This is a genomic window from Nocardia vinacea NBRC 16497 (genome assembly GCF_000308835.1).
GTDB classification, from domain to species: Bacteria; Actinomycetota; Actinomycetes; order Mycobacteriales; family Mycobacteriaceae; genus Nocardia; species Nocardia vinacea.
Genome location: NZ_BAGN01000018.1, coordinates 1 through 47,774 on the forward strand (window position 1 = coordinate 1; position 47,774 = coordinate 47,774).

The 47,774-nt window shown below is 65.8% G+C and carries 48 protein-coding genes and 2 pseudogenes; 29 read left to right on the forward strand and 21 right to left on the reverse strand.

Annotation, left to right across the window (positions count from 1 at the left end):
* On the forward strand, positions 1-556 hold a 556-nt coding region (locus ON44_RS02555), incomplete at its 5' end, for a TilS substrate-binding domain-containing protein (protein ID WP_040686178.1).
* Between the two features lie 180 nt (positions 557-736).
* Positions 737-1,294, forward strand: coding sequence for a hypoxanthine phosphoribosyltransferase (gene hpt, locus ON44_RS02560; protein ID WP_040686151.1), 558 nt, complete (start codon positions 737-739; stop codon positions 1,292-1,294).
* Here hpt and ON44_RS02565 read toward each other — a convergent pair whose 3' ends face one another.
* From ON44_RS02565 to ON44_RS02575, 3 genes are read right to left on the reverse strand one after another with little or no spacing between them, the layout of a single operon-like run.
* Positions 1,295-2,008 carry a cyclase family protein gene (locus ON44_RS02565; RefSeq protein ID WP_083897617.1) on the reverse strand — a complete coding sequence of 238 codons (714 nt, stop codon included), beginning with the start codon at positions 2,006-2,008 and terminating at the stop codon, positions 1,295-1,297. It lies immediately after the preceding gene.
* Positions 2,005-4,242 (reverse strand): serine/threonine-protein kinase, encoded by a 2,238-nt coding sequence (locus tag ON44_RS02570; protein ID WP_051181389.1) that lies wholly within the window; start codon positions 4,240-4,242, stop codon positions 2,005-2,007. Before ON44_RS02570 ends, ON44_RS02565 begins: the two co-directional genes overlap by 4 nt.
* Positions 4,239-6,806, reverse strand: a complete 2,568-nt coding sequence (locus ON44_RS02575) for a serine/threonine-protein kinase (RefSeq protein ID WP_083897618.1) — start codon at positions 6,804-6,806, stop codon at positions 4,239-4,241. Before ON44_RS02575 ends, ON44_RS02570 begins: the two co-directional genes overlap by 4 nt.
* A gap of 483 nt (positions 6,807-7,289) precedes the next feature.
* Here ON44_RS02575 and ON44_RS02580 point away from each other — a divergent pair, with 483 nt between their 5' ends.
* Positions 7,290-8,660 (forward strand): amidase, encoded by a 1,371-nt coding sequence (locus ON44_RS02580; protein WP_444543887.1) that lies wholly within the window; start codon positions 7,290-7,292, stop codon positions 8,658-8,660.
* Here the strand turns inward: ON44_RS02580 and ON44_RS02585 are convergent.
* The 3 genes from ON44_RS02585 to ON44_RS02595 form a co-directional block, all read right to left on the reverse strand.
* Positions 8,657-9,547 (reverse strand): LysR family transcriptional regulator, encoded by an 891-nt coding sequence (locus tag ON44_RS02585; RefSeq protein WP_040686152.1) that lies wholly within the window; start codon positions 9,545-9,547, stop codon positions 8,657-8,659. The genes ON44_RS02580 and ON44_RS02585 overlap by 4 nt on opposite strands.
* Before the next feature lie 436 nt (positions 9,548-9,983).
* On the reverse strand, positions 9,984-10,799 hold the full coding sequence (locus ON44_RS02590; RefSeq protein WP_040686183.1) for an SDR family oxidoreductase: 816 nt from the start codon (positions 10,797-10,799) through the stop codon (positions 9,984-9,986).
* Positions 10,800-10,885: 86 nt separating this feature from the next.
* Positions 10,886-12,493, reverse strand: coding sequence for an aldehyde dehydrogenase family protein (locus ON44_RS02595; RefSeq protein WP_040686153.1), 1,608 nt, complete (start codon positions 12,491-12,493; stop codon positions 10,886-10,888).
* 157 nt (positions 12,494-12,650) lie between these two features.
* Here ON44_RS02595 and ON44_RS02600 point away from each other — a divergent pair, with 157 nt between their 5' ends.
* Positions 12,651-13,967, forward strand: a complete 1,317-nt coding sequence (locus ON44_RS02600) for a PucR family transcriptional regulator (protein WP_051181391.1) — start codon at positions 12,651-12,653, stop codon at positions 13,965-13,967.
* A gap of 11 nt (positions 13,968-13,978) precedes the next feature.
* Here ON44_RS02600 and ON44_RS02605 read toward each other — a convergent pair whose 3' ends face one another.
* The gene (locus ON44_RS02605) at positions 13,979-14,239 is read right to left on the reverse strand and encodes a DUF2277 domain-containing protein (protein WP_040686154.1); all 261 of its coding nucleotides are present in this window, start codon (positions 14,237-14,239) and stop codon (positions 13,979-13,981) included.
* Between the two features lie 109 nt (positions 14,240-14,348).
* Between ON44_RS02605 and ON44_RS02610 the strand changes: the two genes are divergently transcribed.
* The gene (locus ON44_RS02610; RefSeq protein WP_040686155.1) at positions 14,349-15,182 is read left to right on the forward strand and encodes a DUF1266 domain-containing protein; all 834 of its coding nucleotides are present in this window, start codon (positions 14,349-14,351) and stop codon (positions 15,180-15,182) included.
* Here the strand turns inward: ON44_RS02610 and ON44_RS02615 are convergent.
* Entirely contained in the window at positions 15,162-16,109 is a 948-nt protein-coding gene (locus tag ON44_RS02615) for a hypothetical protein (protein ID WP_051181393.1), read from the reverse strand. The two genes, ON44_RS02610 and ON44_RS02615, sit on opposite strands and share 21 nt — an antisense overlap.
* Before the next feature lie 277 nt (positions 16,110-16,386).
* Here ON44_RS02615 and ftsH point away from each other — a divergent pair, with 277 nt between their 5' ends.
* The 18 genes and pseudogenes from ftsH (at position 16,387) to ON44_RS02700 (ending at position 31,814) form a co-directional block, all read left to right on the forward strand.
* Positions 16,387-18,768 carry an ATP-dependent zinc metalloprotease FtsH gene (ftsH, locus tag ON44_RS02620; protein WP_040686156.1) on the forward strand — a complete coding sequence of 794 codons (2,382 nt, stop codon included), beginning with the start codon at positions 16,387-16,389 and terminating at the stop codon, positions 18,766-18,768.
* Positions 18,769-18,967: 199 nt separating this feature from the next.
* Positions 18,968-19,558 carry a GTP cyclohydrolase I FolE gene (gene folE / locus ON44_RS02625; protein ID WP_040686186.1) on the forward strand — a complete coding sequence of 197 codons (591 nt, stop codon included), beginning with the start codon at positions 18,968-18,970 and terminating at the stop codon, positions 19,556-19,558.
* An 80-nt stretch (positions 19,559-19,638) separates the two neighbouring features.
* A complete protein-coding gene (folP, locus tag ON44_RS02630) occupies positions 19,639-20,466 on the forward strand; it encodes a dihydropteroate synthase (RefSeq protein ID WP_040686157.1) in 828 nt (275 codons plus the stop codon).
* 23 nt (positions 20,467-20,489) lie between these two features.
* Positions 20,490-20,897: a dihydroneopterin aldolase gene (gene folB / locus ON44_RS02635; protein ID WP_040686187.1), complete on the forward strand. Its 408-nt coding sequence runs from the start codon at positions 20,490-20,492 to the stop codon at positions 20,895-20,897.
* Between the two features lie 19 nt (positions 20,898-20,916).
* The gene (gene folK / locus ON44_RS02640) at positions 20,917-21,453 is read left to right on the forward strand and encodes a 2-amino-4-hydroxy-6-hydroxymethyldihydropteridine diphosphokinase (protein WP_040686158.1); all 537 of its coding nucleotides are present in this window, start codon (positions 20,917-20,919) and stop codon (positions 21,451-21,453) included.
* A 2-nt stretch (positions 21,454-21,455) separates the two neighbouring features.
* The gene (locus ON44_RS02645) at positions 21,456-21,926 is read left to right on the forward strand and encodes a DUF3180 domain-containing protein (RefSeq protein ID WP_040686188.1); all 471 of its coding nucleotides are present in this window, start codon (positions 21,456-21,458) and stop codon (positions 21,924-21,926) included.
* Between the two features lie 70 nt (positions 21,927-21,996).
* A complete protein-coding gene (locus ON44_RS02650) occupies positions 21,997-23,043 on the forward strand; it encodes a DUF6779 domain-containing protein (protein ID WP_063721504.1) in 1,047 nt (348 codons plus the stop codon).
* Between the two features lie 390 nt (positions 23,044-23,433).
* Positions 23,434-24,378, forward strand: a complete 945-nt coding sequence (locus tag ON44_RS02655; protein WP_051181399.1) for a Rossmann-like and DUF2520 domain-containing protein — start codon at positions 23,434-23,436, stop codon at positions 24,376-24,378.
* On the forward strand, positions 24,375-25,367 hold the full coding sequence (gene panC, locus ON44_RS02660) for a pantoate--beta-alanine ligase (protein ID WP_051181400.1): 993 nt from the start codon (positions 24,375-24,377) through the stop codon (positions 25,365-25,367). Before ON44_RS02655 ends, panC begins: the two co-directional genes overlap by 4 nt.
* Positions 25,368-25,381: 14 nt before the next feature.
* Positions 25,382-25,801 carry an aspartate 1-decarboxylase gene (panD, locus tag ON44_RS02665; RefSeq protein WP_040686161.1) on the forward strand — a complete coding sequence of 140 codons (420 nt, stop codon included), beginning with the start codon at positions 25,382-25,384 and terminating at the stop codon, positions 25,799-25,801.
* A complete protein-coding gene (locus tag ON44_RS02670) occupies positions 25,801-26,595 on the forward strand; it encodes a type III pantothenate kinase (RefSeq protein ID WP_040686162.1) in 795 nt (264 codons plus the stop codon). The genes panD and ON44_RS02670 overlap by 1 nt, the downstream gene beginning before the upstream one ends.
* 179 nt (positions 26,596-26,774) lie before the next feature.
* Positions 26,775-27,215 (forward strand): annotated as a pseudogene (locus ON44_RS53695) (cupin domain-containing protein); the annotation flags it as partial.
* Positions 27,216-27,386: 171 nt separating this feature from the next.
* A pseudogene (locus ON44_RS53700) lies at positions 27,387-27,515 on the forward strand (cysteine dioxygenase); the annotation flags it as partial.
* A gap of 8 nt (positions 27,516-27,523) precedes the next feature.
* Positions 27,524-27,946, forward strand: a complete 423-nt coding sequence (locus tag ON44_RS02680) for a rhodanese-like domain-containing protein (RefSeq protein ID WP_040686191.1) — start codon at positions 27,524-27,526, stop codon at positions 27,944-27,946.
* Between the two features lie 309 nt (positions 27,947-28,255).
* Positions 28,256-29,722, forward strand: a complete 1,467-nt coding sequence (gene lysS, locus ON44_RS02685) for a lysine--tRNA ligase (protein ID WP_040686192.1) — start codon at positions 28,256-28,258, stop codon at positions 29,720-29,722.
* Positions 29,723-29,837: 115 nt separating this feature from the next.
* Positions 29,838-30,197, forward strand: a complete 360-nt coding sequence (locus ON44_RS02690) for a histone-like nucleoid-structuring protein Lsr2 (RefSeq protein ID WP_040686163.1) — start codon at positions 29,838-29,840, stop codon at positions 30,195-30,197.
* Positions 30,198-30,448: 251 nt separating this feature from the next.
* Positions 30,449-31,009, forward strand: a complete 561-nt coding sequence (locus tag ON44_RS02695; protein ID WP_083897622.1) for an FHA domain-containing protein — start codon at positions 30,449-30,451, stop codon at positions 31,007-31,009.
* 136 nt (positions 31,010-31,145) lie between these two features.
* Positions 31,146-31,814 (forward strand): anthrone oxygenase family protein, encoded by a 669-nt coding sequence (locus tag ON44_RS02700; protein ID WP_083897621.1) that lies wholly within the window; start codon positions 31,146-31,148, stop codon positions 31,812-31,814.
* 294 nt (positions 31,815-32,108) lie between these two features.
* On the opposite strand, the gene ON44_RS49880 is transcribed toward ON44_RS02700, so the two are convergent.
* Positions 32,109-32,363: a hypothetical protein gene (locus tag ON44_RS49880; RefSeq protein ID WP_157187037.1), complete on the reverse strand. Its 255-nt coding sequence runs from the start codon at positions 32,361-32,363 to the stop codon at positions 32,109-32,111.
* Between the two features lie 154 nt (positions 32,364-32,517).
* On the opposite strand from ON44_RS49880, the gene ON44_RS02710 reads away from it, so the two are divergent.
* The 3 genes from ON44_RS02710 (at position 32,518) to ON44_RS02720 (ending at position 37,040) form a co-directional block, all read left to right on the forward strand.
* Entirely contained in the window at positions 32,518-33,456 is a 939-nt protein-coding gene (locus ON44_RS02710; protein WP_040686166.1) for an esterase/lipase family protein, read from the forward strand.
* A 248-nt stretch (positions 33,457-33,704) separates the two neighbouring features.
* Complete coding sequence (locus ON44_RS02715) at positions 33,705-36,266, forward strand: ATP-dependent Clp protease ATP-binding subunit (RefSeq protein ID WP_040686167.1); 2,562 nt, start codon at positions 33,705-33,707, stop codon at positions 36,264-36,266.
* A 126-nt stretch (positions 36,267-36,392) separates the two neighbouring features.
* On the forward strand, positions 36,393-37,040 hold the full coding sequence (locus tag ON44_RS02720; RefSeq protein ID WP_174414969.1) for a vWA domain-containing protein: 648 nt from the start codon (positions 36,393-36,395) through the stop codon (positions 37,038-37,040).
* A 254-nt stretch (positions 37,041-37,294) separates the two neighbouring features.
* On the opposite strand, the gene ON44_RS02725 is transcribed toward ON44_RS02720, so the two are convergent.
* From ON44_RS02725 to ON44_RS02750, 6 genes are all read right to left on the reverse strand, one after another.
* Positions 37,295-38,227 carry an LLM class flavin-dependent oxidoreductase gene (locus tag ON44_RS02725; protein ID WP_245566985.1) on the reverse strand — a complete coding sequence of 311 codons (933 nt, stop codon included), beginning with the start codon at positions 38,225-38,227 and terminating at the stop codon, positions 37,295-37,297.
* Complete coding sequence (locus ON44_RS02730; protein WP_040686168.1) at positions 38,224-38,511, reverse strand: SHOCT domain-containing protein; 288 nt, start codon at positions 38,509-38,511, stop codon at positions 38,224-38,226. The genes ON44_RS02725 and ON44_RS02730 overlap by 4 nt, the downstream gene beginning before the upstream one ends.
* A 131-nt stretch (positions 38,512-38,642) precedes the next feature.
* On the reverse strand, positions 38,643-39,083 hold the full coding sequence (locus tag ON44_RS02735; RefSeq protein WP_040686169.1) for an OsmC family peroxiredoxin: 441 nt from the start codon (positions 39,081-39,083) through the stop codon (positions 38,643-38,645).
* A 112-nt stretch (positions 39,084-39,195) separates the two neighbouring features.
* Positions 39,196-39,648 (reverse strand): SRPBCC family protein, encoded by a 453-nt coding sequence (locus ON44_RS02740; RefSeq protein WP_040686170.1) that lies wholly within the window; start codon positions 39,646-39,648, stop codon positions 39,196-39,198.
* Positions 39,649-39,674: 26 nt separating this feature from the next.
* On the reverse strand, positions 39,675-39,995 hold the full coding sequence (locus ON44_RS02745; protein WP_040686171.1) for a DMT family transporter: 321 nt from the start codon (positions 39,993-39,995) through the stop codon (positions 39,675-39,677).
* Positions 39,995-40,678 carry an FMN-dependent NADH-azoreductase gene (locus tag ON44_RS02750; RefSeq protein ID WP_040686172.1) on the reverse strand — a complete coding sequence of 228 codons (684 nt, stop codon included), beginning with the start codon at positions 40,676-40,678 and terminating at the stop codon, positions 39,995-39,997. Before ON44_RS02750 ends, ON44_RS02745 begins: the two co-directional genes overlap by 1 nt.
* Before the next feature lie 101 nt (positions 40,679-40,779).
* Here ON44_RS02750 and ON44_RS02755 point away from each other — a divergent pair, with 101 nt between their 5' ends.
* Positions 40,780-41,385 (forward strand): TetR/AcrR family transcriptional regulator, encoded by a 606-nt coding sequence (locus ON44_RS02755; protein ID WP_245566986.1) that lies wholly within the window; start codon positions 40,780-40,782, stop codon positions 41,383-41,385.
* Positions 41,386-41,441: 56 nt separating this feature from the next.
* On the opposite strand, the gene ON44_RS02760 is transcribed toward ON44_RS02755, so the two are convergent.
* The gene (locus ON44_RS02760; RefSeq protein ID WP_245566987.1) at positions 41,442-42,278 is read right to left on the reverse strand and encodes an ABC transporter permease; all 837 of its coding nucleotides are present in this window, start codon (positions 42,276-42,278) and stop codon (positions 41,442-41,444) included.
* Positions 42,279-42,298: 20 nt separating this feature from the next.
* Positions 42,299-43,201, reverse strand: coding sequence for an ABC transporter ATP-binding protein (locus ON44_RS02765; RefSeq protein ID WP_040686173.1), 903 nt, complete (start codon positions 43,199-43,201; stop codon positions 42,299-42,301).
* 282 nt (positions 43,202-43,483) lie between these two features.
* On the opposite strand from ON44_RS02765, the gene ON44_RS02770 reads away from it, so the two are divergent.
* Positions 43,484-44,788, forward strand: coding sequence for a sensor histidine kinase (locus ON44_RS02770; RefSeq protein WP_040686174.1), 1,305 nt, complete (start codon positions 43,484-43,486; stop codon positions 44,786-44,788).
* A complete protein-coding gene (locus ON44_RS02775) occupies positions 44,785-45,477 on the forward strand; it encodes a response regulator transcription factor (protein WP_051181404.1) in 693 nt (230 codons plus the stop codon). Before ON44_RS02770 ends, ON44_RS02775 begins: the two co-directional genes overlap by 4 nt.
* Here ON44_RS02775 and ON44_RS02780 read toward each other — a convergent pair.
* The 4 genes from ON44_RS02780 to mhuD form a co-directional block, all read right to left on the reverse strand.
* Positions 45,434-45,949 carry a hypothetical protein gene (locus ON44_RS02780; protein ID WP_051181406.1) on the reverse strand — a complete coding sequence of 172 codons (516 nt, stop codon included), beginning with the start codon at positions 45,947-45,949 and terminating at the stop codon, positions 45,434-45,436. The genes ON44_RS02775 and ON44_RS02780 overlap by 44 nt on opposite strands.
* A 36-nt stretch (positions 45,950-45,985) precedes the next feature.
* A complete protein-coding gene (locus ON44_RS02785) occupies positions 45,986-46,810 on the reverse strand; it encodes a CbtA family protein (RefSeq protein WP_051181408.1) in 825 nt (274 codons plus the stop codon).
* On the reverse strand, positions 46,801-46,995 hold the full coding sequence (locus tag ON44_RS02790; RefSeq protein ID WP_040686176.1) for a CbtB domain-containing protein: 195 nt from the start codon (positions 46,993-46,995) through the stop codon (positions 46,801-46,803). The genes ON44_RS02785 and ON44_RS02790 overlap by 10 nt, the downstream gene beginning before the upstream one ends.
* 249 nt (positions 46,996-47,244) lie before the next feature.
* A complete protein-coding gene (gene mhuD, locus ON44_RS02795; protein ID WP_040686177.1) occupies positions 47,245-47,559 on the reverse strand; it encodes a mycobilin-forming heme oxygenase MhuD in 315 nt (104 codons plus the stop codon).
* Positions 47,560-47,774: the final 215 nt, after the last annotated feature.

Below are 47,774 nucleotides of genomic sequence, written 5' to 3' on the forward strand. Positions count from 1 at the left end.
GATTCAGGGGATGGCGGCGTTCGTTGATCCGTGGGGGCGGCCGCTATTGGGGGTGCGGCGGGCGGTGACCAGGCAGTTGTGTGTCGATATCGGGTTGACGCCGTTCGAGGATCCGCATAATTCGGCGGCGGAGTTCACCAGGGTTCGGTTGCGAAATGAGGTTCTGCCGCTGCTGGAGCAGGTGCTCGGGGGTGGGGTCGCGGGGGCGCTGGCGCGGACGGCCGAGCAGTTGCGCGATGACGGTGCGGTATTGGATGCGCTGGCCGATGAGTTGTTGCGGGCCGCGAGTACCGGTCCGGCGAGTAATGGCCTGACCCTCTCGATCGAGACCCTCGCCACTGCCCCCGCGGCCTTGCGTCGGCGCGCAATCCGTGCCTGGTTGCTGGCCGGTGGCGCTAAAGCCCTGACCAACAAGCATTTACAGGCGGTTGACGAATTGATTACCGCATGGCGCGGGCAGGGCGGCGTCGCGGTGGGTGGCGGGCAGCCGGGACGCAGGTTGGTCGCGGCGCGCGAACATGGCAGGCTGACTTTGCGTCTGCAAGGGAGCCGATGACACATAATGGATCGGCCGGGGAGACACCCGCGGCGTGAGCGACGGGCCCGGAGGCGGTAGCGCTTGGACTAGCTCAGTCGGCCGAAGGCCGCCCGTTGAGGGTGGCGGTGGGCGACGGGCGGGCCCACGGAGGGCCCCGGGAACGCCGCTGAGACAACACCGGAAGGGAAACCAACTGACGTGTACGAGGGCGATATCGCGTCGGTGCTGATCACCGAGGAACAGATCGCGGCCAAGACCCAGGAGTTGGCCGAGCTGATTGCCAAGCGTTATCCGGCCGACGCCCCCGAGGGGGATCTGTTGCTGGTCGGCGTGCTCAAGGGCGCCATCTTCTTCATGACCGATCTCGCCAAGGCGCTGTCGATTCCCACCCAGATGGAATTCATGGCCGTCTCCTCCTACGGCTCGTCCACCTCGTCCTCCGGTGTCGTGCGCATCATGAAGGACCTGGACAAGGACATCGCGGGCCGCAATGTGCTGATCGTCGAGGACATCATCGACTCCGGTCTCACGCTGTCCTGGCTCAAGCGCAATCTGTCCACCCGCAATCCGGCCTCGCTCGAGGTCGTCACCCTGCTACGCAAGCCGGACGCGCTACGCACCCACGTGGAAGTCGCGCACGTCGGCTTCGATATTCCGAACGAATTCGTCGTCGGCTACGGCCTCGACTATGCCGAGCGCTACCGCGACCTGCCGTATATCGGCACACTCGATCCGAAGGTCTACGGCGGCGCGTAATCAGGGCAGCATAGCGAATATCGTTGCGGGCGAACCGGACCCACCGCTGTACAGCGCACCGCCGACCAATACCCAGGCACCGGTGACGGGTAGTTCGGCGAGATTCGCCAGACATTCCAAGCTGATCCGATGTTCGCGATACAGCAGCTTCGACACCTCATAGGTGTCGTCGGTCCCCAGATCGGGTCCGAACGTATCGATGCCGAGCGCGCCACGCCGCCCCAGCCGCCCGGTCCGCAATAGCCATTTGACCGTCTCGACCGCGAATCCCGGTTGGTGATCGGCATCTTCGCCGGTTCCGATGAATTCCGGCGTCCCCCATTTCTCGTCCCACCCGGTCCAGGCAACCACCGCCGAACCCTCGGGTATCCGCCCGTGCCGACCCTCCCACTCCCGCAGATCACCGATATCGATCGCGTAATCCCGATCGTTCGCACATTGGTCCCGCACGTCGATCTTCACCGCGGGCAACAAGAGATCTTCGAGATCCAATTCGTCGGCGGCCAGTCCGTCGGCATGGAAGTGGATGGGTGCGCCCCAATGGGTTCCGGTGTGCTCGCCCTGCTGGATATGGCGCAGGTAATAACCGTCGTTCGCGACCGTCGCGACAATATCGGTCCGGAATTCGGGGTCGCCGGGAAACAGCGGCGCCGTCGCCGGATCGTGGACATGGGAAAGGCTGACCAGCCGTCCGAACGGCCGCGAGCCGGTCATCGCTTCCGCTGCGGAATCGCACGTGCCAAGGCCAACAGATCGGCCTCGAGCATCCGGAACAACCGATACGTGAGCACGAATGCCAGGATGCCACCCACGCTGAGCACCCGCACCGAAACAATCACCAAATCCAGATCGGCGGCCTCGACGAAGGTCGCGCTGGCCACGCCGAGCAGCGGCACCGATGCGGCGACGCCCAGATAGAAGTTTCCGCGCTTGGCGAGTTTGCGCAGCTGCTCCTCGTCCTCGGCGCCGATACCACCGCGCACAAGCAGCTGTGGATAAATCGAACGCACCGCGTAAACCATGATCGGGAAGAACGGATACGCCAGCGCGATCGCGGCGCACACCACCTGCGCGGCGAAGAAATGCAGAAAGGTCGCGCGCGGTAGCTCGACCCCGAAGAAGACCGGTGCCAAAGGCCACACCAGCCCGGCGAGCAGCCAGAACCCGAACGGCACCCAGACCGCCCAGTCACCCATCTGCAGGGTGTCGCGCCGGGCGGCAGCCAGGGTGCGCGGTGAGTATTCGCGGCCGCGGGCCAGGCGGAATCCGATGGTCAGCGGGCGTCGGGTGAGGAAAAGCAGCAGTAATCCGGCCATCGGAAAGGCGATGAGATTTGTGATCAGGCCGCCCGTGGCGAACCGTTCCTGGTCGGTCGCCGTCATCCGATCGATGATCAGTGAGTTGTTCAGGTTGATGTTGTAGACGCTGGCGAGGAAATTCGGCACGCCGACGCACAGCGTGAGGATCGGTATGAGCCAGCCGCGCGACCGGTACGCCAGGCTGGTCGGTGCCGGATCGACCAATTCCCTGGCGCGCTCGTCGAGGCACAGATCCAGTTGCGCGGCGAGTTCGGCGCCATTGCGCCAGCGGCGCTGCGGATCGGCCCGCAGACACTCCAGCAGCACCCGCCGCAGCGCGCTCGGGGTGTCCGCGGGCAGCGTATCCGCGGTGACGCCGCGCTCGCGCAGGGCGACCATGGTCGCGATGGTTTCGGCGCGGGCGCCCGGATCGGCGGGAATCGGCGGGTCGTCGAACGGCATCGTGCCGGTGAGCAGTTCCCACAGCAGCGCGCCGAGGGAGTAGATATCGCTGCTCGGGCCGGGCGGCGGTGCGGCCGGATCGAGGAGTTCGGCGAGCTGTTCAGGGGAGCGGTACGGCAGCGAATCCGGTTCGGCGGCAAGCGGATTCGTCGCCGTGCGAGGTGCCGCCGTACGCGCGGCGAAATCGGCGAACTTGGGAATACCCTCCGCGGTGAACAGCACATTCGCCGGTTTGATATCGCGATGCAGTACGCCCTGCTGCTCGGCGTAATTGAGCGCGTCGGCCAGTCGTCTGCCTATCCAGGCCACCGTCTCCGGCCAGCTGAGTGCGGCGATTTCGGCGCGCACACTCGAATCCGACGGCCGGATCTCGCCCCTGGCCTCCATGGCGGCATCGATGGCACGCAGCAGCAGGGCGCCGCCTTCGGATTCCGGGCCGCGGCGCCGCTCGGCGAGCACTCCGGCCGCCGTACCACCGGGCAGGTACTGCATGTAGACCAGCCGGGTCGATGCGGGGGCCTCCGGTGCCGCGGACGGTGCGGCAGTGACCAGGCGCTGATCGAAAACGCGCACCAGATGCGGATGATCCAGTTGCGCCATGCTGTGCCCGCCGGCCGCGCGACCCGCCGAAAGCCGCACGGCGACGAGACGTTGCATGGAACGCTGCCTGGCGAGGAAGACCCGGCCGAGGGTGCCGGTGCCCAGATCGGTGAGCAGATCGAAGTCATCGATCCGATGACCCGGCGCCAGCCCCGCGACCAGCGCGACGCCGCGTTCGATATCGGCCGCGGAATCGTCGTCGGCGTAAACGGCCAGCCGCGCGCGCACATCCTGCGCCAGCTCCGGATATTCGGCGAGGAAATCTGCCAGTTCCAGCGAGCCGTACCGGCGTCGGGCCAGGAACTCCTCGCAGAGCAGATCGACCAAATCCGCACTGTGCCCGACCTCGGGAAATTCCTTGCGGTACTCGGCGATGCGTTTGCCGAGTCCCTCCCGATCCCAGCGGTGCCGCAGATCGATGCGGACCAGATCGGTGAGTACCGCCAGCCGCACCTGGGTGCCGTCAGGGATGTACTCGGCGATCGGAGGTGGGTCGGTCCGCTCGCCTCGCAGGCAGTGCTGCCAATCTTCGGTAAATCTGGTTATGGGGTCGGTCTCGCCTCGATCCGCGAAATCGGCAGCTGTCACGATCGCGGCTCCGGCACGACGGACCGGCCGCGCTTCTGGTTCGCCGAAACATGTTCGCGGTCAAGGGAATCCACTGGCGCGACGATACGCTCCAGTGCACGCAGATCGGCCTCCAGCGCCCGGAAGAGCAGGTAGGAGCCGATGAACGCGATGATGCCGCCCACACAGAGCACGCGCACCGCGGCGATCACCATCGGAATATCGTCGGGTGGCAGGAAGGTCACGCCCGCCACCGCGAGCAGCGGCACCGAGGCCGCGACCGCCAGATATCCGTTGGCGCGGCGATCCAGGCCGCGCAGCCACACCGCGTCCTCGGTGCTGATCTCCCCGTGCCGCAGGAAGATCGGATAGATGCAGCGGACCATGAAGAAGCACACCAGGAAGAACGGGTACGCCATCGCGATCGCGCCGCACACCACGATCGAGGTGAGGAAGTGCACCACCGCGCGAGCGGGCACGTCCCCGGCCGCCAATTGCAGCGCGATCGGGAAGGTGAATCCGGCGATCACCCACAGCGAGAAGACCACCCACACTGCTCGGTCGCCGAACAGCAGGGAATCCGCCCTGGCCAGCCGCAGCGTCTCGGCATCGTAGCGGCGGTGGCGGCGCAGCCCGTGCGGCACCGTGAGCATTCTTCGGGACAGATAGAGGATCAGCGTCGCCCCGAGCGGGAAGAAGATTCCGTTCACCACGGTGGTGATGATCATGAAGGTGCGCCCGGCGTCCTCGGGGAGCCGGTCCACGATCAGATGCTGGTTGTGCTGGATGTTGTATGCCGAGGCGAGGATATTCGGGATGCCGATGGCCAGCGACACGATCACCAGCCGCCACGACCGCAACTTCAGCCGCCAACTGCCGGGCGGTGGGTCGACCAGATCCCTGGCCCTCGGGTCCATGCACAGGTCGAACTGCTTGGCCAGCACCCCGCCATTGGCCCAGCGCAGTGTCCGGTCCGATTCCAGACAGGTCAGCAGCACCCGCCGCAAAGCCGCCGGACAGTTCGCCGGAACTCGTTGCAGCGCAGCATCATCCACCCCGGAGGTGCGGCGTTCCAGCATGCCCTCCAGCGCCGTATCGTCGCCGTGGTCGGTCGCGGTCGCGGTGGAATCGTCGAACGGCTTCGCACCGGTGAGCAATTCCCACAGGACTACGCCGAGGGCGTAGATATCGGAACGGGTATCCAGATCCTCGGCCGTACGCTCGCGGCCGGGATGGCAGGCCTCCAACTGTTCGGGCGACATATACGCCAGCGAGCCGCCGAAATAGGCCACCGGACTGGTGCCGGCCACATTGCGGCTGAAGCTGATATTGAAATCGGCCAGTTTCGGTACTGCCTCGGCGGTGAGCAGGATATTGGCCGGTTTCACGTCGCGGTGCAGCACGCCGTGCGCGGCGGCGTATTCCAGCGCCTCGGCCACTCTGCGGCCCAGCCAGGCCACGGTCTCCGGCCAGCTGAGTCCGGCTATCTCGGCGCGCACGCTGGAATCGGTCGGGCGGATTTCGCCCTTCTCCTCCATGGCCGCGTCGACCGCGTCGAGCAGCAGTTGTCCGCTGCGTTCGGCGGGTGGGGTCGCGCGCACCCAGCGCAGCACCCCGAGCAGTGTGCCGCCGGGCAGGAACTGCATGTACAGCAGCCGCAGTCGGCGCATGGCCGGATCGCGGGCGTCATCGGAGCCGAGTAGCCGCTGATCGAAGACGCGCACGATGTAGTCGTGGTCGAGCTGGGCCAGGGTCTGCGGTTCGGTGCCGTGGTCGGCGGAGATTTTCACCGCGACCAAGCGCTGCATTGATCGCTGCCTGGCCAGGAATACCCGGGCGAATGCGCCGCTGCCGAGTCCGGTGAGCAGATCGAAGTCGTCGATGGACTGGCCGACCTCGATCCGGTCGAGGGCGTCGAATTTCCCCGGACCGGTTCCGATTGTGGTCGGAATGGCGGTCGCCGTCTCGGTCGAATCGGCGGTGGCACGAGTCACGTCAGTATTACGAGTGGACTCCTGGGTTCGGTTCAGCCCGACAGTTTGGTCGGCTTGGACGGTCCGGCTCAGTTCGGCCGCCGCGCGGGTATTGGCGAACTCGGTAAGCACCGAATCCTCGAGCGCCGCCCGGCGGGTGCTCTGGTCGATGTCGTCGGCATTGAGCAGAGCGCGCAATTCCGCCGCTTGTTCCGGATATTCCCGCAGATAATCCTTCGGATCGACACGTTCACCGCTGTGTCTGCGGATGACGAACTCTTCGTACACCAAACCGGCCGGAATGCCGCCCGGTTCGAGTTCCGGAAACTCGGCGCAGTAGTCGAAAAGCCGTTTGCGCGGCGTCGGCGTCTCGGGGAGCCGGATCCAGCGATGTCGCAGGTCGACGCGGATCAATTCGATCAGGGCGGCCCGGCGCAGGGATTCGGCATCGGGAAGAAAGTCGGCGATCTCCGGTGGCCGGCGCGCCGATTCCCATGCGGTCGAGAAGGCCTCGACCACGTCGTTCTCGGTATGCGACGGCGGCTCGTCCCAGTCTCTGGTCGGCTCGGTGCCGAGATCGGTTCGGTGCGTATTTTCAGGATCAGCACTCATTTTTCGGACCTACCTGCTGAGCGGATGTCGAGTATCCGCAGTGGCCGTTCGGTGGATGTGCCGCTGAATTTCCGCCACACCCGACGACATCGTCCCCCGAGCAGTAATCGAAATGATAACTTGCGCCACAACAGCGGATCACCCGATTTCGACAACGATGCGACGGGGAAGAACCAGCACATGAACAACACTGCGGCGCGAGCGACGGGCGCGGAGGCGGTAGCGGAGCGGGACCACGGAGTAACCGGGGAGCGCCGCAAATCGGACTCGGTGCGAGCAGCGGGCGCGGAAGTAGCCGAGCGCGACCACGGAACAACCCGGGAGCAGCGCTGTAAATCGAATACCGTGACGGCCGCGGCGGGTGGCGTCGCGGCGGCGGATTCGACAGCGACGGATTCGACCGCTCCGGAGGCTGCTGAAGCTCCGGAGGTGCAGGCCGCCCGTGGGGTCGCGGTGGGCGGGACCGACGCCGTGCATGCTTCGATGGACTCCAGCATGCCACGCGAATCCGGCCTGTCACGAGGTCCGGCGGCGGCAATCGCGGCGAGTGTGCGTGACGGCTCGCTGACGCCGACCGAAACCGTCGATACCGCCCTGGATCTGATCGCCGCCGAGAACCGAAAGACGAATGCGTTCACGGTCGTTCGCTCCGCTAAGGCACGGGCCGAGGCACTCGCGCTGGAACAGCGTTCCGATCTGGATCTGCTGCCGCTGGCGGGTGTGCCCATCGCGATAAAACACAACATCGCGGTCGAGGGTGAATCGATCCTCGCCGGTTCCACCGCGACCGATACCCGTCCGGCAACCGCCGACCATCCGGTCGTGCGCAGGTTGCGGGACGCGGGTGCGGTGGTGGTCGGGCTGACCGCGGTCCCCGAACTGGGCCTGTGGGGCACGACCGAGAGCGAGGGCCGCATCGGTCGGAACCCGTGGAATTCCGCCCGTAGCTCCGGTGGCTCGTCCGGCGGCTCGGCCGCGGCCGTGGCGGCCGGGTTGGTGCCGGTGGCGCACGGCAACGACGGGCTCGGTTCGGTGCGCATTCCCGCGGCCTGCTGCGGGGTGTTCGGGATCAAGCCGGGGCGGCATACCGTGCCCGCCGAGGTAGGCGTCGATTCCTGGTCCGGAATGGTCGAAAACGGTGTGCTCGCGACGACAGTCGGCGATGCCGCGCTCATGCTGTCTGTGCTGGCCGCGCGCCCGGACCTAGCCGAGTTGGAGCCGCCGGGCCGACTACGCATCGGGCTGGCCGTGGCGCCACCGTCCCGGATGTTCCGGGTCGATCGGCACTGGACCGCGGCGGCCCGCACCGCTGCTTCGGCCGCCGCCGCGGCCGGGCACCTGGTGGAATCGGTGACACTGCCCTACGGCGAATCGCTCGTTTCGGTCGGCCTGCGCTGGTTGGCCTGCGGCGCGCGTGAGGCCGCGAATCTCATCCGCCCCGAACGTCTGCAGCGGCGCACCCGCCGCCACATCGCACTCGGTCGGCTCGTCCAGCGGCTGCGGCTGGTGCGCCCGGCCCAGGTGGACCGGGTCGAGGCGCAACTGCTGGACTTCTTCGAGCGCTACCACGTGGTGATCACCCCGACGCTCGCCGCGCCGCCGCCGCGGGCCAGGGCCTGGCACACCCTGGGGTGGCTCGCGAATGTTGTTGTCAGCGCTCGGTATTCACCGTTCACACCGCTGTGGAATCTGGTCGGCTGGCCCGCCGCGTCGATCCCGATGGGAATGCACCCGAGATCCAAAACACCGGTCGCCGCGCAACTGACGGCACCGCCCGGCAGTGAATCGATCCTGCTGCGCCTCGCGGCTCAACTCGAGTCGATCCACCCCTGGAAGCGAACGGTGAACGATTAACCCGCGATCGCGGGCTGATGCTGCACTGCGAAACCACCGTCGACCGCGCGTGCGGCGAATTCGAGGATGGTGGGTCGGTTGTCGTCGGCGCGCCAGGCCACCGCCAGTTCGCACGGGGCGAGTCCGGCGAGCGGGCGAGCGGTCAGACCCGGCCAGCGGTACATGGGCACATTGTTCTCGGCCAGCAGGCAGACGCCGAGGCCAAGGCTCACAGCCTCCAGCTTGTCCTCGGGGGTCGCCGCCTCGGCGCCGATCTTGGGCTGACGGCCGTTGCGGGCATCGTTGCCGAGCCAGAAATCGCGCACCGCACCGGCCTCGGTGGGCAGTGCGATGAACGGTTCGTCCAGCAGGTCGGCGAAGTCGATGGTCTCGTTCTCGGCCAGCGGATGGTTCTCCGGCAGCAGCACCCAGCGCGGCTCGGTGCGCAGCACCTGCCAGCGGTACCGGTTCGGATCGGGTAGTGGAAGCCAGACCAGGGCAAGGTCGGCCTGTCGACCGGCCAGACCACTGGACGGGTCGGTCCAGGACGCGGCGTGCAGCGCCAGGCGGTGCCCGCTCGCGCTCTCCAGATCGTTGAGCAGCCCGCGGCCGAGCGCGGATTGGATGCCGACGCGCAGCACCTCACCCGCCTCCTGCAGGGAGACGTTGGTGACCTCCCACAGCTCCAGGATCTTGCGGGCGCCTTCGAGCAGCTCCTTACCCGCGACGGTCAGCGCGACGCTGCGCTGGTTGCGGTCGAACAGGACCACGTCGAGCTGGCGTTCCAGCTGACGAATCTGACGCGACAGGGTGGGTTGAGCGATGTGCAGCCGCTGAGCGGCGTTGGTGAAGTGCAGTTCCTCAGCGACGGCGACGAAATACCGCAGGTCGCGCAAATGCGGGTCCATAGCCCCTTGCTATCAGAATCAGTCCTGAATTTCCAGCGTATTGAGGCCGGAAAGTCTGGATATGGCAGCCGAAACAGTCGACAGGTTTGTTAGACACAGCATATGGCTTGTCATGGCCATTTGCATCATCGACTCCGCGAATCTCCAGCACTCGCGACCCGCGCTGCCGCGCACAAGTTAATTGGGCATATGACCAGCAACGATGCAGCGCGGATTGGGCCTGCGGGCCGCGCCGGGGAGGTGCCGAAGTGTGGCCGGTCACTGTCGAGAAACCGGCCCGCAAAGCAGGTGGTGCCGTTATGGGGGGTTGAAGTGATGTTAGTCACAATTGCGTTTGCCGTCTCGTTCGAAAGTCCGGCGACGGCCGTCGCAAGGGTGTTCCGACGCGCGAAGGCGCCGTGGTCGATGACCCGACCACGGCGCCTTCGCCGACCGCTCAGAGGCTGCGTGCCCGGTCCTCATAGGCCTTGCGCTCGGCCACGTCCACATCGTCGAGGAAGGCACTGCTCGAACCCAGCGCCCTGGCCAGTCCATCGGCCACCGGCTCGGGCAGCAGATTCACCAGCTGCGACAGGAATCCGGCCACCGCGGTGACCCGGACCTTGGACTTCGGCTCGGCGATCAGCGCGACGATCGCATCGGCGATCTCCTCCGGCTCGGCCGGGCGCAGCAGCTTCGGGCCGCTCACGCCGGAGCCGAGTTCGGTATTAGTCAGCGTCGGCAGCACCGAGGAGAACGCGACACCCGAACCCCGGTACTCCTCGCGCAGGGTGTCGGTGAAGCCGAGCACCGCATGCTTGCTGGCGTTGTAGGTCGCCAGGCCGGGGATATGCGTCTCGCCGGCGAGCGAGGCGATATTGATGATGTGTCCGCGCTTGCGCGCCAGCATGCGGGCCAGGCTCAGCTTGGAGCCGAGGATCACGCCGTAGACATTGATATCCAGAATGCGGCGGGTGATCTGATCCGGCTCATCGGCGAATCTGCCGGTCGGCATGATGCCCGCATTGTTGATCAGCACATCGATCGGGCCGACTGTGCGCTCGACCTCGTCGAGGAAGCTCTCGAACGAGTTGGGATCGGTGACATCGAGCCGTCCGTACAGTTCGAAATCGCGGGCCGCGCCGGACTCCTTGACCGTGGTCTCGTCGATATCGCCGATCGCGATCTTGGCGCCGAGCGCCTGCAGCGCGGTCGCCGTCGCGAGTCCGATGCCACGTGCGCCACCGGTGATGACGACGACCTTGCCGCGAATCTTCGCCGCGGCGGTGTTGGATTTGCGGAGTTCCCGGTGCCCTCCGTGGTTACGCTGAGCTACCGTCCCCGTCGCTCGCTCCGCGGTCACTTGTTGTCTCCCTTGAGTTTCAGAATTGCCGCAATGTCGATGCGCCGCAGTCCGCGCGCCCCCGCGGCACGCATCGCGCCGAGCCCGAACAGCACCTTCGGCATCTGGTACGGGAACCAGAGCAGTTCCTTCTGCTGGGTCGGCAGGATCGGCGTGGTGATCGCCTTCTGCCTGCAGTACTTGCGAACTCCGTTCGGACCGCCCCAGCGTGCGCCGACACCGGACTGTCCCCAACCGCCCATCGGCAGCGCGAAGCTGAACAGGTTGACGAAGACATCGTTGATATTCACCGCGCCGGCTTCGAGGGCGCGCGCCACACGCTCGCCGCGCTCCTTATCGCCGGTCCACACCGAGGCCGACAGGCCATAGACCGAATCATTGGCCAGCCGAACGGCTTCCGCCTCGTCGGCGACCTTGATCACCGGCAGGGTCGGGCCGAAGGTCTCCTCGGTAATGCAGGACATGGTGTGGTCGACATCGACGAGCACGGTCGGCTCGAACAGGGTGCCGACACCGGTGCGTTTGCCGCCGGTGGTCACCTTGGCGCCCGCCGCGACGGCCTCGTCGACATGCCGCTGCACGATCTGGACCTGGTTCTCATTGGCCAGCGCGCCCACGTCGTATTTGGACTCGCGACCGTCGAGACCCTGGCGCAGATTCTTGACCGCATCGGTGAGCTTGGCGACGAATTCGTCGTAAACCGGAGCTTCGACATACACCCGCTCCACCGAAATGCAGACCTGGCCCGAGTTGAACATGCCGCCGAAGGCGATGCCGTGCGCGGCCCGATCCAGATCCGCGTCGGCCAGCACAATGGCCGGATCCTTACCGCCCAATTCCAGGCTGTAGGGAATCAACCGCTCGACACAGGCGGCGGCGATCTTGCGCCCGGTCGCGGTCGAACCGGTGAACTGGATGTAGTCGGCATTCTCGACCACCGCGGCACCGGTCGCACCCGCACCGGTGACCACGGCGAAGACCGGCGGCGCACCGATTTCGGCCCAGCCCCTTGCCAATTCGATCGCCGAAAGCGGAGTCACCTCCGACGGCTTGAGGATCACCGCGGCACCGGCTGCCAGCGCCGGGATCACATCGATGACCGGCATGGCCAGCGGGAAGTTCCACGGCGTGATCACGCCGACCACCGGATACGGCTTGTACACCGTGGTCAGCTTCTTGACCCGGGCCAGCGGGCTGTGCGGCGAGGGATGGTCGTCGGCGAGGAATTTCCCGGCCCGGCGCGCGTAATAGCCGATGAGATCGGTGGAGAAGGCCGGGTCGATCAGTGCGTCCACGCGGGGTTTGCCCGCCTCGGCCTGCAGCACATCGGCCAGATGCTCGGTGTTGTCGATGATCCAGTCCTGCAGCTTCAGCAGCCATTCCTTGCGCCCGTCGGGGCCGATGGCCTCCCACTCCGGCTGGTACAGGCGCAATTCGCGGATCTTGGCCGCGACCGCGTCGGCGCTCTCGTTCGGCACCGTGCCGACCACCGCGCCGGTGCCCGGATTGCGCACCTCGATGACAGCGGGATCGCTCTTTTGTGGCGCTGTCTTATGTGCCGTTGTCTTCTTGGCGGCGCCGGGCACCGATTCGGTGTTGGTCACTGCTGTTCTCCCACTGACGTTGTGCTGAACCGCTGGTGCTGATCCTGTGAATCAGCTCACTGACCTATCATCGTGACACAAGATTGCACGACTTTCTTGGGTCGATTTGTCAATGGACTCGGCCATATTTGTACTCAGAGAACAATTCGGAGGAATTATGGCCGCTGCCTCGACAGGTCGGTTCGCCGCCGCGGACCCGTTGCGGACCGATTCCGATCCGAACGTCGAGATCGTGCGCGACTGGCTGGCCGAATACGTCTACGAGACGATGCGGACCCAGACGCTGGAGCAGATCGTCGACCGCCTCGACAACGCGATCATCGCCCGCATTCCAGAACTGGCCGACCGCGATATCCGCCGCGATCTCGCGGCCAGCACGCGGGCACACGCCAGGGTCATGCTGAGCGGACTCACCAGTGACACCTTCGATTTCACGCTGCCGGACGAGGTGCACGCCTTCGCGCGCACGATCGCCCGGCGCGGTTTCCACCTGCGCCTACTGCTGCGGACCTATCACGTCGGGCAAGAGGCGGTCCTCGACTACATGAGCGACGCCATCGATGAGCGGCGTCCGCCGCAGGAAATCGAGCGCGCGGTCATGTTGCGGCTGTTCGAGCGATCGACCAGATGGGTCGGCAATTCGGTGGAGGCGCTGACCGACACCTACATGGAAGAACGCGAGCGGATCCTGCGTGCCGATCTCAATCGCCGCACCGAGACCGTCCGCGCGCTGCTCGCCGACGACGAATTGGACCTCGACCAGGCCTCGATTCGGCTCGGATACCGCCTGGCGCAACAACATATGGCGTTCGTGTGCTGGGCCGACGAAACGTCGGGTGATGCCGAGATGAGCGGGCAGCTGGATCGGATCGCGGCCCGGCTCGCGGGTGCGCTCGGCAGCAATCGGGTGCTGACCGTCCCATCCGGGGCGAGCGGCATGTGGGCCTGGGTGGGACTGGACGACGAGGCGCATGCGGCGGAACTGGCCGAGCCCGCTCGACTGGCCGAATTGGTGGCCGGTCAGGTCGATGCGCCGGTGCGGGTCGCGTTCGGGGTGCCCGCGCCGCAGGCCGCCGGGTTCCGGCAGAGCCATCACGAGGCCGTCGCGGCCAGGCACGTCGCCGAGCGCGGTCCGGCGGATCGAGCGCGGGTCACCGCATATCGCGAGGTGGAGATCGCCTATCTGGTGGGCGCCGACGACGCGGCCATGCGCGGTCTGATCGGGCGCGAATTACGCGCGCTGGCGGGCCGTGATGTCAATGCCACAAGACTGCGCGAAACACTGCACGCATATCTGAAAAGCCATCGCAGCCCGGAGGCCACGGCGAAATTACTCGGTGTGCACAAGAACACGGTCCGCTATCGGATCCAGCGGATCGAGGAACTGCTCGGCCATCCGATCGAAGCGCGCAGCCTGCCGCTGGAGATCGCACTGGCCTGCGTCGCCACCTACGGCGCAGACGCCCTACCTTGAAACGCTACGAACTACTCCGCCTCCGCGACCTCGCGTTCGTGGCGTGGCGGCGGTTCGGTGACCGGTGCGACCCGCACATTCGGTAAATCCGCGAGCAATTGCGTGGTCGCTGCCGCGATGGCGTTCACCGCCTTGTCGACGGCTGCCTTGGTTGTGGTGCTCAGGCCGGACACGCCACCGACCGTACGCACATACTGCAGTGCGGCAGCATAGATTTCCTGCTCGGTAGGCGCAGGATCCAGGCCACGAAGGAGGGTGATGTTGCTACTCATGGGAGCACACTACTGCCCATGGTCGGGGTAAGGCAGGCCAAGAAACAGATCCGACAAAGCCAAGCGATTACACAGGTCCATCCAAGATCGATGGTGAACAATCGGGGGTATGCCTGCCCGCGGTGTACCCACCTTGACAACATTCCCCTACGACGAGCTCGACAAGCGGGAAGAGGACCACTGGTCCGGCGCGGCGGTATCGGAGGACGAACTGCGTGCGCTCGCACTCGGCGGCTTCTATTCGGCGCGCTGGGACGCCTTTCACGACGCGCTGCTGCTCGGTCCCGAGCGCGACCATCCGCTCGGTGACCGGCGCGAACTCGCCATCGATACGCTCACCGGCGCATGGGGCATCACCGACGGCACCGAGGCGCAGGCCTCCATGGAACAGTTGCTCGAAGGTATGCACGCGCCGCTGTACGCGATGGTGCATCCGCTGGTGATGGCATCGATCAATGCCAGTGAACGCGACCGGTTCGGTGAGCGGGCCGATCGGCACCGCGCCTTCCTGCGGCAGGTGGGCTCGTTCCGGGGGATGGACAACCCGGAGGCGCTGGTCCGCGATTACGACATCTGGTCCCAGGCGATCAAAATCGGGTTCACCGATCATCTGGCCCGGCCGCTGCCGAGCGATATCCATGCCTGGGATCTGGCCCGGGTGGTCGCGGTGGCTCGAATGGCCTTTACCGCGGGTTATCTCGACGCCGAGGTGGCCTGGGGCTATCTGATGCGGGCACTGCCGCTGGCCCAGCGCAAATACCGGAATTGGCGCCAATTCGGCGATGCTTACCTGACCGGCTGGACCTACTGGCAGGCCTGTGAGGATCTGGCCGAACTCAAGAACGGCGGCGTGGATCGGCGCATGGAACTGCTGCGCCTGTGGTTGCGTCCGACCAGCCCGTGGCGGCGGATCACGCTGCAATCAGTTCCCGTCGGGGAGTGAGCGCAGAATTCCGCGGCCGTAGCGCTGGAACTGTCCGTCATCGACCATGCCGAGGGAATGCCGCTCAACCAGCAATTCCCATTCGGAATAGAGCTGGGCGACGCCCGGATCGGCCGGACCGGCCGCGCCGTCGGCCGAATCGCGCCGGACGGCGAAATTCACCGCACAGGTGACGCGTTCGGTATCGGCCCGATCGGTGCCGGTGAAATGCAACGTGACGTTTCCGTCGTGCACATCGATACCGGTCTCGCCGCGCACCGAGCCGATCTCACCGGGCGTCGTCACGGCGCCGTCGGTGGTGCGCGCCCACATGATGACCGGAATGGGTAGCTCGTGGGCGTACCTGTCGCCGGGACCGATGGAGATGAACAGCAGCCGTCCGGTGGTCGCGGCCAGCAGGCCGAGGCCGGTGCCCGCGGGCGGATGTGCCACGACGATGGCGGTCTCCAGCACGTATTCGTCGACGGTCACATAGCGATGCAGAGCGGCTATCGCTGCCTTGGCTTCGCGCTTGGGGGTCATCCGCCGCACGGCTCGATCGACATCGGCCCTGGTCGGCCCGCTCTTACCCCACTGCGGGGCGGGCGGCTGTAGATCGGGTGCGGCCACATCGATGCGCTGGCTGGCCAGGATCTGACCGTTGATGCGCTCGACGATCTCGGCGGCCGCGGGGAAATCGTGTTCGGCTATCAATACCGGTAGCGGGGTGCGGTCGGCGGGCACGCCGGTGAGCACGGGCGTGGGATAACGCAGATAGATCTCGATGACGACGGCATCGTCGGCGCGGCGGTTCAGCCGAACCTTGAGCAGATCGGTGACCGGCACATCCAGGACGCGCTCGCCCTCGCTGCCCGGGCGTAGAACGATCAGTCGTCCACGGCCGTGCCGCAGTATCGCTGTGGGTGTCCGTAGCTCAACTATGTCCATACCCCCTGCGCTCTTGTGTCGTCGCTCACGATAGGCCGAACATGACATGATTGTGACCACTTGGCGTAACCCGACCGGAGACTTCGGGAACCACGGACGTTCCCCGACCGTTTACCTGTCGAACTACACCAGCTGCCGAACTGCGCGATGTATCGACTAGACCGTACGCGGTAACGTGGCATGTCCGCATCCGAACTACCGGACGGGACGCGCCCGACGCCACGCTAGGCATGCACCGGAGACACCCGGAAAGGACTGGCCGCCCGGCCTAAGCTCTATGAACCGCAAGACTGTGTTTCGCACCCTGGCCATAGTCTCGGGCATTTTGCTCGTGATCTATGCGTTCAGCTATTTCGGCAATGACACGCGCGGCTGGAAGAGCGTCGATACCTCGGTGGCGTTGAGTCAGCTGAACGACAAGAGCAACGTCAAGAACGTCCAGATCGACGACCGCGAGCAGCAGCTGCGCATCGAGCTGAACAACGGGAACGACGCCACTTCCGGCTCCAAGAAGATCATTGCAAAGTATCCGGGCGGAAGTGAGACCTCCAACCAGGTCTTCGACACCGTGCAGAAGTCCGGCGCACCGTTCAACACCGTGGTCAAACAGGACAGCTGGTTCACCCAGATCCTGCTGTTCGTGCTGCCGATGGTGATCTTGTTGGGCCTGTTCATCTTTGTGATGTCGCGCATGCAGGGCGGTGGTCGCGGCGGCATGATGGGCTTCGGCAAGTCCAAGGCCAAACAGCTGTCCAAGGACATGCCCAAGACCACCTTCGCGGATGTGGCCGGCGCCGACGAGGCCGTCGAAGAGCTCTACGAAATCAAGGACTTCCTGCAGAACCCGGTCCGCTACCAGGCGCTCGGCGCGAAGATCCCCAAGGGCGTGCTGCTCTACGGGCCGCCCGGTACCGGTAAGACCCTGCTGGCGCGTGCCGTCGCGGGCGAGGCCGGGGTGCCGTTCTTCACCATCTCCGGTTCGGACTTCGTCGAAATGTTCGTCGGTGTCGGCGCCTCCCGCGTGCGTGACCTGTTCGAACAGGCCAAGCAGAACAGCCCGTGCATCATCTTCGTCGACGAGATCGACGCGGTCGGCCGCCAGCGCGGCGCCGGCCTCGGCGGTGGTCACGACGAGCGTGAGCAGACCCTGAACCAGTTGCTCGTCGAGATGGACGGCTTCGGCGATCGCACCGGCATCATCCTGATCGCCGCGACCAACCGCCCCGACATCCTCGATCCGGCGCTGCTGCGGCCGGGCCGCTTCGACCGGCAGATCCCGGTCAGCAATCCGGATCTGGCCGGACGGCGTTCCATCCTGCGGGTGCATTCGCAGGGCAAGCCGATCTCGCCCGAGGCCGATCTCGACGGTCTGGCCAAGCGCACCGTCGGCATGTCCGGCGCGGATCTGGCCAATGTCGTCAACGAGGCCGCTCTGCTCACTGCCCGTGAGAACGGCGCGGTGATCACCGGCGAGCAGCTCGAGGAATCGGTGGACCGCGTCATCGGTGGTCCGCGCCGCAAGAGCCGCATCATCAGCGAGCACGAGAAGAAGATCACCGCCTACCACGAGGGCGGCCACACCCTGGCCGCCTGGGCGATGCCGGATATCGAGCCGGTCTACAAGGTCACGATCCTGGCCCGCGGCCGCACCGGCGGCCACGCGATGACGGTGCCCGAGGACGACAAGGGCCTGATGACCCGCTCGGAGATGATCGCCCGCCTGGTCATGGCGATGGGCGGCCGCGCGGCCGAGGAACTGGTGTTCCACGAGCCGACCACCGGCGCGTCCTCGGATATCGACCAGGCCACCAAGATCGCGCGCGCCATGGTCACCGAATACGGCATGAGCGCGCGGCTGGGCGCGGTGCGCTACGGCCAGGAGCAGGGCGACCCGTTCCTCGGTCGCTCGATGGGCATGGGTTCGGACTACTCGCACGAGGTCGCGGGCGCCATCGACGAGGAGGTGCGCAACCTCATCGAGGCCGCGCACACCGAGGCGTGGGCCATCCTCAACGAGTACCGTGATGTGCTCGATGTGCTCGCCACGGCGCTGCTGGAGCGGGAGACCTTGCACCGCAAGGATCTCGAGGAGATCCTCGCCGCGGTGGACAAGCGTCCGCGCATTACCGCGTTCAACGATTTCGGCGACCGCGTGCCGTCGGATAAGCCGCCGGTGAAGACCCCGCGTGAACTGGCCGCCGAACGCGGCGAGCCGTGGCCCCCGCAGGCGGCGGCGCTGCCGAAGCTGCCGCAGCGTGAACCCGCCGCGGCCAATGGCTATCCGGACGGCGGCTATCAGGAACCGCGCTACGGCGGCGGTCACCCCCAGCCGCCCGCGCCCGGTTACCCGTTGCCGCAGGCCCCGTCCCCGGCTTATCCGCGACAGGGCGCGACGCACGGCTCGCGGCCGGATTACGGTGCTCCGGCCGGTTGGTCGGCACCGGGCTGGCCGCCGCGCGACGAGCCGCAGCAGCAGTCGGGTCAGCCCGGCTACGGCGGCTGGCAGGGTGAGCCGCAGCCGCGCCACGGCTACCCGCAGCCGCAGCAGCCGTGGGGTCAGCCGGACCGCGGCAACGACGCCTATGACGAGCCCGCCAACGGTACCGGGAATAACGAGGGCGAGAACCACGATTGGGATGGACCGAACGGTCGGCACTGACGCGTGCCGATTAGGCTCGACCATCTGGGTGCGGGGAGATTGCTCGCGCCCGAGATTTTGGAGGTGTCCTCGATTGTCGGCCAACAATCACGTCGGTGGGCCGGGGCATGTGAACGGCGGTGCCGTTGCGAATGCCAGCGCTTTCGACGAATTCGACGAACCGGTCAAGTACAACGGTGCGGGCCCGGCCCAGCCGGACCTGATCGCACTGGAGACTGGCAGCCCATTCGATCAGCCCCGCGCCGAGGCCGCGATCCGAGAACTGCTGATCGCGGTCGGCGAGAATCCGGACCGGCCCGGCCTGATCGATACGCCCGCGCGGGTCGCCCGCGCCTATCGGGAGATGTTCGCCGGGCTCTTCACCGAGCCGGATGCGGTGCTGAACACCACCTTCGACGAGGGGCACCAGGAACTGGTGCTGGTTCGCGATATCCCGCTGTACTCGACCTGTGAGCACCATTTGGTGTCCTTTCACGGCGTCGCGCACGTCGGCTACATTCCTGGCCCCCACGGCCGGGTAACCGGACTGTCCAAACTGGCCAGACTGGTCGATCTGTACGCCAAGCGACCGCAGGTGCAGGAGCGGCTGACCAGCCAGATCGCCGATGCCGTCATGCGCAAGCTGGATCCGCGCGGCGCCATCGTCGTGATCGAGGCCGAGCACCTGTGCATGGCCATGCGCGGTATCCGCAAGCCCGGTGCCAGCACCACCACCTCCGCCGTGCGCGGTCTGCTGCAGTCCAACGCCGCCTCGCGGGCCGAGGCTCTCGATCTGATCCTGCGGAAGTGAGGCACCGCGCGGTGTCGACTCATGCCCCCGATCCTCTCCGGAGCAGTGTCGCGCCGCGCGATAGTCGCTCCTGTGTGGTGATGGGTGTCGTGAACGTCACCAGCGATTCGTTCTCCGACGGCGGCCGCTATCTCGATCCGAGCCTGGCCATCGCACACGGCATCGAGCTGTACGAGTCGGGCGCCGACATCATCGATATCGGCGGCGAGTCGACCAGGCCCGGTGCGGTGCGGATCGACCCGGAAACCGAGGCCGCGCGGGTGGTTCCGGTCATTCGCGGCTTGGTAGCTGCCGGTGTGCCGACCAGTGTGGACACTATGCGGGCCGGTGTCGCCGAGGCGGCGATCGCGGCCGGAGTTTCGGTCGTCAACGATGTCTCCGGTGGCCGCGCCGATCCGGATATGGTGAAAGTCGTTGCGGCAGCAGAGGTTCCGTGGATCCTCATGCACTGGCGGGCGGGCGCGGACTATCGGCACACCGGTCCGGCCGACCACTACGACGACGTGGTCGCCGAGGTGCTCGCCGAATTGACCGCGCAGGTGGACCTGGCCGTAGCGGCAGGTGTGGATCGGTCCCGGCTGGTACTCGATCCCGGCCTCGGTTTCGCCAAGAATGCCGAACACAATTGGGCGCTGCTCGGCGCACTGCCCGAATTGGTCGGCCACGGGCTGCCGATTCTCATCGGCGCCTCCCGTAAACGATTCCTCGGCGCCCTGCTCGCCGATGCCGCGGGGCCGCGCCCACCCGACGGCCGGGAGACCGCCACCGCGACGGTGTCGGCGTTGGCCGCCCTGCACGGGGCCTGGGGTGTCCGCGTCCACGATGTGCGCGCCTCGCTGGATGCTATTGCAGTGACCGACGCCTGGCTGCGTGCCGCCCGAAACAGCACCCGAGGAGCCGCGAAATGACCGCAGCATCGCGCAGCGATGCGATGAGGGGTGGTAGCCGGGAGACGGGTACGCCCGAGCAGCTGGACCGGATCGAGCTGCGCGGCTTGCGCGCCTATGGCTATCACGGCTGCTTCGACTACGAACGCCGCGACGGCCAGGAGTTCCTGGTTGATCTGACGGTATGGACCGATTTCGCCGCCGCCGCGGCCACCGACGACCTCGCGAACACCATCGACTATGGCGCCCTCGCCGAGCGCGCCGTGCAGATCATCCAGGGCCCGCCGCGCAATCTCATCGAAAAGGTGGTCGCCGAGATCGCCGACGATGTGATGACCGATCCCCGCATCCAGTCGGTCGAGGTCGTCGTGCACAAACCGTCCGCGCCGATTCCACACACCTTCGCCGATGTCCGCGTGGTCACCTCGCGGCAGCGGGGAGTCGTGGCATGAGTGAGCGCGAGGTGGAGCAATGAGTTCCGCTGTCCTGTCGATCGGCTCCAATCTGGGCGATCGACTCGCACATCTGCGCAGTGTTGTCGAGGGGTTGGGGGATCGGGTGGTCGCGGTTTCGTCGGTGTACTCGACTGCGCCATGGGGTGGGGTCGAACAGGACGACTATTTCAATGCCGTTGTGCTGGTTGATGATCCGGAGTTCGGCGCGCACGATTGGTTGCGCTTCGGGCAACAGTTGGAGCAGGCCGCCGGGCGGGTGCGCGAGGTGCGTTGGGGCGCGCGCACTCTCGATGTCGACGTGGTGTGGTGTGCCGAGGGCGGCGTGGTCTGCCGCAGCGATGATCCGGAATTGACCTTGCCGCATCCGCAGGCACACAACCGGGCCTTTGTGCTCATCCCGTGGCTGGATGTGCAGCCGGACGCGGAACTCGATGTCGATGGAACCGTGCGGCCGGTGCGCGACTGGCTCGCCGAAATCGACGCGGCCGAGCGCGCCGGAGTCCGGCCGACCGAATTCGTGCTGTCGGCTGCCGCGGAGGGATCGGCGTCGTGAAACTGAAGCCGACCCGGATCCTCGATCTCATCGCCAATGTCGTTGTCGCGGCGCTCATCGCCTGGGTGCTCACGCGGATGGCCTATGGCAGTTTCCCGCCGATCTCGATTTACGCGGGCGCATCGCTTTATCCGGTCGCCGCGATCGAAGTTGCGCTCGGCTTCGTAATCCGCGGACGGGTCAATGAACATCAGATCGGCGACGGCAGCCATCAATTGCATCCGATCACCGCGGCCCGCGCGGTCGCGTTGGCGAAGGCGTCCGCGCAGGTCGGCTCGCTTGCCGCCGGTGTCTGGCTGGGTTTCCTTTTCTGGGTGTTTCCGCAGCGCGGCACCTTGAATGCGGCGGGTGCGGATAGTCCCGGCGCCATTGTCGGGATGCTGGCGGGGGTGGCTTTGGTAGCTGCGGCGCTATGGCTGGAGTATTGCTGTCGGGCTCCCGAGGACCCTTCGGACGATCCGGCAACTACATAGCAAATAATCCCGTTGGAATCACCGCACGGTAATCTGGGCGCGGCTGGCTGATCAAGCTACCCTGGCGTGCATGGTTTCACCCTCCCGTAGCAGCACCTCTCGTCGACGGCGGGACGACGCGGGAAAATTGTTCATCGGCGTATTGATTCTGCTCGGTCTGGTTGCCAGCGTTTTCCTGGTTTTCAGTGACCGTCTGCAGTTTGTTCGGATCGGCTTGGTGGCGGCGCTGTGGGCGGCCGTCATCGGCGCTTTGGCCGCGACGCGGTACCGCAAGGAAGCCACGATCGATAAGGCCAAGGTCCGTGACCTGCAGACGGTGTACGAGCTCCAGTTGGAACGCGAGGTGACCGCCCGGCGCGAATACGAGCTCGGCGTCGAGGCGCGGGTGCGCGCGGAAGTGGGTGCCGATGCGGCCGAAATGGCCGCGCTGCGCGCCGAACTCACCGTGCTCCGTGAGAGTCTGCAGCGGCTCTTCGACGGTGATCTGCCGATGGATCGACCCGCATTGCGCGCCGATGCGACCCGGATTCACGAGTTGCCGAGCGCATTCGGAAATTCGGCCAACAATAGCTCGGCGAATGCCGACACCTGGCTGGACATGGCGTTCCAGCAATCTCCCAGCACCTTTACTCCGGTCTTCGAATCGGATCATCCGGAGCCTCCGCGGTTCGCCAGCCCCTTCGACGATCCGGTGACCGCGGAGACCGCGATCGTCTCCCTCGACGATCTCGATGATGCGGATATCGCCGACGCCGAGGTCGATGACGACCCGCTCACCACCACCGGCGGCTGGGCCGACGCGTTCACCGAGGATCCGGAAAAGACCGGTGTCCCGCCGCGGCTGCAGCCGTTGGAGTACACCGTGTCACCGCGCCTGTCGGAGCCGGAGCCGTCCGAACCCGAGTCGCATGACCTCTCGACACCGGAGCCCGCCCCGACGCCACACCCGGAGCCCACCCCGCATCCGACAACCGCGGTCCCGCCCCTTGGCGCCAGCTCCCGCCGCCGTCGCCGAGTAGATCCGGATGCTGACTCCGGCAACTCGTCACGCCGACTTTCGGTCGCCGAGATCATGGCCAACCTGCAGTCCGAAGAGAAGGGCCGTACCGGGCGCTGATCAGCGCCGAGCGCTGACGGTTCCGCACCAGCGACCTCCACGAGGCGAGTCTTACGAGCGGCCCGTTCGCGGCCCGTCGCGGCCATCGAACACAGCCGAGTCGTGGAAGCGCATGTGCAGCAGGCGCGGGGCTCGGCTATCCGAGGCGTGTGCATCTTGTGCCGAACGGCCCGCCACGGGCGACCACCACGGAGCGAGTCTCGACGGCTCGGACGCGAGACACAGGGGGCCGCGAACACGCCGCGCCGCAGGCGCGGCAAATCCAACACAACACTGCGGTGTAAATCACGCGGGTGCCCCGTGGCATCGGCGAGCTGTGGGCCGATATTCTCGGTGCGGAACGTCTGGTACCCGGCTGTCCGGGACTGGAACGACATCGAGAGGACAACGTTGACCTCGAGAAGCGTCAACCCTGACAACGCTGCTTCGGGTGACCCCGCGCCTGCACGCTTGACGGTGGGAATCGTCTCGGCGGGACGCGTCGGCTCCGCACTCGGCGCGGCGCTCGAGCGCGCCGGACATGTGGTGTTCGGCGTGGCCGCCATTTCCGATGCGTCGGTGCATCGGGCCCGCACTCGACTACCCGAGTCCGAGATCCTGCCGGTCGAGGAGGTGGCCGCACGCAGCGAACTGCTGCTGCTGGCCGTACCCGATGCCGAACTACCCGGGCTGGTGCGCGGACTCGCATCCGCGGGTGTGGTCCGGGCCGGCAGTATCGTCGCGCACACCTCCGGCGCCAATGGCGTCGGCGTGCTTGCTCCGCTGGCCGAGCGTGGCGTATTGCCGCTGGCCATCCATCCGGCCATGACCTTCACCGGACACGATGAGGATGTCGCTCGTCTCGGCAATGCCTGCTTCGGCATTACCGCCGCCGACGAAATCGGCTTCGCCATCGCGCAATCGCTGGTGATCGAAATGGGTGGCGAGCCGGTTCGGGTGCAGGAGGAAAATCGCCAGCTCTATCACGCCGCGCTCGCACACGGCAGTAATCACCTGGTCACGGTCATCCTGGACGCGGTCGACGCACTGCGCGCCGCACTGGCGGGCCCCGGGCTGCTCGGTCAGCAGATCGTCGACGATCAACCCAACGGTCTGGCCGAACGCCTGCTCGCCCCCTTGGCCTCCGCAGCGCTCGACAATGCCCTGCGCCGCGGTCAGTCGGCGCTGACCGGCCCGGTGGCGCGCGGCGACGCGGATGCCGTTGCCGCGCATCTGACCGCCCTGGAAGCGGTCGATACCCGTCTGGCCGCGGGCTATCGCGCCATGTCGCTGCGCGCGGCCGAACGCGCCAAGACCAATCCGGCTCTGATCGAGCTGCTGGAGGGAGGCCGATGATGGATCCGAAATTGCGTGGCACATACCGGCGCGGCGAGCTGACCGTGCACCACGATCCCGACGTGATCGCCGCGGTCTCCAAGGCCCTGCGCGGTGTCGGACGTACCGTCGGCCTGGTGCCGACCATGGGCGCACTGCACGAGGGGCATCTCGAGATCGTGCGCCGGGCCAAGCGGACCAATCAGGTGGTCATCGTCTCGATTTTCGTGAATCCGCTGCAGTTCGGTGCGAACGAGGATCTGGACAAATACCCGCGGACCCTCGACGCCGACGTCGAATTGCTGCGCAACGAAGGTGTGGAGCTGGTATTCGCGCCGAGCGCGTCGGATATGTACCCGGACGGGCCGCGCACCACCGTGCATCCGGGCCCGATCGGCGCCGAGCTCGAAGGCGCCAGCCGCCCGACGCATTTCGCGGGCATGCTGACCGTGGTGGCGAAGCTGCTGAATATCGCGCGCCCGACCGAGGCGTTCTTCGGCGAGAAGGACTATCAGCAGCTCACGCTGATCCGGCAGATGGTGCGTGATCTGAATATGGACGTCAAGATCGTGCCGCTGCCGACGGTTCGCGAACCCGACGGCCTCGCACTGTCCTCCCGCAATCGGTATCTCGATGCGGCACAGCGCGAATCGGCGCTGGCCCTGTCGGCGGCGCTGGCCGCGGGTCGGCATGCGGGCGGGCTCGGCGCCGATGCCGTGCTGGCGGCCGCCCGCGCGGTGCTCGGGGCGACCCCCGGTGTCGATGTCGACTATCTCGAATTGCGGTCGTCCACGCTCGGCCCCGCCCCCGCGAACGGCAATGCGCGGCTGCTCGTCGCCGCCAAGGTCGGCCCGACCCGCCTGATCGACAACACCGCCGTCGCACTCGGCGCCCCTGTGGGCAGTGTTGTTTCGAGCGACCTGCAAGCAGTCGCTAGCGGCGGCCACCCCACACTTCCCGATTCGCGCACCGCCGCGACCGACTCCCAGCCTGCCCAGGCCAATTTCTAGGAAGGGCGACAGCGATGTTGCGCACCATGATGAAGTCGAAGATCCACCGTGCCACGGTGACCCATGCCGATCTGCACTATGTCGGCTCGGTGACCGTCGACCAGGATCTGCTCGACGCCGCCGATCTGCTCGAGGGTGAGCAGGTCTGCATTGTCGATATCGATAACGGCGCCCGCCTGGAGACCTATGTGATCGCCGGTGAGCGCGGTTCGGGTGTTATCGGGATCAATGGCGCCGCCGCCCATCTCGTGCATCCCGGTGATCTGGTCATCCTGATCGCCTACGGCATGATGGACGAGGCGGAGCTGAAGGAATACGCCCCGAAGGTCGTCTTCGTCGACGAGCACAATCGTGCGACCGATCTCGGTTCCGATCCGGCGCATGCCCCGGCGGGTTCCGGTCTGGTCACCCCGCGCTCACTGACAACCGTCTGATGCTGCTGACCATCGATGTCCGAAATACGAGCATCGAGCTCGGATTGTTCTCGGGCAGTGGTAGTCACGCGAAGTTGGCGCGGCACTGGCGGATGCATACCAATCCGCTGCTGACCGCGGACGAATTCGCCATGCAGGTGCGCGGATTGGTCGGTGATCAGGTCGAGGAGATCGTCGGAGTTTCGGCGTTGTCCACCGTGCCGCCGGTACTGCGCGAGATCAGATCGATGCTCACTCGCTATTGGGATCATGTGCCGCATGTGGTGGTGGAACCTGGTGTGCGAACCGGTATTCCGCTGCTCGTCGACAATCCCAAGGAAATCGGCGCGGACCGCATCGTGAACACCCTTGCCGCACATCATCGTTTCGGCGCGGCCGCGATTGTCGTGGATTTCGGCACCGCCACCACCGTTGATCTGGTATCGGCCAAGGGCGAGTTTCTCGGCGGTGTGCTCGCACCGGGTGTGGAGATCTCCAGTGAGGCGCTCATCGAGCGTGCCGCATTGCGCCGGGTGGAGTTGGCGCGGCCGCGTTCGGTGGTCGGCAAGAACACCGTCGAGGCCATCCAATCCGGCGCGATATTCGGCTTCGCCGGTTTGGTGGACGGTCTGATCGATCGGATTCGCGATGAATTCGATGCATTCGCCGGTGACGATGTCGCGGTGGTCGCGACCGGCGCTACCGCACCGTTGATCGTGCCCGAATCGGAGACCATCGACCACCACGAGCCGCATCTCACATTGACCGGATTGCGCCTGGTCTACGAGCGCAATCAGCGCCGTAAGGGTGGTTGATATGCCCACCCGGGGTGCTCACGGATGACCAGGCGCTTTGCCGCCGGTTTCGGCGCTGCTACACTCGCATCCGTGTATTCCCGCGTGAGCACCCAGGAGTGTTGTCGAGGCTGACCTGCCTCGACCGATCGAGGCTGACCAAGTCCCTCGACCGTTGACATACTCCTGGAGATTCGCTGATGCGTTCTTCTGTTCTTTCCCTCGATTCCGCACGTAACGCCCTTTCGGCTACCCCGCCGCTGGATCGTGCCGTCTCCTCCGCATTACCCACGCGCCTGCGTCCCGCCGATCTGCTCCGGCTGACCGATGAGGGCGCCGAAGACGTACTCGCGGGGCGCTATGACCATCTGTTGCCCGCCAATGGAATTTGGCCGGCCGATGAGCGCTGGGCCACCCGGCTGCTTTCCGACGACGAGGTCGATGTCTGGCTGATCAGCTGGACTCCCGGCAAATCCACCGAATTGCACGATCATGCCGGTTCGCTCGGCGCATTGACCGTGCTCAGCGGTGCGCTCTCGGAATTCCGCTGGAACGGAACCGAACTGCGCCAACGCACCCTGACCGCGGGTGATCAAGCCTCGTTCCCGATCGGCTGGGTGCACGATGTGATGCGCGCGCCGGCCGCTAGCGACTGCTTGCAGGTCGCTCGAAACGGCGCCGCTAGCGACTGCTTGCAGGTCGCTCGAAACGGCGCCGCTAGCGACTGCTTGCAGGTCGCTCGAAACGGCGCCGCTAGCGACTGCTTGCAGGTCGCTCGAAACGGCACTGCCGTCGAATCCGTCGGGCCGCTCGATCCGACGCTCAGCGTGCACGCTTATTCACCGCCGCTCACCGCCATGTCCTATTACGAGGTGACCGGCCACGGCACCCTGCGGCGCTCCCGAACCGTCCTCACCGACCAGCCCGAAGGTGATATGTGATGACCCGTTTGTCCATCGATCAGATGCTCGAGAACGCGCGGGCCCGCCTGAATCGGATCTATGCCTTCGAAACGCCGCAGGCGCTCGGTCGGGGCGCGATTCTGGTCGATATCCGGCCGCAGGCGCAGCGTGCACGTGAGGGCGCACTGCCGGGCGCGCTGGTGATCGAACGGAATGTCCTGGAATGGCGTTTGGATCCGTCGAGTTCGGCCCGGCTGGCACTGGCCACCGATCACGATGTGGAATGGATCGTCGTCTGCTCGGAGGGCTTTACCTCCAGTCTCGCCGCGGCCGCGCTGCAAGAACTCGGTCTGCATCGGGCCACCGATGTGATCGGCGGCTATCAGGCATTGAAGGCCGCCGGTTTGCTCAGTGTCGGGGTCCGGGCGCCGCACTTCGCCCGCGAGGTCGAGGCACTGGCAACACTGTAAATTCGGGCCGAACCACTTCCATCTCGAAACATACGGGCGCGCACCGGCTTTCGCATGATTGCCGGAGCGCGCCCGCTTTTCGGCGGGCCGGGGAAGGGCGCGAAACAGGGCATGACGGACCGTTCCGGGCACGGCTGATTCGTTAGCGGCCGGTCGTGCCCGGGCGGCCCGCAAATCGATTTCCGGTGCCCGCTAGTGTTGTTGAACGTGAGCAACCCGAACACGCCTTCATCCGGTCGCTCCGCGGGTTCGGTTCCTGCGGGGCAAGCCAACCGTCCCGCGCCCGCCGCGGACGATGTTCCGGAGCAGATGCGGATTCGGCGCGAGAAGCGCGAGCGGTTGATCGCCGATGGTGGTGATGCCTATCCGGTGGTGGTGCCGCGCACACATACTCTCGGCGAAATTCGGGCCGCCTATCCGGAGCTCGAGCCGGACACCCAGACCGGTCTGCAGGCCGGTGTCGTCGGGCGCGTCATTTTCCTGCGTAATACCGGCAAGCTGTGTTTCGCGACGCTGCAGGAGGGCGACGGCACCAAACTGCAGGCGATGATCAGCCTCAACGGTGTCGGAGCCGACGCACTGGCGGCCTGGAAGGCCGATGTAGACCTCGGAGACTTCGTATTCGTGCACGGTGAGGTCATCTCCTCCCGGACCGGTGAATTGAGCGTAATGGCCGATTCCTGGGCCATGTCGGCCAAGGCCCTGCGGCCGCTGCCGGTGGCGCACAAGGAGATGAACGAGGAGTCGCGGGTTCGGCAGCGCTATGTCGATCTGATCGTGCGCCCGGAGGCCAGGGAAATGGCCAGGACCAGGGTTGCGGTGGTGCGCGCGCTGCGCAATGCGCTCGAGCGCCGCGGCTTCCTCGAGGTGGAGACGCCGATGCTGCAGACGCTGCACGGCGGTGCGGCGGCGCGACCGTTCGTCACCCATTCCAACGCCCTCGATATCGATCTCTACCTGCGAATTGCGCCCGAACTGTTCCTCAAGCGCTGCGTGGTGGGCGGCCTGGAACAGGTCTTCGAGATCAACCGGAACTTCCGGAACGAGGGGTCGGACTCCACGCATTCCCCAGAGTTCGCAATGTTGGAAACCTATGAGGCATACGGCACCTACGATGACTCCGCACGGATGATTCGAGAATTGGTGCAGGAAGTTGCCGAGGAGGTCTTCGGCACGCAGGTGGTAACCCTTGCAGATGGCACCGAATACGATCTCCGCGGGGAGTGGGCGACGGTCGAGATGTACCCCTCGCTGTCGGACGCACTGGGTGTATCGGTGACTCCGGAAACCTCGATCGAGGAATTATTTGCGCTCGCTGATCGGGTCGGACTCGAAATTCCCGAGGACAAGGGCTATGGCCACGGCAAACTTGTCGAAGAACTGTGGGAGCATCAGTACGGCGACAAGCTCTACGCCCCGACTTTCGTGCGTGACTTCCCCGTCGAGACATCACCGCTGACCAGACAGCATCGCAGCAAGCCCGGAGTTACCGAGAAGTGGGACCTCTATGTGCGCGGCTTCGAGTTGGCAACTGGCTATTCGGAGTTGGTCGATCCGGTGATCCAGCGCGAGCGGTTCGTGGATCAAGCGCGGCTTGCCGCACAAGGTGATGACGAGGCGATGGCACTCGACGAGGACTTCCTCGCGGCGATGGAGCACGGCATGCCTCCGACAACGGGTACGGGTATGGGAATCGATCGCTTGTTGATGGCACTCACGGGATTGGGAATCCGGGAAACGATACTGTTCCCAATTGTGCGTCCAGTCACTCGCTGACGATCGGATTGCATAGTTCGGCCCTCGTCTTGGAATTTTTCGAATTCGGGGTATTCTTGCCTCGGGTAATCGGCCTAGTATGCGGGTCGCACGATTTCGAGAGGACGTTCATCTCATGGCAAAGAAGGTCACCGTTAGCCTGATCGACGATGTCGATGGTGAGTCCATCGCGGACGAGACCATTGAGTTTGCGATCGACGGTGTGTCGTACGAGATCGACCTGTCGTCGGCAAATGCGGCGAAGCTGCGCGACGGCTTGGAAGAGTGGGTTTCGAGTGCTCGGCGGGTGAGTGGTCGGCGGCGGGTCAAGGCTGCGGTCGCTGCTCCCGGAGCTGCAAAGAGCCGGGTCTCGATCGATCGTGAACAAAGCGCTGCAATTCGCGAGTGGGCGCGCCGGAATGGACACAAGGTGTCCGCGCGGGGTCGTATCTCGGCCGACATCACCGATGCGTACAACAAGGCCGCGAAGGGCTGAGTTCTTATTTATTTGGGCTGCCGCCCGGGCGAATCGTGCGACGCCCGGGCGGCGGCTCGTTTGTGATAGGCCTTCGATATGAGGAAGGTTCGGAGTCGACTCGATCTTGCTCGCGGTACCAGGACGCGGCACCATGGAACTGTGCGAAGAGCGTCACTGGCGGTATGGAGAGATGAGGTATCGGCGCAGTGACTGGTTTCGTCGGATCGCTATTGCGATTCACTGATGACTCGGGTCGGCAGCAGGAGTTCATGCTCACCCCGGACCAGCAGCGCGTTACCATCGGGCGTTCCCCGCAGGCCGATCTGGCGCTGCGCTGGGACGCGGAGGTTTCGCGGCTGCATGCGGCGGTCGAATATCTCGGCGCGCACTGGACGATCGTCGATGACGGCCTGTCCCGCAACGGCACCTTCGTCAACGGGGAGCGACTCGTCGGGCGGCGGCGGCTGATGGCGGGCGATCGGATCCGGGTCGGTACCTCGCTGGTCTCGTTCCATGATTTCGGTGGCGTTGTCGATGATGCGACGCGGACCTCGACCGGCGCTATTCCCACGCTGCGCTCACTGACCGATACCCAGCGCGCGGTGCTGGTCGCACTGTGCCGTCCATATAAGAACGGTGCGGGTTTCGCGACTCCGGCTTCGAATCAACAGATCGCCGAGGAATTGTTCCTCAGCGTCGATGCGATCAAGACACATCTGCGGGCACTGTTCGCCAAGTTCGGTGTGGAAAATCTGCCGCAGAATCAGAAAAGAGTCCGACTGGCCGGTTTGGCCATGCAAAGTGGGTTGATCTCCGACCGAGACTTGTGACGCGAGCGAGCGTGGACTCTCGCTTAGGTGGCCGAGCGCTTGAACCATGGATGGTCGCGACGGTTGTCGGTGTACTTGAAACATCGCCGGACCGAGTAAATCGGACCAGGTCCGGGTATCGAGGTAGGAGAAATTCATGTTCGCGCTACGACTCGCCGCGCTGGTGGCGGCCACCCTCGCAACCGGCTTGATCGCGGGCGTTTTCTACGCTTATGCGACATCGGTGATGCCCGCGCTGAACCGCACCGACGATCGCGCGATGATCGATGTGATGCAGAAGATCAATGTGGTCATCATCAACCCGTGGTTCATGCTCGGATTCCTCGGCACCGTCGGCTTCACCTTTCTCGCGGCGGCGCTGCACCTCGGCAAGGAACACCGCACCACCTTGATCTGGCTCGGTGTGGCCTTGGCACTCAATGTGATCGCCTTCGCGATCACCTCCGGATTGAATGTTCCACTCAACGACCAACTCGCGGCGGCAGGGGACCCGGCCCAGATCGGTGACCTGGCAAAGGTGCGCGCCGATTTCGAATCCGCTTGGGTCCGTTGGAATATCCTCCGCGCAATCCTGCACACACTGGCCTTCTTGGTGCTGACCGGGGCGCTGTTCGTGGCGGGCATCCAACACGGCCGCACGCAGGCCGCGGGTGCGATTGGCACGCAGCAGGTTTCGCAGTCTCGGCCGATGCCGAGTGTCGGTCCGCAAACCGCCGGTCAGCCGTACCGCGCGCCGATCATGGCTCAGCAGTACGGATTCGGACAGTCTGGTTCGCAGTCGACGGGTGCGCATTCCCTGGCCTAGAGTCGGCCCGCGCCCCGACCGTAATACCGCTGGCTTTCTCTGCCGCTGTCGGCGGGTCGATCACTGATCGACCCGCCGACAGCGGTTTTGGTGTACGAACTCCGAATCCAATAGGGCAGCGGCCGTTCTCGCGGATAAGTACGCCGAATTTCGTCATCCTGGTGGCTGCTGTGGGCGGGGTGGGCAGGAATGCCGCCGCACCGGCTGAAACTGCCTTACGGCCGATCTGCGGGCCGAAAACGGTGCCGCCGTCATTCGACCGAACTGATCGGCCTCGACCTCGCACCGGCGGTGCTATCGGACGTCGCCTTGATCCGCACGGTACTGATGCCCGCGGCCGGGCGAATGATGAGCGAATGGAACTGGTGAGCATCCACCCCGCTGTGGAAGCCGCACGCGCGCATCGAGATCCGCGAGCGCCAGCCCGCACGGCAGGCCCGTCGTCATGGTCGCGGGCAGTGGCAGCAGGTGAATCTGCTTGCCCACCAACATGGTCATCTGCTCGAGGAAAGCCGACCGGTCCCATGGGGAGGGCACACGCAACGTCACGGTCGAAACGGTACCGGACTCATGCGCCTCGAAGTATGGGCGGCGCAGCGGCTGGGGGCGGCGACAATTCGTGCCGAGACTTCGCTGAACTACCTCCATAGCGGCGATAAGTTGCGCTACGTTCTGGAACACGTTCCAGATTTTGGAGGTCTCCATGCGGCGTGTTTCCGGGTCCGCGTTCGTTGTTGCCGTGCTGGCCGTGCTGTGGATTGGTGCGGGTGGTAGTGCGCAGGCCGAATATCCGGTCGACTACAACTTCTTTGCCGGAATTCCGAATGAGCTGGTGAATCATGGTGGCTCGCTGCCGGGTTCGAATGATTGGGGGTGTCGACCCAGTGCGGCGCATCCGAATCCGGTGGTGCTCGCGCACGGTACGGGTGGTGGGGCGCAGACGAATTGGGGGTTGTACGCTCCGCTGCTCGCGAACGAAGGTTACTGCGTCTTCTCGCTGACCTACGGCGCCTACGATCTGCCGTGGCCGATCTCCGCGGTGGGCGGGATGCTGCCGATCGAGCAGAGTGCGGTGCAGTTCGGTGCGTTCGTGGATCGGGTGCTCGCGGCGACCGGGGCGAGCAGGGTGGATGTGGTCGGGCATTCGCAGGGCACGTTGATGCCGAACTACTACGCCAAGCGGCTCGGCGGTGCGGACAAGATCGATAAATATGTATCGATCGCACCGGCCTGGCGCGGTACCAATGCCGGCGGCGGGGCGGATGTGGCCGCATTCGCGGACCGGCTCGGCGCCGGGCCCTACTTCCAGGCGGCGGCGGGTTCGCTGTGCCAGGCCTGCACCGAGCTGTTGCGCGATTCGGCGTTCCTGCGGGATCTCAACAGCGACGGCGTCTACGTTCCCGGCATCACCTACACCAACATCATGGCCGGCCTCGACGAGATCGTCGTCCCCTACGACTCGGGCTTCGTGCCCGGGCCGAACGCGACGAGTATCGTCGTCCAGGACGGCTGCGCGACCGACTTCTCCGAACATCTGGCAATCGCGGGCAGTCCCCGCACCGCCCGCTTCGTGCTCAACGCCCTCGATCCGGCGCATGCACGTGAGGTGCCGTGTGAGTTCGTCCCGCCGTTCACCGGGTAACACCACGCCTGGGAACGGTGACCGGCGATTTCGCTGAGGGCAAAACCTGAGCGGAAACGTATCCCGCAACTAGCACGTTATGAGTGAATGACCGTGCTGTCGCCGGTCCCCAATAGGGTGGACTGGAGGCGGCGTAATCCCCTGCCAACTAGAGTGGAGGCCGGGGCCGCAACCCCCGGGCTTCATGGCAGGCTGACGCCACAGAAGCGTCGGACGCCAGAATGTCGGAGCAGGAGAGTGAGGGAGCGATGTTCGAGAGGTTCACCGACCGCGCGAGGCGCGTCGTTGTCCTGGCCCAAGAAGAGGCCCGGATGCTCAACCACAACTACATCGGCACCGAGCACATCCTGCTTGGGTTGATCCACGAGGGCGAGGGTGTAGCGGCGAAGTCGCTGGAATCCCTTGGAATTTCGCTGGAGGGTGTGCGCAGCCAGGTGGAGGAGATCATCGGCCAGGGCCAGCAGGCCCCGTCCGGTCACATCCCGTTCACCCCGCGTGCCAAGAAGGTGCTGGAACTGAGCCTGCGCGAGGCGCTGCAGCTCGGCCACAACTACATCGGCACCGAGCACATTCTGCTCGGCCTGATCCGTGAAGGTGAGGGTGTCGCGGCGCAGGTGCTGGTGAAGCTGGGTGCCGATCTCAACCGGGTGCGCCAGCAGGTCATCCAGCTGCTGTCCGGATACCAGGGCAAGGAACCGGTCGAATCCGGTTCGCGCGGCGAGGCCGGGACCCCGTCCACCTCGCTGGTGCTGGACCAGTTCGGTCGCAACCTGACCCAGGCCGCCCTCGAAGGCAAGCTCGACCCGGTCATCGGCCGCTCGAAGGAAATCGAGCGCGTCATGCAGGTGCTGAGCCGCCGCACCAAGAACAACCCGGTTCTGATCGGCGAGCCCGGTGTCGGTAAGACCGCCGTGGTCGAGGGCCTTGCGCAGGCCATCGTCAACGGTGAGGTGCCGGAGACGCTGAAGGACAAGCAGCTCTACACCCTCGACCTGGGTTCCCTGGTCGCGGGCAGCCGCTACCGCGGTGACTTCGAAGAGCGCCTGAAGAAGGTGCTCAAGGAGATCAATACCCGCGGCGACATCATCCTGTTCATCGACGAGCTGCACACGCTCGTCGGCGCGGGTGCCGCCGAGGGCGCGATCGACGCCGCTTCGATCCTGAAGCCGAAGCTGGCCCGCGGTGAGCTGCAGACCATCGGTGCGACCACCCTCGACGAGTACCGCAAGTACATCGAGAAGGACGCCGCACTCGAGCGCCGCTTCCAGCCGGTCCAGGTCGGCGAGCCGACGGTCGAGCACACCATCAATATCCTCAAGGGTCTGCGCGACCGCTACGAGGCGCACCACCGGGTGTCCATCACCGACGGCGCGCTGGTGGCCGCGGCTACCCTGGCCGACCGCTACATCAACGACCGGTTCCTGCCGGACAAGGCGATCGACCTGATCGACGAGGCCGGTGCGCGCATGCGCATCCGTCGCATGACCGCCCCGCCGGACCTGCGCGAATTCGACGACAAGATCGCCGATGCGCGCCGGGAGAAGGAAAGCGCCATCGACGCGCAGGACTTCGAGAAGGCGGCGCGGCTGCGCGATAAGGAAAAGCAGCTGGTCGCCAAGCGCGCCGAGCGCGAAAAGCAGTGGCGCTCCGGTGATCTGGATGTCGTGGCCGAGGTCGACGACGAGCAGATCGCAGAGGTGCTGGCCAACTGGACCGGTATCCCGGTGTTCAAGCTCACCGAGGAGGAGACCACCCGTCTGCTCCGCATGGAGGACGAGCTGCACAAGCGGATCATCGGTCAGGAGGACGCGGTCAAGGCCGTGTCGAAGGCGATCCGCCGTACCCGCGCCGGTCTGAAGGATCCGAAGCGTCCCTCGGGCTCGTTCATCTTCGCCGGTCCGTCCGGTGTCGGTAAGACCGAGCTGTCCAAGGCGCTGGCGAACTTCCTGTTCGGCGACGACGACGCGCTCATCCAGATCGATATGGGCGAGTTCCACGACCGCTTCACCGCATCGCGGCTCTTCGGTGCCCCGCCCGGGTACGTGGGCTACGAAGAGGGCGGCCAGCTCACCGAGAAGGTGCGCCGCAAGCCGTTCTCGGTCGTTTTGTTCGACGAGATCGAAAAGGCACATCAGGAGATCTACAACACCCTGTTGCAGGTCCTCGAGGACGGTCGTCTCACCGACGGCCAGGGACGTACGGTCGACTTCAAGAACACCGTGCTGATCTTCACCTCGAACCTGGGTACCTCGGACATCTCCAAGGCGGTCGGCCTGGGCTTCACCCAGTCCAACGCCGAGGGTTCGAACTACGAGCGGATGAAGCTCAAGGTCAACGACGAGCTGAAGAAGCACTTCCGGCCCGAGTTCCTCAACCGCATCGACGATGTGATCGTCTTCCACCAGCTCACCACGGATCAGATCGTGCAGATGGTGGACCTGATGATCGGCCGCGTCGCCAAGCAGCTGAAGAACAAGGACATGGAGATCGAACTGTCCCCGCAGGGCAAGGCACTGCTTGCCAAGCGCGGCTTCGATCCGGTGCTCGGCGCTCGGCCGCTGCGCCGGACCATCCAGCGTGAGATCGAGGACCAGCTGTCGGAGAAGATCCTCTTCGGCGAGATCGGTCCGGGACAGACCATCGTGGTCGACGTCGAGGGCTGGGACGGCGAGGGCTCCGGCGAGAACGCCAAGTTCACCTTCACCGGCAAGGCGAAGCTGACCAAGGCGGCAGCGACCGAGGAGAAGCCGGAGGTCGTGCTCACGGGTGCGGGCGAAGGCACCACCACGGCCGAGGCCGCAGGCGAGTAAGTCGCAACGTGTGGAAGATGCCGCCCACCGGATTTCCGGTGGGCGGCATTTTTCTGGAATTCGCACGCTCGAGCAGCGGCGTACCGTGGGGAGCGGTCATTCGGACAACTATCACGGGGGTGCTAGGTGACAAATTCAGATCTGACATTGATCGCGGTTCTGCTGGATCGGTCGGGTTCCATGCAGGCGATCAAAACCGATACCGAGGGCGGCTTCGATGCCTACATCGAAGAACAGCGCAAGGTGCCGAAGTCGACGTTGGTGACGCTGGCTCAGTTCGATACCGAATACGAACTGGTCTATGCGAATCGGCCGATCACCGAGGTGCCGCCGCTGAGCCTGCAGCCGCGCGGTGGAACCGCACTGTACGACGCGTTAGGGCGGCTGGTCACCGATGTCGGCACCGAACTCGCGGCCCGTCCCGAGCGCGAGCGGCCGGGCACGGTGATCGTCGTGGTGCTGACCGACGGGCACGAGAATTCCAGTCGGGAGTGGACGCATGCCGCGGTGCGGGCGTTGATCACCCAGCAGCAGGAGGTGTACTCCTGGGACTTCGTATTCCTCGGCGCGAATATGGATGCGGTGGCGGTCGGCTCCGAGCTGGGCTTCGATCCCCGTCGCTCGCTCACCTACGGCGCGACACCGGCGGGTGCGGCCGGAGTATTCGCCTCGGCGGCGGCGTATTCGGCGCGGCGCAGTATGGCCGCGCCCGGACAGGCTGTGGATGGTTTCACCGATGCCGAACGGCGGGCGGCGAATCCGGACGGGCAGTAGTTTCGCAGGCCGGTGGTGGTGCCTGCCGCCACTGAGTCGCGCGGCGGAACCGCGCTCCAGGGATGGGGCCGCACCGAACTCGCTGCCGTTGCGATTACGAGCGACCGGGCACGCTGATTGTCGAGGTGCGCACCGACGGGCACGAGAGTTCCGGGGCTGATCGAGGGCCACATCGGCGCGAGGCCGCGGTCGCGAGGATTGCGACCGCGGCGTTGTAGCGGCGGGTTCATGTGCGCATCCGCGCCGCGGGACGGTTAGGCAGTGGGGTTCGTGAACCGGGCGAGGGCTGGGACGAAGGCTTGGGCCAATTCGCCGGGGACGATCAGTTCATCGATGCCGTACTTCTCCCTGCGGTATTCGAGCACCTCGGTGACGGTGGCCGGATCGCCGTCGAGCACGCCCGCCGAGCCGGCGGCGCGCAGTCCGTCCGCGGTGAGTCCGAGCCGCTTGCTCAACCAGAACGGCAGTTCGTCACCGATGCCGACCAGTTGATGGGTGAAGCGCACATCGCGATCGGTGTTGTCCCGCACCACCCGTACCATTTCGGCGAGATCGGCCTCGGTGGCCTCAGGTCCGGCGGCCAGTAGCACTCGATCGGCGAAACCTGCTGCGACAGCGAGCATTCGAGGTCCATTCGCGGCGACGACGATCGGCGGCGCCGGATCGACCTGTTCGCGAACGGCATGCACGGTCGCGATGAGTAGCTCGCGGCGCTGGGCCGGCGAACCCCAAGGCATGCCGAGTCGTTCGGCCTCGGCGTTCGCATCGGGACGCCCCGACCCGATGCCGAGTTCGAATCGTCCATCCGAAAGCAGTTGCAGCGCAGCGGTTTCCCGCACCGTGACGGCGGGGTTGCGCAGGGGAGCGGCCAATACGTTCGGGCGCAGCCGGACCGTGGTGGTCACCGCCGCGGCGGCCGCGAGCGCCGGGAAGGGCGAAGGGGTGTTCAGTGTGTCCGGAAGCAGGATCGTCCGGTAGCCCTGCTGCTCGGCGCTCTGTGCCGCGCGGGCCCATTCGGCGCCGGAACGCGGTGTGATGACGATGCCGAAGGTCATGCTCATGGTGTGGTCTCCCGTGATGCGAATGATGATTGGGTCGGTGTGCGGACGTGTGCCGGCGATATTCGTCGCGGTGCCCGCCGCCCATGGGGCCGATGCGGCGGGCACGGTCTTTGCCGAATGGCTCAAGTGGTGGGAGTTTCGCCACCGCGCGGTTTGCCGCCGCGTTCGCGCAGCACCGCCAGCCGACTCCGATATTGGTCCTCGGTGATCTCGCCGCGCGCGAATGCGGTACGCAGCGCGCCGATTCCGCTCTGGTGTCCCCAGAACCGCCGCCGCGCGAAGACGACGATGACGATGAAGGTGACCCAGAACAGCAGCGGAAAGATCCAGAAGAACGGCCAGGGATGCCACCCGCCGTCATAGTGATCGGCCAACAAGGTCATGGCTTCGGGTTGAGTGAAAATGTTCATGCCCCAACCCTGCGCCCGAGGCCCCCACCCGGACATCGGCCTGTCGACGATAGTCGCCCTACGCCTGTGCGCGTATACGGCCTCGCATAACCACTGGGCTCCTCGCACACGGGGTGCGAGGAGCCGGGAAGTCAGGCGAGGGCGGCGTCGAGGGTGATGTTGTCCACCCCGGCGAGGGCCTTGCTGACCGGGCAGCCCGCCTTGGCGGCGGCCGCCGCGGCGGCGAAGCCGTCGGCGTCCAGGCCGGAGACCCGGCCACGGACGGTGAGTTTGATGGCGCTGATGCGGAAGCCGCCGTCCGGATCCGGGCCGAGGGTCACATCGGCGGTGACGTCCAGGCTCTCGGGCGTGCCGCCGGCATTGCCGATCTGGGCCGAGAGGGCCATGGCGAAGCAGGAGGAGTGCGCGGCGGCGATCAGTTCCTCGGGGCTGGTGGTGCCGTCGGCGTCGTCGGCGGCACGCTTGGGGAAGGAGACGTCGTACTTGCCGACACCGGAACTGGCCAGCTCGACTTGGCCGGAGCCGTCCTGGAGGCCACCGGTCCAAGCGGTGCGCGCGGTACGTGTGGGCATCACGGTCCTTTCGAAGATGTGTGAATCACAATTCGCAGTCGAACCTACCCCCGCCGCCCCGGCGACGCGTGCGAAGGCGGCAGCCGGAATCGAGTGCCGCAGCGGGTGACGGTCAGGCGCGCTCGGCCGTGCGCCGATCGAGCTGTTCGAGCACCAGCGGCCAGGCCTGCGAATGCCGGTCGCGGGCGGCTTCATCGGCAAATCCCGCGTGCGCCAGGCGAAGCCGGGTGCCGGCGTCGGTCGGTACGAGCTCGACCGTCACAACGGTCTCCGCGCCCTCGGTGCCGCCCGCCCCGGTCACCCAGGTCAGCTCGACGATCTGATCCGGAACCAGGCGCAGGAACCGTCCGTGGTGCGGGCTGCGCATGCCCTGATATTCGGTCTCGAAGAAGAACGGCTCGTTCACGGCCGGTCGCATGAGGACCGAGCCGGGGGTCGCGAACCAGTGGTCGAACCGCTCGGTCCAGGCCCGGTACAGCGCCGGTGGCGACGCCGTCATCGTGCGCTCGACTTCGAGCCCAAAGGGTCGCGACGACAGATCGGGTACCCGCACTGGTTCGATCATGCTTCGGACTGTACCGCCGGATCTGGTCACTCCGGATTGGTGACGCGCGCCAGCACGATGCCGCCGAGAATCAGCGACAGCGCCAGCAGCCGTCCGGCGCTCATCGGATCCTTGTTGACCACGACACCGAGGCCGATCGCGCCGATCGCGCCGATTCCGGTGAAGACCGCATAGGCCGTGCCGACCGGCAGCGTCTGCATGGCCCGCGACAGCAGGTACACCGCGACCGCGCCGAGTACGAAGCAGATGACGGTCGGGACGAGGCGCGTGAAGTTCTCGGTCGGCTTGATGCTCTGCGACCAGATGATCTCCACCACTCCGGCGACGCCGAGAATGATCCAGTTCATCAGTCCTCCGATCCTTTCGAGCGATCCGCGAGCAGTCGCTGGCGACCGGCCAGCTTGCGCGCGGATTCCATTGCGGCCGAGTAGGACTCGTCATGCTTGCCGCGCAGATGAGCAAGTGCCGCGTCCTGCCTCGAGTTGGCGAGTTCCGCATTGACGAAGACGGTGTCGGTGACGGCGAAATGGCCCGCGAAGAAGTCGCGGAGGTAGCGCTCTTGGTAGTCGAAGGCTGCCTTGGGAGCGCCGGGTGCATACGATCCGCCGCGTGCCGAGACGACGACGAATCGCCTGTGGCCCAGAGACATTCGCGGAAAGGTCACCTGATCGAGCCAGGCCTTGAGTGCCGCCGGGATCGAGTAGTTGTACATCGGGGTGCCGATCAGAATCACATCGGCGGCCAGCACCTCGGCCAGCAGCGGCTGCACTATCACCCAGGCGGCGGCCTGTTCCGGTGTGCGGACCAGTTCGGCGAGGCGGTTCAGATCGGTGCCGGGTTGGGCGAGGACGGCGTCGCATAGTTCGGTCCATGCCTCGTCGATGAAGGGCACTGGCTCGGCCGCCAGGTCGCGATAGATGTAGCGGCTCTCCGGATTCTCGGCGCGCCACGCCTCGGCGAATGCCGCGCTCAGTTCCCGACTGATGGAACGACGCCGGGCGCTGGCGTCGAGGTGCAACAACGTGCTCATGATCTCTCCCGCGAATTTAACTGGACACTATGTCCGGTTGATACGGTACCGATAACTGGACATTCTGTCCACTTACTTGAAAGTCGAGTACAGTCGGGGCCGTGAACAGCGATATGGACCTGCTCAGCGGGTATTCGGAGCCCGCGGTACCGACCGAGCGCGCGGACGCGGCCCGCAACCGAGCCAAAGTGCTCGCCGCGGCCGCCGAACTGTTCGCAACGCGGGATCCGCGCACTGTCACGATGGACGACATCGCCAAGGCGGCGGGGGTCGGTCGCGGCACGTTGTATCGCCGCTATCCGGATAAGAATTCGATCGCCGTCGCACTGCTCGACGAACATGAACGCGCACTGCAGGAGCAGCTGTTGCGCGGTGAACCACCGCTCGGTCCCGGCGCACCACCCGCCGAACGGCTCGCCGCCTTCTACGCCGCCATGGTCGAATTATTGGACGGGCACGCGGATTTGGTGCTCGGCGCGGAGACCGGCGGCACGCGGTTCGCCACCGGTGCGTACGGCTTCTGGTTCCTGCACGTCCGGTCGCTGTTGGTGGCCGCCGGCGTCGCGGAACCGGACGCCATGGCCGATTCGCTGCTCGCGCCGCTGGCCGCCGAGGTCTACCGGCATCAGCGGGCACGGGGTCTCAGTTCCGCGCAGATCGCGGCAGTGCTGGCCGAACTGGCCCATTCCGTGCTGTCCGAGCCCTGAATGCATCGAACCGCTGACGAACTGCTGTCCGCCAACGGTTTTCGGTGCCTCAGGAATCAGGCCATATCGCGCCGCTGCACCAGCCACATCGTGCCCACCGCGAAGAGCGCCACATACACCACCAGCGCGATGAGCGACTGAGTCCGCGACAGGATGTCGAGCACACCCGGTGTCGACGGCCCCTCGACGGTCCGCATCGCACCGGCCATCGAACCCGCTGCCGTACCGGGCAAATGATCGGTGAGCACCTTGATCGGGCTGAAGATCGCCGCGACACCGCGCAGCAGATTCTCCACAACCAGCACCCACACCAGCCCGAGTCCGACGGCCAGTGCGGGACCGCGTGCGATCGCCCCGATCAGTGCGCCCGCCAGCGTCCACATGCCGAGAATCGCTGTGCCGGTGATGATTCCGATCACCGCCTGTCCCAGTCCGGGCAATGCGAGCGATTGTGATCGGGTCATCGCGATAATCGAGGCGACCCCGATATCCGCCACGAATGCGACGCACACCAGCCCGATAACCGTGATCGCCAGGCTGATCAGCGCTCCGCCGATGGCATTGGTCCGCGACGGACCTTGGGTGAGCACGGTTTTCCAAGTGCCCCAGCCATATCCACTGCCGATGGTCAATGCGCCGAGGATGAGCATCAGCGCGCCACCGAACATCGCCATGCCCTGGGTGAAAACCTCCGGCACCGCGGCGGGCAACATCTGATGCAGCAGCACGTCTTTGGGCACGCCGTTCGACATCGTCTTCATATCGCCGGAGGAGTAGGCGAGGTAGTTGAAGAGGTAGGCGAAGGTCAGATTCAGCAGAATCCAGGTGCCGAGAATAATCCAGAATGCGGGCCACTTACGCAGTCGCAGCATTTCCGCTTTCGTGCTCGCCATCAGGTCTTTCATTGTCCCGTTCATTTCGCAGGCGCCAATTGGGTCATTTCGAAGAACACGTCTTCCAGGGACTTTTCATCGGTCCGCAGTTCCAGCAGATCCGCGCCGGATTCGACGACCGCACGCGCGACCACCGGCGCGCTGTCCGCACCGGCCTCGATCCGAATACCGCCCGCGGTCAACATGGCCGAGCGCTCGCCGACCACCCGGCGCACTGCGGGAAATGCCACCTCGAGCGGTTCGGCCCGCAGCAAAAGCGAAGAGGCGCCGCGCAATTCGGCGACCGTGGATTCGGTGAGCAGTTGCCCGCCGGAGATCACACCGACGCGATCACAGATCTCCTGCACCTCGCTGAGCATGTGGCTGGACAGCAGCACGGTATGACCGTCACCGGCGAGAGTTGTGATGAGCTCCCGCATTTCGGCCATGCCCTGCGGGTCGAGGCCATTGGTCGGCTCATCCAGGATCAGCAGATCGGGACGGCCGAGCAGAGCCGCGCCGACGCCGAGGCGCTGCTTCATGCCGAGGGAGTAGGTGCGGAATTTGTCGTCGGCGCGATTGGCGAGGCCGACGCGGTCGAGTGCGTCCTCCACATCGGCACGCTCGAGGCAGCGGTATTTCGCGAGTACCCGCAGGTTGTCGCGGCCGGTGAGGTAGGGGTAGAAGCCGGGGCCCTCGATGAGGACGCCGATGCGGCGGACCACGGCGGGATCGCCCGGGGTATGGCCGAGCACGGTGGCGGTGCCCTCGGTGGGGCGGATCAAACCGACCAGCATTCGCAGCGTGGTCGTCTTGCCCGCGCCGTTCGGACCGAGGAAGCCGTAGATCTCGCCGGGCGCGACATTTATATGCACGCGGTCGACGGCGGCGTGGGTGCCGTAGCGTTTGGTCAGCCCTGCGGTGACCACGATGGAATCTGTCATGCACCGAGAATCCGCCCCCGACCAGGGGTGACACATCCGTCGCGCGGCGATGCTCGACGTACGTACGGCGGCCTACGAAGCACGGTGACAGCGGATGCGACGACTGATTTCGCAGGCACACGGGTAACTTGTCGGGAATGCCCAAAACGTGGCTGTCACCTCGACCGATGGCCCGCGACGCGACCGTTGGGGCACCAACGGCCGGCGAAATATCCGGGGAGGCTGGGGAGCATACGTAGCGCGGCGGACGTCTTGGCGCGTCCGGGCTAATAGGCTGCAAGTGTGACAGCGCCAGGGGAATCGAAACGTGGCCCGGTCGTGCAGGACTGGGTGCTCGCGCTCGTCGTCGCGGCGATCCAGGTCGTCGGGGGACGCAATGCCAACCTGCGCCAGACCGGAGTGCACTCGCTCGACGCATTCGGCTATGTGCTGTTGCTCATCGGACCGGTGGCGTTATTGCTACGCCGTTCCTACCCGCTGCCCGCGCTGCTCGTGACGATCGCGTCCTGCGCGGTGTACCTGCTGGGCGGCTACGGCTACGGCCCGATCTTCGTCTCCCTGGTGATCGCATTCATCAGCGCCGCGATCGTCGGATCGCGCTGGTGGACATATCCGCTCGCGCCGATCGGCTATCTCGCGCTGCTCTGGCCGCTGCCCGCGCTGGTCGGACATCCGGCCGACCCGTGGCTGGCATTCGGCATGATCGCCTGGCTGGGTGTGCTGGTCGCGATCGCGGAGGGGATCCGTCAGCGCCAGGCGGTGCTGGTAGCGCGCAGGCAGCGGGCCGAGGCGGCGCGCCGCGATGAGGAGGCGCAGCGTGAACGACGGGCCAGCGAGGAACGGCTTGCCATTGCCCGTGAGCTGCACGATGTACTGGCACATAGCCTTTCGCTGATCAATGTGCAGTCCTCGGTCGCGCTGGAGCTTTTCGACAAGAAGCCGGAACAGGCCGAATCGGCGCTCGCGGCGATCAAAACGGCGAGTAAGGATGCGTTGGCCGAGGTGCATACGCTGCTGCACGCCATCCGCAGCGGCAGCCCGACACCCGGCGCGGCCGAAGTGGATGAATCGGATGTCGAGCCGGAATCCGCGCCCGCGCGCCGCGAATCCGAACGGGCCCAAGATAATCCGGTTGCCCACAGCGTCGAGGCCCGGCCGCCCGCACCGCGGAGCCCGGCCCCGAGCATCGAGGACCTGGACGCACTGCTGCAGCGCACCCGCGCCGCCGGTCTCACGGTCGACACCCGCATCATCGGCACCGCACACAAACTGCCCAGCGTCGTCGATGTGGCGGCGGCCCGCATCATCCAGGAATCGCTGACCAATGTGGTCCGCCACGCGCCCGGCGCACCGGCCGCGGTGACCATCCGCTATGCCGCCGATTCGGTCGAGATCACCATCGACAACGCTCGCGCCACCGGCACACAATCGAAGTCCGGACCGAGTGGCGGCAACGGCATTCTCGGCATGCGCGAACGCGCACACGCCCTCGGCGGTCAGCTCATCGCGGGGCCGCGGCCCAGTGGCGGATTCCGCGTGGTGGCCCGGCTACCGTCCCAGGTGGTGGCTCAGGAGGAGGCGCGATGAACGGCGGCAATTCGAGGGACGCGGGTGGGCCCGTCCGAGTATTGGTTGCCGACGATCAAGCCTTGGTGCGCGGCGGTTTCGTCGCGCTGCTCGACGCGCAGGACGGGATCGAGGTGGTGGGCGAGGCCGATAATGGCGAACAGGCCGTCCGCATGACCCGCAGCCTGACCCCCGACGTGGTCCTGATGGATATCAGAATGCCGGTCCTGGACGGCCTTGCCGCCACCAGAATGATCGCCGAGGATCCGAAACTCGCCGAGGTGAAGGTGGTCGTGCTGACCACCTTCGAACTCGACGAATACGTCTTCGAAGCAATGCGCGCGGGCGCGACGGGGTTCCTGGTCAAACACACCGAACCCGCCGACCTCGTCCGCGCCATCCGAGTCGTCGCCGCGGGTGACGCGCTGCTCTCACCCGGCGTCACCCGCCGCCTCATCGCCGAATTCTCCGCCCGCGCCAAACAACCCCCACCCGCCGCCTTCACCGAACTCACCGACCGCGAGCGCGAGGTCATGACCCTGGTAGCCGAGGGCCTCACCAATGCCGAAATCGGCGAACGCCTATTCATGAGCCCCGCCACCGCCCGCACTCATGTCAGCCGCATCCTCATGAAGCTGGACGCGCGAGACCGCACCCAACTCGTGGTCATGGCCTACGAATCCGGCCTGGTCCGCCCCGGCTGGCAATAACGCTGTCGCTCGCGAAGTAGCGGCGGGCGGTCGGGTGGTACATGGCGGGGATGGCAACCAACACGGCCAGGATGTGTCCGGTGCGGAAGGTGCCGGTGATCACCGCGGATGCGGTGAGGTTGTCGAACAGGTCGCCGATTTGCTTGGCGGACAACATGGCTGCCAGTGGTTCGATGATCAGCGAGGCCAGGCCGATTACGCCGATGCCGACGGTGAGCACCATCCTGGCCCAGCGGGCACCGCGCGCCATCTGGACCGCAACGCCGAGAACCACCAGGTAGATGCCGCCGCGAATAACCAGACCTGTTGCGAGCGAGCCGATATCGGCATTCGGGCGGTCCAATTGCACGGCGGTGTAGGTGATGGCCTCGCCGACACCGCAAAGCAGCGCGATGACGAGTGCGGTGAATGCGACGGAAACCGAGCGTGGCGGGTCGGTTCGTGGCCGTACGGAAAAGGCAGTGCCGGTCATACAACCGACACTGCCTTTCGTGGTCCGAACTCCGGATCAGCCTGCGGTAGCGGCTGTTTCTCGTACCGGAGTGCTATCGCGCGTGGCGAATTCGGTGAGCGCCGCGAAACCGAGGCCGAGACAGGCCCACAGAGTGGCCGTCTCGCCGAGCGATGTCGCACGGAACTGCCACAGCAGTACGGCCGGGAAGTCGTCCTTCACCTCGTTCACACCGGGCAACAGGATGTACCCGAGTACGACGATCAGCACGAATGCCGCGACCCCGGCGATCAGCCGTACCGTACCGAGTTGCGCGGCAAGCAGTTTGTAGACGTACAGCCCGATACCGACGGCAGCCAGCCCGAGTAGCACCGCCGCCAACCACAGCAGGGTGCGCTGGTTGATGGTGTCCGGTTCACCCACAGCGGGCGGATTGGCCGGGTACTTGAAGAACGGCACCGCCACGATCGCGGTCCAACCGGCCAATGCCAATCCGAGCGCGAGCTTCGGCCCCGACAAGGCGGTGTACCGGCGTGCGAAATGCGCGACCGAAGCGAAGATCGCCCCGAGCGCGAGCCCGGCGAGTCCGAGCGCAAGGAACTGCCCGAACTTCTGCCCGGACCGACTGACCAGCGGTTCTTCCTCGTCACCGTGCGTATGCCCGGCTGGTTCCTGGGCGTGCTCGGTGGCCTTTGCGGTATTGGCCTCTTCGATGGAGATGGCGGCGTCGATCTTGGGTTCGCCGACGAAGTAGCCCACTGTCGCGGCCAGCAGACCGGCGATGAGGCCGGCCAGCAGGCCACGGAGCAGCAGGGTCTTGAGCGATCCGCCCAGGGGGACGGCAGCCGACGGAGTCGGCGGGGTGGGTGTACTCAGTGGCACGGCACACCGAGCAGGTGACGTCCGTCATGCATGAGCTCATGCAGGTACATCCCGCTGCGCGAGATGACGCCCTGGTCGAAGCCGACCAGGTACAGCGTGAGCAATGCGAGAAGAACGACGCCCACTGCGATGAGCAGTGTGCCGAGTGAATCAGTTGCCCGACTCGGTGAATGCGCGATAGCCATTCGAGTCCTCCTAGGGATGCGCGTCCCGTGAGTTGTTCGGTGCGAAGGTGCCGGTGTCTGGCTTTCCGGCACCAAGGACTCGGTGCAAGAACACAGTGGCGCGACCGCTTCGGAATTTCACCGAATTACCGCGTCACCCTCGCGTTTGTCCTTCGAACTGTGACATCCGGTTGTACTCGGCGTCAACACAGCGCGCGACTTGCCCAGGCCGGGATGGGCGAGTCGCGCGCCCGCGTCTGTCCAGCGGTTTCAGGAAGCGGACTTGGCCGCGACGTCCAGTACGACCTCGAATTCCAGCAGTGAGGCACCCGTCGAAACCGGCTTCTGCCGCTCGCCGGCGTGCGCCTCGCGTGCGGGTCCGTCCCGCCACGCCGCGAACGATTCCTCCGAATCCCACTGGGTGACAACGAAGTACCGGTTCTCCCCGGCCACCGGCCGCAGCAACTGGAAGCCGAGGAAGCCCGGCGAGCCCTCGACCGCGTGCGCGCGATGGGCGAATCGCTTCTCCAACTCGGGGCCCGCGCCCTCCGGAACCTCGATCGCATTGATCTTCACAACAGCCATGGCTCCGACGATACGTCCGCGCGCATGGTCTACCCCGCAGCGCATGCGGGGTAGACCATCGGAGACGAGTTGACCACGAGACTCTCCGACTACGGAGCGAGTCTTACGAGCGACCGTTCGCGGCCCGTCTCGCGTCCGCGCCGAAGGCGCGGCCATCGACTCAGCCGAGTCGTCGAAGCGCATGCGCCGCACGCGTAGGACTCGATCATCCGTCG

Coding starts and splice junctions, on each gene's coding strand:
- ON44_RS02775 (WP_051181404.1), top strand. CDS start 44,785: ATGAACGGCGGCAATTCGAGGGACGCGGGTGGGCCCGTCCGAGTATTG.
- ON44_RS02565 (WP_083897617.1), bottom strand. CDS start 2,008: ATGACCGGCTCGCGGCCGTTCGGACGGCTGGTCAGCCTTTCCCATGTC.
- ON44_RS02670 (WP_040686162.1), top strand. CDS start 25,801: ATGCTGCTGACCATCGATGTCCGAAATACGAGCATCGAGCTCGGATTG.
- mhuD (WP_040686177.1), bottom strand. CDS start 47,559: ATGGCTGTTGTGAAGATCAATGCGATCGAGGTTCCGGAGGGCGCGGGC.
- ON44_RS02615 (WP_051181393.1), bottom strand. CDS start 16,109: ATGGACATAGTTGAGCTACGGACACCCACAGCGATACTGCGGCACGGC.
- ON44_RS02710 (WP_040686166.1), top strand. CDS start 32,518: ATGCGGCGTGTTTCCGGGTCCGCGTTCGTTGTTGCCGTGCTGGCCGTG.
- ON44_RS02735 (WP_040686169.1), bottom strand. CDS start 39,083: ATGCCCACACGTACCGCGCGCACCGCTTGGACCGGTGGCCTCCAGGAC.
- ON44_RS02700 (WP_083897621.1), top strand. CDS start 31,146: ATGTTCGCGCTACGACTCGCCGCGCTGGTGGCGGCCACCCTCGCAACC.
- folK (WP_040686158.1), top strand. CDS start 20,917: ATGAGTTCCGCTGTCCTGTCGATCGGCTCCAATCTGGGCGATCGACTC.
- ON44_RS02730 (WP_040686168.1), bottom strand. CDS start 38,511: ATGAACATTTTCACTCAACCCGAAGCCATGACCTTGTTGGCCGATCAC.
- ON44_RS02715 (WP_040686167.1), top strand. CDS start 33,705: ATGTTCGAGAGGTTCACCGACCGCGCGAGGCGCGTCGTTGTCCTGGCC.
- ON44_RS02695 (WP_083897622.1), top strand. CDS start 30,449: ATGCTCACCCCGGACCAGCAGCGCGTTACCATCGGGCGTTCCCCGCAG.
- panC (WP_051181400.1), top strand. CDS start 24,375: ATGATGGATCCGAAATTGCGTGGCACATACCGGCGCGGCGAGCTGACC.
- panD (WP_040686161.1), top strand. CDS start 25,382: ATGTTGCGCACCATGATGAAGTCGAAGATCCACCGTGCCACGGTGACC.
- ftsH (WP_040686156.1), top strand. CDS start 16,387: ATGAACCGCAAGACTGTGTTTCGCACCCTGGCCATAGTCTCGGGCATT.
- ON44_RS02690 (WP_040686163.1), top strand. CDS start 29,838: ATGGCAAAGAAGGTCACCGTTAGCCTGATCGACGATGTCGATGGTGAG.
- ON44_RS02765 (WP_040686173.1), bottom strand. CDS start 43,201: ATGACAGATTCCATCGTGGTCACCGCAGGGCTGACCAAACGCTACGGC.
- ON44_RS02605 (WP_040686154.1), bottom strand. CDS start 14,239: ATGAGTAGCAACATCACCCTCCTTCGTGGCCTGGATCCTGCGCCTACC.
- ON44_RS02650 (WP_063721504.1), top strand. CDS start 21,997: ATGGTTTCACCCTCCCGTAGCAGCACCTCTCGTCGACGGCGGGACGAC.
- ON44_RS02575 (WP_083897618.1), bottom strand. CDS start 6,806: ATGAGTGCTGATCCTGAAAATACGCACCGAACCGATCTCGGCACCGAG.
- ON44_RS02600 (WP_051181391.1), top strand. CDS start 12,651: ATGGCCGCTGCCTCGACAGGTCGGTTCGCCGCCGCGGACCCGTTGCGG.
- ON44_RS02745 (WP_040686171.1), bottom strand. CDS start 39,995: ATGAACTGGATCATTCTCGGCGTCGCCGGAGTGGTGGAGATCATCTGG.
- ON44_RS02790 (WP_040686176.1), bottom strand. CDS start 46,995: ATGGCTATCGCGCATTCACCGAGTCGGGCAACTGATTCACTCGGCACA.
- folP (WP_040686157.1), top strand. CDS start 19,639: ATGGGTGTCGTGAACGTCACCAGCGATTCGTTCTCCGACGGCGGCCGC.
- ON44_RS02610 (WP_040686155.1), top strand. CDS start 14,349: ATGCCTGCCCGCGGTGTACCCACCTTGACAACATTCCCCTACGACGAG.
- ON44_RS02580 (WP_444543887.1), top strand. CDS start 7,290: ATGGACTCCAGCATGCCACGCGAATCCGGCCTGTCACGAGGTCCGGCG.
- ON44_RS02780 (WP_051181406.1), bottom strand. CDS start 45,949: ATGACCGGCACTGCCTTTTCCGTACGGCCACGAACCGACCCGCCACGC.
- folB (WP_040686187.1), top strand. CDS start 20,490: ATGAGGGGTGGTAGCCGGGAGACGGGTACGCCCGAGCAGCTGGACCGG.
- lysS (WP_040686192.1), top strand. CDS start 28,256: ATGCGGATTCGGCGCGAGAAGCGCGAGCGGTTGATCGCCGATGGTGGT.
- ON44_RS02585 (WP_040686152.1), bottom strand. CDS start 9,547: ATGGACCCGCATTTGCGCGACCTGCGGTATTTCGTCGCCGTCGCTGAG.
- ON44_RS02750 (WP_040686172.1), bottom strand. CDS start 40,678: ATGAGCACGTTGTTGCACCTCGACGCCAGCGCCCGGCGTCGTTCCATC.
- ON44_RS02740 (WP_040686170.1), bottom strand. CDS start 39,648: ATGATCGAACCAGTGCGGGTACCCGATCTGTCGTCGCGACCCTTTGGG.
- ON44_RS02760 (WP_245566987.1), bottom strand. CDS start 42,278: ATGGCGAGCACGAAAGCGGAAATGCTGCGACTGCGTAAGTGGCCCGCA.